The sequence below is a fragment of the Hymenobacter sp. IS2118 genome, assembly GCF_000715495.1.
In the GTDB taxonomy this organism is placed as follows: domain Bacteria; phylum Bacteroidota; class Bacteroidia; order Cytophagales; family Hymenobacteraceae; genus Hymenobacter.
In genome coordinates, this window is the sequence record NZ_JNLX01000131.1 from 1 (window position 1) to 57671 (window position 57671).

Genomic DNA, 57671 nt, shown 5'->3' on the forward strand with positions numbered 1-57671 from the left:
TTTTTTGCCATCTACTATATTTTGGTTACGGGGATGCAGTGGAAGGCCTTGCCGCGGTGCTTGGGGGCAACCTCCACGGTCCATGACCGGTTCCAGCAGTGGGCCCAGGCTGGCGTTTTTAAGCGGCTTTGGACCAGCGGCTTGGTGCAGTTACAGGCCGAAGGCCGCCTGGATTGGGACTGGCAGTGTCTGGATGCCTGCCAGACCAAGGCCCCGCTTGGCGGCGAGGCCGTCGGCCCCAACCCGACGGACCGGGGCAAGGGCGGCGTCAAACGCCACGTGCTGACCGAGGCTCAGGGCTTGCCCGTCGGCGTGGCCGTGACCGGAGCCAACGTCCACGAAGTGACGCAAGTACAGGCCGTACTCGATTCGATGCCCGTGCTGCCCCCACCGGCCGAAGGCGATTTCGCCCCCGGTTTCTGCGCCGACAAGGGCTACGACGCCGAGGCCATTCGGCGCCTACTGGCCCAGTGGGGCTACCGGGTGCACATCCTGAGCCGGGGAGAGGAAGCCGACAAATGCCGCACCCCCGGCTACCGCGCCCGTCGCTGGGTCGTCGAGCGCACCCACGCCTGGTTCCACCGTTTCCGCCGCCTGCTCATCCGCTGGGAAAAGAAAGTCGCCAACTACGAAGCCCTCCTCCACCTGGCTTGCGCAAACACCGTCTGGCGACACTCCCTCCTATTTTTCGGATAGGCTCTAAGTTCGGCATGGAAGAATACGAGGCCATGCTCCTTACCGACCGCAACAAGCGCTGGATTCCACTTATGGCGCAGCAGGCCGCCAGCAAGCCCACGTTTTTTGCCGTGGGCGCGGCCCATCTGGGCGGCCCGGCCGGCGTGCTGGCCCTACTGCGTCAGCAAGGTTACCAGGTAAAGCCGGTGCTGTAATGCCGTTCGCGTTCAGGCCGCTATTTCTCGCAGAGGTTCGCAGAGGTTAAAACGCTGAGGTTCGCAGAGTTGGTCATCTAACCTCTGCGAAACTCAGCGTTTTAACCTCTGCGAACCTCTGCGAGAAATAGGCATACAACAGCCACCAAAATGGCCCGGCCACTAAAAAAGCAACCGGGCCACAATCAATCCGTGCAATCCGCCGAATCCGGCTAAATCCGTGATTAGGCGAAATACTCTTTTACCTTCTCGAAGAAGCCCTTTTCGTTTTTGCCGGGGTGCGGCGTGAAGTTGTCCGACTCGCGGAGCTTCTCCAGTAGCTCACGCTCCTGGCTGCTCACGTTTTTGGGCGTCCACACATTCAGGTGGATGAGCTGGTCGCCGCGGCCGTAGCCGTTGAGGTCTTTAATGCCCTTGCCGCGCAGGCGCAGGATTTTGCCGGGCTGGGTACCGGGGTCCACCTTGATTTTCACCTTGCCCTCAATGGTGGGCACTTCCAGGCTCGCGCCCAGGGCCGCATCCACGAACGAGATGTACTGCTCGAACATGATGTTGTTGCCGTCGCGCTTCAGGAATTCGTGTGGCTCCTCCTCAATTTGGATGAGCAGGTCGCCGGGCACGCCGCCGCGCTCGGGGAAGTTGCCTTTGCCGTTCATGCTCAGCTGCATGTCGTTAGCCACGCCGGCGGGGATGTTGATGGGAATCACCTCCTCGTGCAGCTGGCGGCCTTCGCCTTTGCACACGTCGCAGGTGGCCACAATGGTTTTGCCCTCGCCGTTGCAGGTGGGGCAGGTGCTCGAGCTCACCATCTGGCCGAGCATGGTGTTCACCACGCGCTTGGTCTGGCCCTGGCCCTGGCAGGTGGCGCAGGTTTTGAGGTCGGTGCCGTTTTTGGCGCCGGTGCCGCTGCATGGCGAACAGGCCACGTAACGCTTCACCTTGATTTTCTTTTCCACGCCGTTGGCGATTTCCTCCAAATCAAGCTTGAGCTTGATGCGCAGGTTCGAGCCCTTCTTCTGGCGCCGGCCGCCGCCTTGACGGCCGCCGAAGAAGCCCTCGAAGCCCCCGCCCCCGCCGAAAATATCGCCGAACTGCGAGAAAATATCCTCCATGTTCTGCGGACCGCCGCCGCCACCGCCGCCCATGCCCTGGTGGCCGTAGCGGTCGTAGCGCGCGCGCTTATCGGCGTTGCTCAGGACTTCGTAAGCCTCGGCCGCTTCCTTGAATTTGTCCTCGGCCGTGGGGTCGTCGGGGTTTTTATCGGGGTGGTATTTGATGGCCATTTTGCGGTAGGCCGACTTGATTTCGTCGCCCGCCGCATTCTTGGCAATGCCTAATATTTCGTAATAATCGCACTTCGTAGCCATCTGTCCGGTGGTATCTGGCCGTTATGCTGAGCTTGCCGAAGCATCTCTACCGGTGAAGTAACTAATTACTATTGCGATAGAGATGCTTCGGCAAGCTCAGCATGACAGCTCTTATTTGTTAATCTAAAACCAAACCTCAAATTTACTGTCCCAACACCACTTTGGCGTGACGAATTACCTTGTCACCTAAATAGTAGCCCTGCTCCACCACGTCCACGATTTTCCCTTTCAGGTCGTCGCTCGGCGCGGGAATCTGGGTAATGGCCTCGTGCAGCTCCGCATCGAAGGGGCCGCCCTGGGCTTCCATCAGCGTCAAACCCTTCTGCTGGAGGGTTTTGTTCAGCTTGCTCTGAATAATCTCGATGGCATCGCGCACAGCGTTAGCATCATCGGTAGCAGCCGTGGCATTGCGGGCGCGCTCGAAGTCGTCGAGCACGGGCAGCAGGGCCACCATCAGCTCCTGGTTGGCGGTTTTGAACAGGTCGATGCGCTCCTTGCTGGTGCGGCGCTTGTAGTTCTCAAACTCGGCAGCGAGGCGCAGGTACTTGTCCTTTATTTCGGCCAGCTCGGCCTCGGTGCGGGAGGCTTCGGGCTGGGGGGCGCCGGTGGCGGTTTGGTCTGGGTCGGTAGTTTCGCCGTCGGCCATTTCGCCAGCTACGTGGGTGGAATCGGCGGTCAGGTTGTCGTCCTCGGGGAGGTTTTGCTCGTTAGCCATTGTCGGGAATATGCGTCGGAAGGGGTTTTTCACGGGGTTAGCCGGTTAGTCACGTTGCGGGCGCAAGGAGTGGGCCAAAGGGGTTGGGGCTGCCAGAGTGGCATTACAGGCTACTGGCGACTTTTATCAATCTTTGTGGGATGAAATACCATTGGGCGGGCTTACTACTATTACTGACAGGTATCCTATTTCTAGGACTGAGTACCAGTTCGTCCGACGCATTGGGTTTTCTTGCCTTTATACTAATTTTTGCTGCAATACCTTTTACCATCTATAAAACGTTTCCCAACAGTCGTTATACTTTAATCACAGCTATCTTATCTCCACTAATTTTTGGTTTAACGTGGGGCAATTGGACAACCTATCTGCAGAACCTTCAGCTTGACTCGAAAGGCGTGACCACGAAGGGGATTGTAATTGCAACTTGGAAAGCGCGAACAAAAAATGGTGGACAGCAGAAACTATTCAGAGCCAGATTTCAATCAGATTCACAAGCGCATGAGACTTCTTCTCATAGTAATCTAAACAACTTCCAAAAGGGCGATTCTATTCTGGTTCAGTATATCCCGGCTGCCCCAAACACCTACCGAATCATCGGTTTGAAGGAGTAATTTCTACTCATGCAACTCCTTCCAAATCATGCCCTTCATCGGCGTGATGTTCTTGTTCGTGAGGCTGGAAATGAAGGCGGACACCGCAGCCGGCAGCATCTGGCGGAGCAAAGAGCACTGGTTAGCCAGCATCTCATTGCCACTCTTGCTCCAGGAGTGCACTACTCTTGGAGCAAGAGTAGTGCACCCTAGTCGTGCAACGCCTTCCAAATCATGTCCTTCAGCGGCGTGATATTCTTATTGGTGAGGCTGGAAATGAAGATGGCGGGAACCTCGGCCGGGAGCGTGGCGCGGATTTCGGCCTCCAGCTCCTCGTCAATCATGTCGGATTTGGTAATGGCCAGCAGGCGCTTCTTGTCCAGCAGGTCGGGGTTGAACTGCTCCAGCTCGCCAATTAGCACCTTGTATTCAGCCTCAATATCGGGACTATCGCAGCTTATCATAAAGAGCAGCATGGAGTTGCGCTCGATGTGGCGCAGGAAGCGCGTGCCCAGGCCCTTGCCCTCGGCCGCGCCCTCGATGATACCGGGAATGTCGGCCATCACGAACGATTTGTAGTCGCGGTAGGCCACCACGCCCAGGTTGGGCACCAGCGTAGTGAAGGCGTAGTCGGCAATCTTCGGCTTGGCCGCCGACACCACGGAGAGTAGCGTGCTTTTGCCGGCGTTGGGGAAGCCCACGAGGCCCACATCGGCTAGTAGCTTGAGCTCCAGAATAACAATGGCTTCGATGGCGGGCTCGCCGGGCTGCGCGTATTCGGGGGCCTGGTTGATGGAGTTCTTGAAATGGTCGTTGCCCCAACCACCGCGCCCGCCGGGCACGAGGATGAGCCGCTGGCCGTGCTCCGTGATTTCCAGCAGCTGGGTGCCGTCGGGGTCGCGCGCTACAGTGCCGAGGGGCACTTGCAGCACGATGTCGGCCCCTTGCGCGCCGCTGCGCAGGTTTTCGCCCCCACCGTCGCCGTCTTTGGCGAATACGTGGCGCTGGTACTGCAGGTGCAGCAGCGTCCAGAGCTGCGAGTTGCCTTCGAGAATGATGTGACCGCCGCGGCCGCCGTCGCCGCCATCGGGGCCGCCGTTGGGCAGGCCCTTGGCCCGGAAAAAGTGGTGCGAGCCCGCGCCGCCTTTGCCCGAGCGGCAGATAAGTTTAACGTAGTCGATGAAGTTATTGGAAGCCACGGGGTTGAATTATAAGTTATGAGTTAAAAGTTATGAGTTGAGTTTGGAGATAACGAAATGAGTTATGAACTCCGGGCTATGCGCTCGAAACTCATAACTCATAACTTTCAACTCATGACTGGAGCAGCCTGCTACGCCTTTACTTCCTTGGTCGCTTCGGCCGGAGTTTCGGGCTTGGCGGTTTGGTGCTGGTCAATCAGGCCGCAAATCTGCGCGAAGATGCTGTCGATGGCTCCGATGCCGTTGAGGGCGTGGAATTTCTTTTGGGCGGCGTAGTAGCCGGCCACCTGCGCGGTTTCGGTGTTGTAAACCGTTACGCGGCGGCGGATTTTGGTTTCGTCCTGGTCGTCGGGGCGGTTGCTGGTTTTACCGCGCTCCAACAGACGGCTCACCAGCTCTTCCTCCTGCACTTCCAGCGCAATCATGCAGCCGATGTGCGTGTGGTGCTCGGCCATGAGCTGGTCGAGGCTTTCGGCCTGGGCTACAGTACGTGGGAAACCATCAAAAATAAAGCCTCCCGCCTGGGGGTTATCTTTCAAAGCACTGCCAATCATGCCGATAACTACGGCATCAGGCACCAGCAAGCCTTCGTCCATGAGCTTTTTGGCCGTCATGCCGAGTTCAGTGCCTTGGGCAATTTGGGCCCGGAGCAGGTCGCCGGTGCTGAGGTGAACGAGGTTGTATTGGGCAATGAGTTTTTGGCTCTGGGTTCCTTTACCGGCACCGGGCGGGCCGAACAGCACGATATTCAACATGAATAGAGAAGTTGCGCGAGGGGAAAGAGGAAAGTGGTTTGGGCAAGTTAAGCAATCGGGGCCAAAGGCGTGGCTATACCGCCACGTACACGTCGGGCAGATTGCGGCCCAGGCCATCATAGTCAAGGCCATAGCCCACTACGAAGTCGTTGGGGATTTCGAGGGCTACGTAGCGTAGGTTGATTTCGTGCCGCAGGCTTTCCGGCTTGAAGAACAGCGTGGCTATCTCGACCGAAGCCGGCCCGTTGGCCTGTAGCTTCGGCACGAGGTGGTGCATGGTGGTGCCAGTATCCACGATGTCTTCGACGATGATGAGGTGGCGGCCATGCACCTCCTCACGCAGCCCCATAATTTCCTGCACCACGCCGCTACTGTCCGTGCCTTCGTAGGAAGCCACGCGGATAAAGACGATTTCGCAGGGTCCGGTCACGCGCTTCAGCAGGTCGGAGGCAAACATAAAAGCGCCAGTAAGCACCACCACGAACAGCGGCTCGCGCCCCGCATAGTCGGCGCTGATGCGCGCGGCCAGCCCGGTTACAGCTTCATCCAGTTGGGCGACCGATAAATACGGCCGGAAAGCTTTGTTGTGAATGGTAATCTGGGACTGACCCATGCGGCGCGGGAAGAATGAGGTGCAAAGCTAATCACGGATTTAACCGGATTTTTTGGATTTCACGGATTTTGTCGGCGTCATGGTGAAGGCTCGCTGATGGTGGAACCAGCTATTTGGCGCTTTTGCCTGAGTCGAATTCGGCGGCAGGGCGCACAAAAAGGCCGCTCTGATGAAGCGGCCTTTTTGTTTACGATGCGTCCTATTGACGCCTGAAATTGGAATGATTTCGCGGCGCGGCTAACTACTTCACCTCGCGTAGCGTGGTGTAAATCACCCGCATGGCGGCGGGCGCCACGTTGTCGGCGAAGCGTACGTGTGGGCGGGTAGCGACTTCGGTGCGCTCGCTTTCCAGCTTCACCGGGGCCATGCCGCGCTCGCCGCCTTTTTCGGCAATGTGGGGCGCGATAACCAAGGACACGATGCTCATCAGCTTGATGAGGATGTTCATGCTCGGGCCGGAAGTGTCTTTGAAAGGGTCGCCCACGGTATCGCCGGTCACGGAAGCTTTATGCGCCTCCGAGCCTTTGTACTGCATCACACCGTTCACCAGCACGCCTTTTTCAAACGACTTCTTGGCGTTGTCCCAGGCGCCACCGGCGTTGCTCTGGAACATGGCCATGAGCACGCCGCTCACCGTGACACCGGCCAGCAGCCCGCCCAGCACCTCGGCCGAAGACGCATTCGAAAACAATCCGCGGCAGCCAAAACCCACGATAATAGGAGTCAGCAAAGCAATAGCGCCCGGCAGAATCATCTCCCGAATAGCGGCCTGCGTGCTGATGGCCACGCACTTTTCGTACTCCGGCTGGCCCGTGCCTTCCATAATCCCGGGAATCTCGCGAAACTGCCGGCGCACTTCCTGCACCATCGCCATGGCGGCGCGGCCCACGGCGGCAATAGCCAGCGAGGAGAAGATGAACGGAATCATGGCGCCAATGAATACGCCCGCCAGAATCGGCGCCTTGCTGATGTCGATGGACGTAATTCTGGCCGTGCCCATGAAGGCAGCGAACAGCGCCAGTGAGGTGAGCGCCGCCGAGGCAATGGCGAAGCCCTTGCCTGTGGCCGCAGTAGTGTTGCCCACGGCGTCCAGAATATCGGTCCGCTCGCGCACTTCCTTGGGTAGCTCGCACATTTCGGCGATGCCGCCCGCGTTATCGGCAATGGGACCGAAGGCGTCAATGGCCAATTGCATGGCGGTGGTGGCCATCATGCCGGCCGCCGCAATGGCCACGCCGTAGAGGCCGGCCGCCTCGTAACTCAGGATAATGCCGGCGGCCAGCACTATAATGGGCAGCACCGTGCTTTCCATACCCATAGCAAGACCACCGATAACCGTGGTGGCGTGGCCCGTGCTGCTTTGCTGCACAATGGTGTTCACCGGGCGCTTGCCCATTGCGGTGTAATACTCCGTGATGATGCTCATGAGCGTGCCAACTACCAGGCCCACAATCACCGCATAAAAGATGCCCATCGCATCAAAGGAGAAGCCCCGAATACTGAAATTGCCGGGCGGCATTATCCACATAATGAGGAAGTAGGAAGCCACGGCCGAAATCACCACGGAAATATAGTTACCCGTATTCAGCGCGGTTTGCACGTTGCCGCCCTCCTTTACCCGCACGCACAGAATGCCGATGAGCGAGGCGATGATGCCCATGCCCGCAATGGCCATTGGCAGGAAAATCGGCGAGAGGCCACCAAACTGGTCGTTGGTCACGGTTACTTCGCGGCCCAGTACCATAGTGGCCAGAATGGTGGCCACATAGGAGCCGAACAGGTCGGCACCCATGCCGGCCACGTCGCCCACATTGTCGCCCACGTTGTCGGCAATGGTTGCGGGGTTGCGGGGGTCGTCTTCCGGGATGCCGGCTTCCACTTTGCCCACGAGGTCGGCGCCCACGTCGGCCGCTTTGGTGTAGATGCCGCCGCCCACGCGGGCAAAGAGGGCAATGCTTTCGGCCCCGAGCGAAAAGCCGGTGAGCACTTCGAGCGCCTTCACCATCTCCTCGCCGTTGGCCAGGCCGCTCGGCACAAACATCTTATAGAAGATGATGAACAGCGAGCCCAGACCCAGCACGGCCAGACCGGCCACGCCCATGCCCATCACCGAGCCGCCCGAAAACGACACGTTCAGTGCGGTGCTGAGGCTGGTTTTGGCCGCCTGCGCCGTCCGCACGTTGGCTTTGGTGGCAATTTTCATCCCGATAAAGCCCGCTAATGCAGAGAACACGGCCCCAATCAGAAAGGCAATGACAATGACCGGGCTCGAATTCTCGCTGGCAGTACCCAGGTAGAACAGAAAGGCCCCGGCAATCAACCCGAACAGGGCCAGTACTTTGTATTCGGCTTTGAGAAAGGCAATGGCGCCATCGGCGATGTAGCCGGCGATGGTCGTCATGCGCTCGTCGCCGGCATCTTGTTTGGACACCCAACCGGCCCTAATCCAAGTGTATAACAGCGCGAACACGCCCAGCAAGGGCACTGCGTAAAGGTATGGCGTCATGAAAAGGCGAAAAGGGTGAAGGTGAAAGAGTATTTATTTGAAAGCGAGGGGGCCAAAGATATACGAAGGCATTACAATTCTCGCATCAAAACCTGATAGAGCGCTAGCATACTGGCAATGTCGCGCTTATCAACCAGCTCGTCGGGCGAGTGCACGTGGTCTTCGGGCGCCCCGATGAAGCACCAGTCCCAAGGCGCGGCGGCGTGCTGCAGCTCCTTGGCATCGGAGCCACCGCTGCCTTCCACTTCCAGCTGGTGCGGAATGCCCGAGGCCGCTGCAATAGCCCGGATGCGGTCCACGTAGGCCCGGCGCGGAATGAGCGAGTCGCGCAGGGAAATGGCCACACCCTGGCCCGCGTGCACGCCTTCCGTCACCCAGGTAATATCCGAAATCAGGGCCTGGCGCACGCCGTACGTTTCGTTGATAAACTTGGCCAGGTACGCAACGGAGCCCCCGCCGTGCTCTTCCCAGCAGGAAAAGGCCACCACGCCGTGCTCCAGCGTTTCGCACAGCCGCAGTGCATTCCAAACGCCCAAGCGGTTGTCGAGGTAGCAGCTTTGGACGGTAGTATCGGTTTCGCGGAAGTCGCAGTAGAACGTGAGTTCGGTGCCGCGGTCAATATCCCGGTGGAACGCGTAGCCCAATTCACCGGTTTCTTCGGCTATAGTTAGTGTACAATCTATCGGTCCTTGCGAATCTATACCTACCAAGCGGTATCCGGCCTCGGCTTGGGGCCCACCAATACGTACCAGTTGCCGGCCATAGCGCACGGTAAACCCGATGCTGTCGAGGTGGGCAAAAACGGCCGTGCGCGGCTGGCCGAAGACCAGCAGCACGCAGTCCTGAAACCGCTCATCGGCGATGATGGTGGGCTGATGCAGCCATGTAGATTGGTTTTGCCGCACATAATCGAGCACGAAGCGGTTAAGGGCCACTTCGTTGCCGGCGGGAGCCGCGGTGCGGCAAAGGGATTGCAACAGATGCATGGGAAAAGGGAATTTCGTCCAAAGCTAGACCAAAGTCCGTACTTTAGCAGGCCCGTTTGCCCCACCCAAAATTTGGGTGAAAACCGGTTAGGGTCCGCTTTCGACTTTCTACTTATGTTGCGTTCGCTGTTTTGTATCTGCTGGGGCCTGCTTTTCATGCCACTGCTCGGCACAGCCCAGACATCTGATACAATACGCATTCCGCCGCCCATCGAAACGGTGGCGCTTGATACGGTCGGGATAATGCCTTCGGCGATTGACACGAAAGGCTGGCTTTTGTTGGACAAGGATATCCAGACGGAGCTGGACGGGGCGGTTTACAACATTTACAACTTTAAGTACGATAAGGCCGAGAAGCAATTCCGCTCGTTGCGGCGGCGCTACCCCAACCATCCCATGCCCTATTTCCTGTTGGGGCTGAGTACGTGGTGGAAAATCGTGCCCACCAACATTCAGGCGAAGCAGTACGATAAGCCTTTCTTTGCCTACATGGACACGGCCATTACCAAGGCCCAGAAACTTTACGACAAGGACAATAACAATTACGAAGCGAGCTTTTTTCTGTCCGCCGCCTATGGGTTTAGCGCGCGTATGCACGGCGAGCGCCACGACTGGCGCAAGGCTACGGTTGATGCCCGACGGGCGCTAAACTTCCTCAAAAAAAGCCAGGAGGCCAATAGTTTGAGCCCCGAATTTCAATTTGGCCAAGCCCTTTTCAACTATTACGCCGTGTGGATTGGCGAAAACTACCCGTTGCTGAAGCCGGTGCTGCTGTTCTTTCCCAAGGGCGACAAAAGGGTAGGGATGCAACAACTGCGCAGCGTGGCCCAAAACGGCTTTTATACCGCCACCGAAGCCCGCGTTTACCTCATGCGCATCCTCAAAAACGAGGAAAACAACGCCGAAGAAGCCTTGCCCGTAGCCCGCGCGCTGGCCACTACATTTCCCGACAACGGCTACTTCCAACGCTTCTACGCGCACCTGGCTTATGACCAAGGGGAGTTCTCAGAATGTGAGCGGGTAAGCCGCGAAATCCTGGATAAGATAAATAAAGGCATGCCCGGCTACGAGGGCGTCAGCGGGCGCTATGCCAGCTACTTCATGGGGTATCTCATGCACAACCGCTACCGCGACTTTGCCAAAGCCAAAGATTATTACCTGCGCTGCATTGTGTTTTCGGAAAGCACCGGAGATACCTCCGGCGGCTTTTATCTGTTTGCCAACATGAACCTGGCCCGCTTAGCTGTCAAAGAAAAGGATATAGCCTCAGCCAAGCGCTACTACACGGTCGTGGCCGACAAGGCCGCCCATAAATCAGAGCAATACAAGGAAGCGAAAGCCTGGCTCAACAAATATGGCAGAGCGTAAAGTATCATGGAATTAAAAGACTTATACATTACACCCATATACCTGGCTATTATATATGCAATAGCTTTTCAACTACGTCCTTCACTTACCAATCAATACACCGTCAAGTATTTTATTCCGGCGTTAACGGTCAAAATTGTTGGTGCTATCGCGCTGGGCATTCTATACCACACGCTCTACGGTGGCGACACTAATAACTACTTCCACCACGCACGCGTTATCCACGACGCGTTTGGAGACTCATTTTCGGCGGGTTTTGAGCTAATTACTACGTCAGGCGACGTAACTCCTAACATCAAGCAGTATACCGACCGCATGTGGTGGTTTGGCCGCACCAGCAACGAATATTTTGTGATTCGGGTCGCGGGTTTCTTCTCGATTTTTTGTTTTAACACCTATACCGTTATTGCCGTTTTGTTCGCGGTAGTCACCTTTAGCGGCATGTGGGTGATGTACATGACCTTTGCCAAGATTCGGCCGCAAGCCTACAAGGAACTCGCAATTGCCGTCTTTTTCCTGCCTTCGGTATTTTTTTGGGGCTCGGGCCTGCTCAAGGACTCACTCTGTATGGGCGCCTTAGGATGGTTATTTTACACGTTCTATCGTGGGGCAATTGAACGCCGTAACATCATCCGTTGCGTGCTGCTGGGCACGGCAGCCGTAGCGGTAATTATGTCCATGAAGGTTTATATTATTCTGGCCTTCATGCCCCCAGCACTTTTGTGGGTATTTAATGAAAGCACCAGTAAAATTAAAAGCCCAATTGTCCGCTGGATTGCTAAACCTATCTTTTTGGGTGTTGGCCTCCTAGTAGCAGGCTACGCTTTCGTGCAGATTTCGGCGGCCGATGCGCGGTTTAACATTGACAAAATCGGGGCGCAGAGCAAACTTACCGCCGATTACCTACAGGGCGTTAGTAGCAGGGAGCAAGGTTCTGGCTACAACATCGGCGAACAGGACGGGACCTTAGGAGGCATGGCCAAACTGGCTCCACAGGCGCTGGTAGTGGCCTTGTTCCGGCCGTTTATCTGGGAAGCCCGTAACCCGACCATGGCGCTTTCGGCCCTGGAAGCCAGCTACTTCATGCTGCTCACCCTCCGAATACTGTGGCGAGTGGGCATTCTAAAAACCCTAACTGCTATCACCACAACGCCTGTTCTAACGCTTTGCTTCGTTTTCAGCCTTGTTTTCGCTATTTCGGTGGGCATTTCCAGTGGCAACTTTGGAACGCTTGTTCGTTATAAGATACCGCTGATGCCCTTTTATTTGAGCGGTCTGTATATTCTACAGAGCATGAATGTATCTGCGAAACGCTCCAGTAGCAAGCCGGCGCAGGTCACGGGCAAATCTCCACAAATGGCCCGTTCCGCATTTAGCTGAACAGTTTCAGAAAGGTTGGTGTGTTGGCAACCACCGAATATTTTTGCTCAATAGTGGCGCGGGCGTTTGTGCCCAATGCCTGCCTGCCAGCAGCATCGGTTAGCAATTTGCTTAAATGCGAGTACCAATCCGTGGGCTCCAGGCAAACGTACCCGTTCTGGCCATCCTGCACCACCTCGGTATTCATGCCCACCGGAGATACCAAAGCTGGGATGCCCAAGGCCATGTATTGCAACGCCTTGAAAGCGCATTTCCCTTTGGCCCAAGGGTCATCCTGCAAAGGCATGAGTCCCACGTGAAAGGCTAATAAATCTGCTATTTCGGTCTCCTTGCGCCAGGGCACGAAGCGCAAAGAGCGTAATTGCAGCGCCGGTGCTTGGTTAGATATAACCTGGAATTCAAAGTCTAAGCCATCTGCTTCCAGTTGCGCCAGCACAGGAACAATGGGTTCCAGGTATTTGAGCGTGGAATGAGTACCGGTCCAGCCAATAACGAGTGGGCCGGGTGCGAGTTGGTCCCGCACTTGGTTGTGGTGGTGCTCCGTGTCGATAGTAGTAGGCATAATGACCACCGAGGAATTGTACTGCCGGGCATAGGCGGCCAGATACTCGTTGCCGCAGCTATTACGATAAGCCCAGCGGCAAATACTGGCTACTTTGTGGTGGTATTTGAGGCCAGCAGCAACCCGGTTTGCTTCCGAAATATTCGGAATCCAGATGGCATCATCAAAATCGTAAATAATGCGTTTGCGCAATACCTTGGCTAAAATCCATTCGAATACTGGCGGGCCAAGGGGCGCAGCTTCCCGGTGAATAAAAACAAAATCGTAGCTGGGAGCAGCCAGCAGGTGCGCTACTCGCCGGCCAAATCCCCGCACAATACCCCAGAGTTTGGCTACTGCATGGCCCGGCTTATAAAGAATGGACCATGTTTCCTCGTCAATGAACGCCGCCAGGCGGTAGGTGTGACCATGGGCCTGTAGCAGGTCCAAGTACTGTTCAAACCGAAACCGCTGGGAAGGCGCCTTGCCATGAGGGTAAGGCACTAAAAATAAGATACGCACCGGCAAAATTTATAGGGTTTGATAAAATCCCCGCACTACTTAGATAATAAGCTGTTAGTCGGAGTGGCTGAGTTTGTAGAAAAGTGGCAAGCACACCATTTTTTCGCGTACTGGTCAGCATAAGGCACTACATAGCCATCGCGTCGGCTTGCAGAATAGAGAAAGGGACAAATAATAAAACACTACTAAACCCCTACGCTGTCTCAGGCACAAAATCAGCGCATTTTGCTCGGCCCAATTCTAAAAATCAAAGATTACGCAGTGCCTTCGCGAAAATTTTGAGGCGCTGCCGCACAGTGGCGTGCACCGAAAACTCACTGCTATTGTACGCCCGCAGGCCCTGAAATTTCGCCTGTGGATGATGGTAGCAAACCTCAAACCACCGTTGTGCCAATCCCCGCTTCAAAGCATCCTGGTCAAATAGCGGATTAGCTTCATTGTATTCAACCATTTTATGCAACCAGCGCTCAACTTCCGAGAGCGTAACATCAAGCAATGGCTGTAACATCGCAATTTTATTGTAAATCAGTATTTCACGTTTAGTAAATGGTATTCCCCAATGTCGTAATAGTTGTTCTCGGACCACATCCGAAACTGAAGCGCGCTCGTTCAGAATGGTCTTTTTTTGGGCGTTATCCGGCACTCGGTATTGCACCAAAGGTGTCTGGATAGTTGCAATCCGTAATTGGCGGATATACCGAGCGCAAAAATCGTAGTCCTCCGTCTGCCGCAGTGCACCGTCGTAATGCATGCCCTCTTCCAAAAACAAGCTGGAACGCATCATAGCCGACGGATTCCCGGTAGGCAGTGTAAACAACGTCAGAACCTGCGTGTCGTTGGGATGAGCAGGATAACGATTTAAATAGGTACTGGCCCCAAAGTTCTGCATAAAGCTCCCGACCACATTCACTTCGGGATGCTGGTCCAGATAATCGACTTGTAGTGCAAAACGCTCGGGGTGACAGATATCATCACCATCCATCTTGGCTATGTACTGGCCTCTGACATGTTGCAAGGCCGCATTGTCAGTACCCGCACGGCCTAAATTTTTAGGATTGACAATAATCTTTAGTCTATCATCCTTAAAAGCATGGAGTTGTTCAACCGTGTTGTCAGTTGAGCAATCATCTAAAACAATCAGCTCAAAATCCTGGAAGCTCTGCCGGAGTATACTCTCAATTGTATCCTTGATATAGGACGCAACATTGTAAACTGGCAGCACTACCGATACTTTGCACATATTCAGATTTAGCCTCAGGCCAGCGTTTGTTTGGTGACAAACAACCAGCAGCGTTGTCAATTACTCGACTTATATAATTGTATTTAGTCGCACTCAATCTTTATCGACCGTAGCAGCACCGTTCTATCAGTCTCAGCTTAACTTATTAAGCACAGAGTACGGATTAATTCTGCAACACCGAGCGGACTAACTCTTCATAACGATGCTCCGCAATAATTTGTCCATCCTTCAACTCGTAAATTCTATCGCAGTTCCGCAGGGTTGTTATCCTATGCGCAATAATCAGAATGGTAATTTCTGTTTCTGCTAACTTGTCAATAGCTTCATTCACCTCACGTTCTGTCTCGTTGTCGAGCGCGCTGGTAGCTTCATCGAGCACCAATATTTCGGTTTGCTTGTACAGCGCCCTGGCTATGCCAATGCGTTGGCGCTGACCACCGGATAGCTTGGAGCCCCGTTCCCCCACCATGGTATCGGCGCCCGCTGGTAAGCCAGACACAAATTGGTATAAAGAGGCCTGCCTAATGGCATAATCAAGCCGGGCTTCGTCCACTTCAGTATCGCCAAGGGTAATATTATCTCTGATAGACCGCTGCATCAGAAAAGTATCCTGTTTGACGTAACCAATAATTCGGTACCACCCCAGTAAATGCTGAGGCGTGAGGGGTTGGCCGTCGATGAGTATGTTTCCGCTCTGCTCAATGTAAAAACGCAGCAACACATTCATCAGCGTCGTTTTACCAGAACCGGAGCTTCCGATGAAACCAATTTTTTCACCTTTGTTGATTGTAAGCGTTACATTATCAATAGCCGGCCGCTCAGCGGTTGGGAAGCTAAAAGTAACGTTTTGAAAGCGCAGATTCTGCTTGAATATTACCGGAAGCTGCTCTGCTGGAGGGGTTTCATTGAATTTTTTCTCCCGGTAAGAACCCAAATTCTGAATAGCATATTGTGTTGTTTTCAACTGCATCATCGAGGTAATGATTCTATTTATCGAAGGCATCAGCCGGTAAGCCGCAGCCGCAAAAAGACCTACTAAAGGGATAAGGGAGGTTGAATTATCCTGGCTGAAAATGGCGTACAGAAATATGGTTAATATCCCCAGAATGGCAACCATTTCTATCATTTTCAACGGCAGCATCGAGTACAGATAGCTCAAGGCATCGAGTCGCTGCACTTTTTCCTGATTTTCAAGCAAATCCTCTCTAAACCGGTGCTGCTTATTTGCCAGTTTTATTTCAACAAACCCAGTGAACAAATCTCCGATTATACCCTGAGAAAGCGGCTTCAATTTATGGATTTGACTACCAATCATTTGCGATTTGTTGCGCAAAGACCGATATGTGAGCCAAGTAGTTGGACCTAGAATCAACGCCAGAATAGCGAATAGCGGGGGCTTGTAAGCGATAATACTAACTACAGTAACAAGTACTATTGCTACTTCCGCAAAGAATACAAATAGGGGTCGCATTATACCCGCCACAAAATTTCCGGGTATATTGATAGCACTATGCATCAAATTCGGCGAACCTAAATCATTCAAGTACCAAAATGGAAAGTTTATGTATTTATTGATTTGGGAGTTGATAACGGTTAGGGCTATATTGGCTACAAACCGGGTCTGCATATAGTTTACCCAAGTTGAAAATGCGTTTTTTACCAAAAAGAAGATAAAAATCAATATTATTAAGTAAAGCAAAAATCTTTTTTCCGAGCTAAATTCAAAGTAGCTGTAGACAGGTCCGAAAATTTTGCTTTTCTGTACTCCGCCTGGTTCGGCTGCTACCATCATCACGGGAACGAGCGATGCTAGACCTAGCACATCCAAAAAAGATGTTAGCAGCAGTAATGTCAGCATCCATAGGGATTTTCGCTTCTGGGAAGGGTTAAGATAGTATCGAATACTATTAATAGAATATGCTATAATTCCGCCTTTCATAAAATCAATTTTATTTTGGTGCCTGCTTCAGAAAGGCATTAGAATCCGCAAATGTACGGGTTTCGCAGCGGCAAAAGAGCATACTACCTCTCAAACCCGTGTATAAAGAACCGATTTTTCGACGCCAACTGCATCACTTTCAAGCACTCGTAATACCTTGCGCCCACTCCGAACCATCAACAGCTCATACCCCAAGCGTCCTTCGGCCACTGGTAGCCGATTGCCTTGCAACCAAGTACCGCAGGCACGATTTTGAGCATGGAGGGCGCTTGGGCACCAGGAATGTTGTGGGGAGTATATGGCGCAGTTACTTAATCCAGCACTTCGCGCACTACGTACAGGGGCCGTTTGCGGGCCGCATCCAGTCCCCGCCAGACATACTCGCCGATTACTCCCAGGGCAATCATCTGAAACGCCGATACCACCAGCAGCACCACCATGAGGGTTGTCCAACCGGCAGGCTCATTTGGGCTGACAATTTTTAGGACGACAACGTACAGGCCGTAGATAAGCGCCACTACGCCCAAGCCCAAGCCCAGTACCGAGATGGCGCGGATGGGGACGAAGGAAAACGCCATCAGCGAATCGATGAGCAGTTTTATTTTTTTGGAAAGCGTCCAGCGGGATTTGCCGATGCTGCGCTTGCGGCGGGTGTACGGGATGTTCACGTACGCGAATCCCAGCCACACCATGAGGTAAAACACGTTAGAGTTGCGCTCGTGCAGTTTCAGGACCTCCGTGGCAACCTGCCGGTCGAAAAAGACAAAATCAAACCCGCCGTCGGGGATGTTGCGGAGCGCCAGCTTCTTCATCAGCCAATGAAACACCTTGGCTAGTGTTTGCGAAAAGCCGGTTTCTTCGCGGTTCTGCCGGTTGCCAATAACCAATTTGAAGCCCTGCTGCCAATGACCATACATTTCCGCCATCAGTTCGGGCGGGTCCTGCAGGTCGGCAGTGATAACGGCTAGGCAGTCGCCGGTAGCGTAGGCCATGCCGGCTACGATGGCATTGTAGGAGCCGACGTTGCCGGCCAGGTCCACGATGCGGATACGACCGGGAAACTCGGTTTGTGCCTGCTGCAGGGCTCCGAACGTATCATCGCCCGAGCCATCGTTCACGAATACGTACTCAAAGGTGACTTCAGGGGGAAATTTTGCCTCATTCGCTACCAACTCACGAATCGTAACGGGAATGTTACCCTCGTTGAAATAGCAGGGAACGATAACGGAGAGCTTGGGCATGGCGAACAGGGACAAACGATACTTTTGCGAAGCACCGCTCTTGGATTAACTCAACTTAACGATTTTAGTGGTAGCTGCGAATAGCCGTTGCTACGGCCGCCACGTGGCTCTCGCTCATGCCCGGCCACATGGGCAGGCTCAGGCAAGTTGCCGCCAAGTCCTCAGCAATGGGGAAATCTCCTTCCGAGAAGGACAAAGACTGGTACGCTTGCTGCAAATGCGGAGGAATTGGGTAATGAATCAAGGTGCCAATTCCCTGCCGGCCCAAGTGCTGCTGCAAGCCGGCGCGGTCGGGCGTGTGCACCACGTACAGGTGGTAGACGTGCGTGGCGCCAGCGGCTACCTGGGGCAGGCGCAGGCCGGCGATGCCCGCCAGATGCTGTTCGTACCAGGTAGCAACTTGCTGGCGCTGGCGCGTCCATTCCGGCAGCACGGGCAGCTTTACCTGGAGCAGAGCGGCTTGTAGCTCGTCGAGGCGGGAGTTGTAACCGATTGTTTCGTTGTAATATTTTTGCTGAGAACCGTAATTCCGCAGCACTCGCACTTTTTGGGCCAGGGCCTCATCATCGGTCGTGACGGCCCCGGCATCGCCAAGGGCGCCCAGGTTTTTGCCGGGATAAAAACTGGTGCCGTTGATGTGGCCGTAGCTGCCCGTGCGGCGGCCGTCGAAAGCCGCGCCCTGGGCCTGGGCATTGTCCTCCACCACAAATAATTGATGCTGAGCAGCCAGGGCCATAATTTCCGGCATCCGGCAGGCTTGGCCATACAGATGCACCGGCATAATGGCGCGAGTACGGGGCGAAATCGCGGCGGCGATACGGGCCGGGTCGAGGTTGCTGGTGGCAGGGTCGGGCTCCACGGGCACGATGGTGGCCCCGACCTGCGTGACGGCCAGCCAGGTGGCGATGTAGGTATTGGACGGCACAATTACTTCGTCGCCCGGCCCGATGCCGAGGGCGCGCAGGGCCAGCACCAAGGCGTCGAGGCCATTGGCTACGCCCACAGTATGGGCCACTTCGTTGAAGGCCGAATATGCGCGCTCAAACTGCTTTACCTCCTCTCCCAACACGTACCACTGGGAATTGAGCACGCGTGTGAAGGCTTGCGTCAGCGCAGCGCTCAGCGGCGCGTGTTGCGCCTCAAAGGACAGAAACGGGACATTCATGCAGTAAATTTAATGGCCGTGGCACGCCAGCACGTGGGCCGTGGCTCCAAATCGAAAGCCCAGCTTTTCACAGGTACGAAAAACGGCGTGGTTGGTGGCCTGCGTGGTCATCAGCACGGCTTCGTGCCCAAGCGCTTGCGCCCGGTGTAGGGTTTCGCTCACGAGCCGGGCATGCCAGCCCCGGTTGGCGGGCCCCACAGCCGTGAGCAGCACCCGCGAAAGCGCGGTATTCAAGGCGCTTGAATCTTCCAGAAGGTCGCTGATAGCCAAAAAAGAATCAACCACCAGGCCGGGCATGTCGGGAACCAGAACTGTGGCGGCTAGCTGGCCGGCCACGGTATTTTCCGCGTACCGGGCCAGGTAGGCATCGGCCCGGGCGTCCCCAAACCATGCGTCGGCATGGTACCGGTCGTAGGGATTGCGAGCTGCGGCGGCCAGTTGGCCAATGTACGGGGCTTCATCGGCGCGGGCCGCCCGTACCGGGTAACGCGGAAAATCGACGCCCGGCAACTGGTCCCGATAGAAAGTAGTGCGCGTTTCAACCAGCCGCCAGCCGGCCTCCGTTAGCCCCTGCAACAAGCGAATGTCCTCGGCAGGCACCACGCTAAAGGCGTAAAAAGCGCCGTTGCGTGTGGCCAGGTGCTGGCGCAAGGCACGAGCCGATTCTGCTAGTCCCGACTGAGCGGTTTGCGCATCGAAAAGCCCGGTAAATAAGCGAAACATGGGTGTTCCGAAGTATTCAGAGTCCCAGGGTAATTGCCGCAGCAGCCATTGTATTACTGCTGAATCCGCGCTCGTGTCAACTATTTCTGCCCCGGCTTGCTCGTTCCAGCGCGCGACGGCTCCGGTGCCAAACAACTGCTGCTGCCGCTCGCCCGACAGCTGACGCAGGAAAGAGTAGGGCGAGTAATGCGCCAGTGCGGCCGCACGGGCCCCCAGCAGGTGGCTTAGCGGTGGGGTGCCCATCGCTGCCGGAATTCCTGAAAATCCCGAATGTAATCGGCTTCTTCGTAAGGCTGCGAGGCCAGGGCCAGCTGCACCGCCGTGTGCGAGTACTGCATGGTGTGCCAAACGCAAGGCGGCACGTAAAGCCCCACGAAAGGGTCTTCGAGCCGGAAAATCCGGATGTCGCCGTTGGCCTGCTCCGTGGTCACGATGATGCGCCCGGCCACCGCAAGCAGCACTTGCTCGGTGCGGTGATGGGCGTGGCGGCCCCGCAGGATACTTTCGGGGGTGTGGTAGGTCCAAAAAACCCGCTGCACGGCAAAGGGCAGCGGGTCTTTGGCATTCTCGCCTACAGAAATGTAACCGATGTCCGCGGCCCCTAATTTAGGAAACTCAATGAGGTAGGGAGCAGGATATTCGGCCATGAAAGTCTACTTGACGTGCTCCTTAAAATATTGCAGCGTGCGGCGCAGGCCTTCGGCACGGTCTATTTTGGGCTCCCAATCCAGGATTTCTTTCGCTTTGGTAATATCCGGACGGCGCTTCAGGGGGTCGTTTTCGGGCAATTCCTGGTAGGTTGCTCGAAACTCAACTCCCGTGAGACGGGCAATTTCCTCGCCGAACTCCTTGATGGTAATTTCGTCGGGATTGCCAATGTTTATGGGCAGGTGGTAGTCGCTGAGCAACAAGCGGTAAATACCTTCCACCTGGTCATCAACATAGCAAAACGAACGGGTCTGCAACCCGTCGCCGAACACGGTCAGGTCCTCGCCCCGCAGGGCCTGCGAGAGAAAGGCAGGCAACACCCGGCCGTCGTCGAGGCGCATGCGGGGGCCGTAGGTATTGAAAATACGGACGATGCGCGTATCCAAGCCGTGGTGGTTGTGGTAAGCCATCGTGATGGCTTCCTGAAAGCGCTTGGCCTCGTCGTAGCAGCCCCGCGGGCCCACGGGATTGACGTTGCCAAAATAGGTTTCTACCTGCGGGTGGATTTCGGGGTCGCCGTACACCTCCGAAGTGCTGGCAATCAGCATGCGGGCCCCTTTGGCCAGGGCCAGGCCGAGCAGGTTGTGCGTGCCCAACGAACCCACCTTCAGGGTTTGAATCGGGATTCTCAGGTAGTCAATCGGCGAGGCAGGCGAAGCAAAGTGCAGAATGTAATCGAGCTTACCCGGCACGAACACGAACTTGCTTACGTCGGCGTGATGAAACTCAAAATTCTGGTTACCGAACAGGTGCTCAATATTTTGGAGTGACCCCGTAATCAGGTTATCCATTGCGATGACGTGGTAGCCTTCGGCAATAAACCGGTCACAAAGGTGCGAGCCCAAAAACCCGGCGCCGCCGGTAACCAGAATTCTTTTCGTCTCTTCCATTTTCACTAGGCCTGGCTTTATCTTATCGTCTACAATCAAGAATCAGAGAATTCAGCCGCTTGCTTTCTGAAAGGGAGCGGCCTCAGGCAGCCAGGGCAACCGCGCCCGGCAGCCTAAGCCAGGGGCTCGCGGTGGTCGGTCCTGACGCCGATGCAGTGGTAGGAGAAGCCAAGTTTTTTTAACTCTCCAGCTTCGTAAATATTACGGCCGTCAAAAATCACTTTCTGCTTCATCAGCCGGGCCGCTACCTCAAAATTGGGGGAGCGGAAATCGGGCCATTCCGTTACCACCAAAAGGGCGTCGGCATCAACCAGCGTCTCGTATTCGTCCTTAGCGTAGGTGATGGAATCGCCCAGCGTGTGGCGCGCTTCGGCCATGGCCACGGGGTCGTAGGCCGTAACGATGCAACCGGCGGCCAGTAATTTCTCGATGATGACCAAGGACGGCGCCTCGCGCATGTCGTCGGTCTTGGGCTTGAAGGACAGGCCCCAAACGGCCATTTTCAGGCTCCGCAGCTCGCCTCCGAAGTGCCGGCTTACCTTATCGAAAAGCACTACTTTTTGATTGTCATTCACTTCTTCCACGGCCCGCAGCACTTGCATGTCGTACCCGTGTTCCTTGGCGGTTTTGATAAGCGCCTTTACGTCTTTGGGAAAGCAGGAACCGCCGTATCCGATGCCGGGATAAATGAATTTGGTGCCAATTCGGGGGTCGGAGCCGATGCCGCGGCGCACCATGTTGACGTCGGCGCCCATGATTTCGCACAGGTTAGCCACGTCGTTCATGAAGCTGATTTTGGTGGCCAGCATGGAGTTGGCCGCGTATTTCGTCATTTCGGCCGACGGGATATCCATGAAGATGATGGGGTGGCCATTGAGCAAAAAGGGCTTGTACAGCTTGCTCATTACCTCCTCGGCCCGCTGCGAGGCTACACCCACCACAATGCGGTCGGGCTTCAGGAAGTCTTCGATAGCAGCCCCTTCCTTGAGGAATTCCGGATTGGAAGCGACATCAAATTCGATGGCGGCACCGCGCTTTTCCAGCGCTTTCTCGATTTCGGCCCGCACCTTGGCCGACGTTCCCACCGGCACGGTGCTTTTGGTCACAATTACGCCGTAGCTGTTCATGCTTTCGCCAATGCCACGGGCCACCGCCAGCACATACTTCAAGTCGGCCGAGCCGTCTTCGCCGGGAGGCGTACCCACTGCGATGAAGGCCACGTCACAGTCCTGGATGGCCTCGGCCAGGCTGGTAGAAAACTTAAGCCGTCCTTTCTCCACGTTGCGGCTCACCATTTCTTCGAGGCCGGGCTCGTAGATGGGCATAATGCCCTGGTGCAGGCTGTCTATCTTTTTCTGGTCGATATCGACGCAAACCACCTCTATGCCAACCTCGGCGAAGCACGTACCTGATACCAAACCAACATAGCCGGTTCCAACAATTGCAATTTTCATAAGCTGCCTAAAGCCGAAAAGTTAATAATTTATCGGGCAAATTTAGTCTTTCACGGCTCAATTGAGCCCGAGCAGTACCGCAAGTAAGACGGTCGGCTTAGCCAGCCCCAGACGCAACACCTTACTCTTCAGGCGATACCTACTTTGAATCAACAGCAAATATCTGAAAAACATAGGGTTGATTTTGCAGCATCAACCGTTCCTTTGCATCGTGCCCCTCAAATTGGTAGGGCGTGTATTTCATGAAATACGGCACGGAGGCTACCAGCCGACCAGCGCGCAACCGGGGCGCCCGGTAGCAGCGCAGGGGGTAGAGGTAGGCAAAATTCACTAACTGGTAGCGTGGCTGCCCGGCGGTGGGCTGGTTGCGTAATCGGGGACCAAATACCCGGTAGTTGATAAGGCCACGCCCGCAGCCAGTCGTTTCAATGCTTTCAATTTGCCGGGCATCGTTAATTCCCTGGGCATAGGCAACATCGCCGGGGTAGCGCACGGCCCGATAGGCTAAGCTGAAAGCCCCAAAGTGGCCGATTGCTACTATCACACTGCCCCACATTATTATAACCCTGACCGGTTGCCACAGTTCCACCGCGTAGCGGAGGGCCACCACGGCACTCAGCACAATAAAGGGCACGAAGAAATGCACGATGCGGCCGTAAAACACCAGCTTCTGCCCAAACTGCACCGCCACCGCATAGCCCAGCCACGCACCAAATACGAGGAGCAGCAGCCCCGCAGCCAACGGCCGGCCGGAAAGCCCCGCGCCGCGCCGCGCAAACAGGCCGCGCACTTGCCCCACGCTCAGGCCGAGGCCCAGGCCGGCAAGCACCAGCAACCCCACTCCTACCCCGCCCTCAACCCGCCAGAAATACGCGCCGGTGAAGCTGAAACCTTCCGCGAAGCTGCCTTGCGTGATAGTGGTGGCAATGTAGCGGCTGCTGGCCAGGTAGGAAGTTCCGGAAAGTCGCGCGAGGCCCTCAAACAGCACCAGCACCGTGGCAAGCCCTGTAAAATGTGCCGCAACCGGCTTTAAACGAGCTAATTGGGTAGTTTGAGCAGTTTGCTGCTTTGAATAGGTCGCAAGCAGCCAGCCAAGCGCCAACAACACCAACGGGCCCATGAAATAGCCCGGATACAACGCGTAGCTAAAGCCGGCAAGCCCCCCAACCAGCCATTGCCGACGGCTTGCGAAGCGTTTGGTTTGCGAAAGCAGCAGCCACAGCGCCAGCAAAAAGAAAAACAGCGCGTGGTCGTACGGCAGGATGTGCCGCAGGTACACGTTGGTGTTCACCAAGCTGGAGTACAGCGCCACGCCCAGCAGCGCGAAGCCCAGTGGCAAAAACAGCCGGTATACCTTGTAGAGCAGCAGCGCATTCAGCCCCAGAATAAAAACGTTGAAGGCCTGCGGCACCTCCAACGACGGCGGCGCGTTGGGGTTGAGCTTGAAGAATATCAGCAAAAAGGCCTGCCCCAGGCCGGGCAGCACCCGCCAGAGGCCATCGCCGGGGCGAGCGCCGAGGGAGTTGATGGCTTGCAGGAAATCGCGGCCGTGGCCCTCGCCCAATGCGCGCAGGCCCAGCATGGCGGTGATGTAGCGACGCTCATCCACGAAGGCCATGGTGCCTGTGCCAATGAAACTCAGCCGAAGCAGCGTGAGGGCCACGCCCGCCAGCACGGCCAGCTGCCGGAGCCGACCCAGCTGCTGCCACCACCTCACGAGCCGCCCTACCACGACTTTACAGCGGTTTCCGCCGCCATGAGCAGAATTAAAAATGAAGAATTAAAAATTAAAAATCTGACGGTCAATTTTTTAATTTTTAATTCTTCATTTTTAATTCCCTTAAAAACGGTAGACCCACTTGGGGAGTGCCCTAAGCCATGTACTGCTTCCACCACGTCTGAAACACGATGAGGCCCCAGATGCGGGCATGCACATCGCCCGGATTGCGCGAGAAAAGCTGCGTTTTGAGGGCACGAATGGCATCAACGTCGAAAATCCCTTGACTTTCGATGAATTCGTCGCGCAGCAGGTCGTCCTCAATCAGGGAACGCAGCTCGCCGCGCATCCACTTTAGCAAGGGTACTTCGAAGCCGTGCTTGGGCCGGTCGTAGAGTTCCACGGGCAGCTCGGAGCGGAAGGCGTCCTGCACGATGCGCTTCTTCATGGTCGCGTCCACTTTGCTGCTCACGGGCAGCGAGAAGGCAAAATCGACCACCTTGTAATCCAGAAACGGCGTGCGCACTTCCAGCGAGTTGGCCATGCTCATCAGGTCCACTTTCGTGAGCATGTCGTAGGGCAGCACCAACTTCATGTCGGTGAGCAGCACCTCGTTGAGGTCGCCGTCGGCATGCAAGTCCTCCAGAATATCTTTCCGGCGCTTGACCAAGGCTTTTGCGCCCACTTTGCGGCGGCTGGCCGCGCTGAGCAGATTATTAGCATCCTCGGCCGAGGCGAAGCTGGCCCAGTCCCAGTACCGATCCTTCACGCCGGCGAGCATGCCCCGCGAGAAGCGCTGAAACTGCCGCACCCGGTTGCCAATGAAGCTGTTGCGCGACTTGGGCAGCACGTCCCAGAGGAAGCCCAAGCCCGTCACGGCCTCCGCCTTGAAGCCGCCCTGCCGAACCTTGAACTCGCCCATGTGCTTGTTGTAGCCGCCAAACATTTCGTCGGCGCCATCGCCGCTCAGGGCCACGGTTACTTTCTGGCGGGTGCGTTGGCTGAGGATGTACACGGCCAGAGCCGAGGAGTCCGCAAACGGCTCATCCAGATAAGCCAGCATGTCGTGAATATGCTCGTACAGGTCGTTGTTGGTGAGCGAGAACACCGTATGGTTGGTATTGTGCCGGGCCGCTACCAGGTTGGCGTACTTGGTTTCGTCGAAGAAGGGCTCGTCTTTGAAACCTATGCTGAAGGTATTGAGGTGGGGCGTGTGCCGGGAGGCCAGCGCGGCAATCACGCTGGAGTCGATGCCGCCGCTCAGGAAGCAGCCTAGGGGCACATCGGCCACGAGGCGGCGCTGCACGGCGCCGTCCATCAGCTCCACCAGCGTTTTCTGCTGCTGCTCGTAGCTGGACTTGTTTTTGGCAACTTTCTTGGCGTCGTAAGGAATCTTGTACCACGCCTTGCGCACCACTTTGCCGTCTTTAATGAAGAGGTAGTGGCCGGGCAGCAGCTTTTTTACGCCCTTGAAAATGCTGGCGGGGCCGGGAATGTAGTTCAGCTGCAAATACTGGTTCAGGGCCACGAAATCGAGCTTGCGGGGCACGCCCAGGGCCATCATCGACTTCATTTCCGAAGCAAAAAACAGCTGGTCCTCGTCGCGGTAAATCAGCAGTGGCTTCACCCCAAACCGGTCGCGAGCAATGAAAAGGGAATTCTCTTCCTTATCGAAAATGGCCAGGCCGAAAAAGCCGTTCAGCTTCTTGATAAAGCTACGGCCTTCGGTGATGTAGAGCTGAAGAATAACTTCGGTATCGGTCTGGGAATGAAACTGACAGCCGCGCTTAATCAGCTTCTCACGCAGCTCGCGGAAGTTGAAGATTTCGCCATTGAAGACAATGGTGTAGCGGCCCGCCGCGTCGGTCATGGGCTGGTTACCATCGGCCGAAAGGTCGAGAATGGCCAGGCGGCGAAAGCCCAGGCCGCATTGGTCGTACACAAAATGCCCCTCCGAATCGGGACCGCGGCGAATGATGGCATCGGTTGATGCTTGCAGGCGGTTCAGCGACTGACGACCTGTTTCGGTAAAGGCAAATACTCCGGTAATTCCACACATAGTAGCCAGCAAAAGTACGACCCCGCAACCTAAAGGCCAGCCGCAAGGTATTATCAGCAGAATAAAATAAAAGGTGATTTCTGCCGACTTCGCCGCTTGTACGCATTTTCACGCGCCGCGGCGGCCCGCATCGCTCTCTTTCATTTAGCCAGCATCGTCCCAGTTGCCTGGCCTTGCATCCTTTCATTTTCCTAACCACCAGCTTTCCACCTCATGGACCTCAACCAGCAATTTCAGGCCGCGGCCGACCAAGTAAACAACCTGCCCGGCGATGCCGCCGCCGCGCACATGACCGAACTTTACGGCCTCTACAAACAGGCTACCGAAGGCGACGTGAACATGGAATCCGGCGAGGTAGACGCCGACGCGGCCGATAAGGCCAACGGCCCTGGCGGCCTCTCGCAAGCCCAGTGGGACTCCTGGAACCAGTTTAAGGGTGTGCCCGAAGAGGAAGCCAAACGGCGCTACGTGGCCAAAGCCGGCGAAATTGCAGGCACCCAAACCACCGATACGCCCGCCAACGCGGTGGCCACCGACGCGACCACCGGGGCTCCGGCCGACCAGAACACCACGGGCGGCCTGCGCGGCGACATCACGGCCGGCGCTCCCTACGGCGGCGAAGACCGGCTCAAGGACCAGCAGGCGAAATAACGTTTGCAAGGAATTCAGACCGATTTCAAGAGCACAGCCAGCCCCCACCGGGCTGGCTGTTTTGCTGGGTGCCTGTTCAAAATACGATTATTCCTTTGCCTGGACGGAAAAGCCTGTCCGGTTCCGCAGTATTATTGCCGGACCGAACACGTGTTGCGGACTCACCGGATTTTAGCGCCTCTTTACCAATGAATCGTCGTCTTTTTCTGAATCGGGGGGCGCTGGCCGCCGCTACTGCCACGCTGCTACCCATGGTAGCGTGCCAACCAACCGCCGAAAAAGCCCCCGGTGCGGCGGCCGCCGGCACTCCCGATGCCAGCGGCGCGGCTTTTGCCCTCCACGAAGCTACCGTGGACGACTTGCAAGCCCGCATGGCCAAGGGCACCGAAACCGCCCGCAGCCTGTGCGAAAAATATTTGGCCCGCATCAAGGAGGTTAACGAGCAGGGCCCCATGCTGCGCGCCGTCATCGAAACCAACCCCGAGGCGCTGACCATTGCCGACGCCCTGGATAAGGAGCGCAAAGGCGGCAAGGTGCGCGGGCCGCTGCACGGCATTCCGGTGCTGATTAAGGATAACATCGATAGTGGCGACCAGATGATGACCACGGCCGGCGCAATGGCCTTGTCCGGCCACAAGGCAAAGCAGGATGCTTTTATCGTGCAGAAGCTGCGGGCCGCCGGCGCCGTGCTCCTGGGCAAAACCAACCTGAGCGAGTGGGCTAATTTCCGCTCTACGCACTCGGTGAGCGGCTGGAGCAGTCGGGGCCGCCAAAGCCGCAACCCCTACGCCCTGGACCGCAGCACCAGCGGCTCCAGCTCCGGCTCGGGCGCGGCGGTGGCCGCCAACTTGTGCGCCATGGCCATCGGCACCGAAACCGACGGCTCGGTGGTTTCGCCGGCCTCCTGCAACGGGCTGGTGGGGCTCAAGCCCACGGTGGGCTTGCTGAGCCGCAGCGGCATTATTCCTATTTCCAGCACCCAGGATACGGCCGGTCCCATGGCCCGCACCGTGCGCGACGCAGCCATACTACTCGGCGCCCTCCAGGGGCCCGACCCGGCCGACCCAGCCAAGCTTCCCATCCCGGCCCCGGCGCCCGCCGATTACACCACGTTTCTGAAAACTGATGCCCTTAAAGGCCAGCGCTTGGGCGTGGAGAAGGCCCATCTCAACGGCCCGCCCGCCGTGGCGGCCCTACTTAAAGCGGCCATTGCCGTGCTGAAAGCCCAGGGCGCCACCATTGTAGAAGTTGACTTGCTCAAACAGACCAACCCGCTGGGCGAGGCCGAATTCGACGTACTGCTCTACGAATTCAAGGACGGCGTGAATAAGTACCTGGAAGCTGCGGGCACGGCGGTGAAAAACCTAGCCGAGGTCATTGCCTTCAACACCAAAAATGAGACGGAAGCCATGCCTTTCTTCAAGCAGGAAATCCTGGTGATGGCCGAAAAAACCGATGGGCTGACCAGCGCCAAGTACCGAGCAGCCGTGCAGAAAACCGTCTCGGAATCGCGCAAGGCGCTGGATGGGACGCTGCGCGGTAACCAACTCGCGGCCATTGTGGGCATCACCACCGGCCCGGCCTGGTGCATCGATTGGGTGAACGGCGACTACTCCACGGGCGTAGATTTCTCCTCGCCGGCAGCAATGGCTGGCTACCCGCACCTCACCGTGCCCATGGGGCAGGTGCTGGGGCTGCCGGTCGGGTTGTCGTTTGTGGGGCCGGCGTATGAGGAGGGCCGTTTGCTGGCGCTAGGCTTCGCGTACGAGCAGGCCAGCCGCAAGCGCGAAGCCCCGAAGTTTTTACCTACGGTGCAAGCGTAAACTTGTGGCATAAGCTTTAGCTTGTGCGGCGCCTGACGAATTTCGGGCAACGCCGCACAAGCTAAAGCTTATGCCACAAGGCAATCAAGCACTAGAAAATCTTGCCTGGATTTAGGATTCCGTGGGGGTCGAACACGCTTTTGATGCCGCGCATCAGGTTCAGGTTGGTTTCGGCCAAGGCGATGCCGATGTAGCCTTTCTGAACCAGGCCAATGCCGTGCTCGCCGGAAATGGTGCCGCCCAGCTTCACGCACAGCTCAAATATCTCGCTGATGGGCTGGCGCAGGCCCACGTTCCACATCTCATCGTCGAGGTCGCCGCGAATGATGTTGACGTGCATGTTGCCGTCGCCGGCGTGGCCGTAGCACACGGTTTTGAAGCCGTAGCGGGCGCCAATTTCCTTCACGCCTTTGAGTAGAATCGGCAATTCGGCGCGGGGCACCACGGTGTCCTCTTCCTTATATACCGAATTGTAGCGCACCGAATTGCCAATGTTGCGGCGGATTTTCCAGAGCTCGTCTTTCTGGGTGGCATTGTCGGCCAGCAGGATTTCGCCCACATCGTAGCCCTCCAGCACGCCGTACACCTGCTCGGCCTCCTTATAAAGCTGGTCCAGGTCCTGGCCATCGAGCTCGATGAGCAGGTGGGCGGTAATGTCTTCAGGCAGCGCGAGGGGAATTTTCAGATAATCGGACGACCAGGCAATGGCCTCGCGCTCCATGAACTCCATGCCCGACGGGATAATGCCCGCCCGAAACACCGCCGAAACCGCCTCCGCCGCCTGTGCCTCCTGCCGGAAGGGCACCAGCATCAGAATATTGTGCTGCGGGTAGGGCAACAGCCGAAACACCACCCGCGTGATGATGCCCAGCGTGCCCTCCGAGCCCACCATAAGCTGCGTGAGGTTGTAGCCGGTGGAGTTTTTGAGCGTATTGGCGGCGGTCCAGATGATTTCGCCGGTGGGCAGCACCACCTGTAAGTTCAGCACGTAATCGCGCGTAGTACCGTATTTCACGGCTTTGGGGCCGCCGCTGCTGTGGGCCAGGTTGCCACCCAAAAAGCAGCTGCCTTTGCTGGCCGGGTCGGGCGGGTAAAACAGCCCGACTTCTTTCACCGCGTTCTGGAACGCCTCGTTCACCACGCCGGGCTCCACGGTGGCCTGCAGGTTGCGCTCGTCAATCTGAATGATTTTATTGAGCCGCTCGGTGCTCAGCACCACGCCGTGGTGCAGGGGCAGCGCGCCGCCGCTCAGGCCCGTGCCGGCGCCGCGGGGCGTAACCGGAACGCGGTGCTCGTGGCACAAGCGCATGATTTGGCTGATTTCATCGGCGTCGGCGGGGCGCAGCACCACGTCGGGGGCGTAGTGCAGGTCCTCGGTGTGGTCGCGGCCGTAGTCGGCGTAAGCGTCGGCAGTGGCGGCAGCCTCGGCCCGCTGGGCGGTGAGCACGTGCGCGGGCCCAACAATGGCCTCAAACGCAACAATTAATTCGGCAGTCAAGGCGTTAAAATTCATCGGTTGGCTAATCTGGTCCGGCTGCACAAACTATCTTTGCAGCCAATGGGGAGGGTGATAACGAAGATACTACCAGTACTGCTGGCGTTAGGTTTGCTAGCCGGCTGCCAACAGAAGCTCAACTACCGCAACGGTCAGTACCGCTCGGCCCGCGAAATGGTGCGCCTCAAAAAAGAAGGCCGCTACGCCGCCACCCGGCCCACGGGCAAGGCCAAAACCATCGGCAAGGCCCCCAGCGGCACCAAAACCAAGATAGTTACCAAACGTGCCCCGCGCGCGGGCAACGCCACCGGCACCCTGGCTTCGGTGATTGATGCGGCCCGCTCCTATCAGGGCACGCCCTACCTCTACGGCGGCACCACGCGCCTGGGCCTCGACTGCTCGGGGCTGCTGCAGTTGTCCTTTGGCGAGGCAGGCGTTCGCATTCCCCGCTCGTCCAACGAGCAGGCGGTGTGGGGAACCCCGGTACGTAACACGGAGCTGCGGCCGGGGGATTTGGTTTTTTTTGGCGGCTCGCCGGGCAGTCGCACCATCACGCACGTGGGCATGGTGACGGTGGTAGACGATGAGGGCGTGGACTTTATCCACGCTTCAACCTCCCTAGGAGTAGTGGAAAACAGCCTGGAATCGGACTATTACCTCAGCCGTTTTATTCGGGCCGTCCGGCCCCAACTGTGAAACCATACTGCTACCTTTGCGGCCTAATCGGCCAACTGTGTCCAAAAAGGCAAATAGTAAAATTAGGGTAATGTCAGCCTTTCGCGCCGGTCGTACCTTTGTCCCGCTTTTCACCAAGCCAACTAATTCCACCAACCTTTTTTTGTATGAATAATTTACGTTTACGCCACTTGTTGCTGTTGGCGTTGATGCTCTTCACGGCCCGCCTGGGCTGGTCTCAGGGTGCCACCACGGCGGCTATGAGTGGAGTAATCACCGACAATAAGGGGGAAGGGCTCCCCGGTGCCACGGTTATCGCCGTGCACACCCCCACCAATACCCAGTACGTTGCGCCCACTAACTCAGACGGTCGTTTCAACATCCAGGGCATGCGGGTAGGTGGTCCTTACACAGTCCGCATCACTTTTGTGGGTTACAAGGATATTAACCGGAGCGACATTAACCTGTCGCTGGGCCAGAACCTGCGTTTTGACCAGCAGCTGAACGACACTAGCACGGAACTGGCCGAAGTAGTAGTAACGCAGCGCCGCGACAACGTTATCAACTCCGGCCGGACCGGGGCGGAAACTAACGTGAGCCGCGAGCAAATCAACAAGTTGCCCACGCTGAACCGTTCGCTCAACGACTTTACGCGCCTCACGCCACAGGCTAGCGGCGGCGGCAGCTCGTCGTTTGGCGGCTCCAACAACCGCTACAACAACATCACCATCGACGGCGCGGTTAATAACGACGTGTTTGGCCTTGCCGGTTCGGGCACGCCCGGTGGCCAGGCAGGCACCAACCCCATCGCCCTGGACGCCATCGACCAGATTCAGGTAGTATTGGCTCCTTACGATGTGACCCTGGGTAACTTCACCGGCGGTGGCGTAAACGCTACCACCCGTTCGGGCACTAACGACCTGTCGGCTTCCATCTACGGTTTTGGCCGGAACCAGAACAGCATCGGCAAGAGCGTAACAGAGCCCCGCACCAAAGCGGCCGACTTCTACAAGTACCAGACTGGTTTCCGGGTGGGTGGTGCCGTGGTAAAGGACAAGTTGTTCTTTTTCCTGAACGCTGAAATTGCCCGTGAAGCCACGCCGCTGGCTTTCACGCCCGGCAGTCCTGAGTCGCGTATATCGATTGCTGACGTGCAACGCATTGCTACCGCTGCCAACACGCCTCTCTACGGCAACTACGACGTGGGCAGCTTCGGCGAAATCACAGCCAAGACTGAGAGCGACAAGATTTTCGCCCGTTTCGACCTCAACCTCTCGGAAAACAACACCCTGACGCTGCGCCACAACTACGTTAGTGCCTTCGACGACAACATCGGTCGTACGGCCAACAACTTCCGCTTTGGCAACAACGCCTACAAATTCAGCAACACGACCAACAGCACTGTTGCTGAACTGAACTCACGCTTCGCGGGCGGCTTCTCCAACAAGCTGATTCTGACCTACACCGCCATCCGCGACTTCCGCGACGTTGCCGGCGCACGTGGCCCAGCCTTCCAGATTCAAGACAACGGCATCACCTACAACCTGGGTCAGGACCGCAGTTCGGTGGCCAACCAGCTTGACCAGGACATTGTGGAAATCACCAACAACCTGACCAAAGCATTCGGTAAGCACACTGTTACCATTGGCACGCACAACGAAGGCTTCAAATTCCGCAACCTGTTCCTCAACAACGGCGCGGGTTTCTACGGCTTCACGTCCATCGACAACTTTATCAATGGCCGGGCCACGAGCGTGCTGGCTAGTTACCCAACGGCCAACGGCGGCGAAGCTCGTTTCAAAGCCGCTCAGCTTGGTTTCTACGCCCAGGACGAGTACACACCCATCCAAAGCCTGCGCCTGACCTACGGCGTACGGGTTGACGTACCCGTGTTCCTCGACAAGCCCGGCGACAACACCGCCCTCAACACCTCGGCTGGTCCCGGCCGCCCTGGTTTCGGCCCCGAGTTTAAAACCAGCAACACGCCCAATGGCCAGCTGTTGTTTTCGCCCCGAATGGGCTTCAACTGGGATGTTGACAACGATGCCAAAGTACAATTGCGCGGTGGTACGGGCATTTTCACCGGCCGAGTACCTTTCGTGTGGATTTCGAACAGCTACACCAACAGCGGCCTCATCCAGGGCGGTCTGAACCAAGTGGCTCCAAACACCACCCCGGCCTCTTACCTGCCGTCTATTCCGCTGACGTCGGAAGAAATTCAGCGGGTTTACACATCGGCACCCTACGCGCCAATCGCGACTTCGCAGATTAACCTGACGCGCGACGACTTCAAGCTGCCACAGGTGTGGCGCTCGAACTTGGCCGTGGACTTCCGTCTGCCCGGCGATATCGTGGCTACCCTCGAAGGTATTTACTCGAAGACGCTCAACGACATTTACTACAAGGACATCAACCTCACGGCTCCCGTGGGCCGCTTGGCCGGTCCCGACCAGCGGCCAATTTACGCTTCGTCCACTGCAGCCCGCCGCGTCGACTCGCGCTACACCAACGTGTACTTGCTCGACAACACCAGCAAGGGCTACCGCTACAATGGTACCGTGCAGCTGCAGAAGAATTTCAACAGTGGCCTGAACACTACTGTTGCCTACACCTACGGCGTTTCGAAAGAAATCAACAGCGGTTCCAGCAGCACGGCCGGCTCCAACTTCGGCTTCAACCAGGTAATGGCCGACCCCAACAACCCCGAGCTGGGTTTCTCGCGCAATGACCAGCGTCACCGCGTTATCGCCAGCGCCGGCTACACCTTCCGCTACGCCAACGATGCATTGGCTACCACCTTCACCATGTTCTACGAAGGTCGTTCGGGCCAGCCCCTGGCCTACGTTTACGGTCAAGGCCGCGACGTAAACAGCGACGGTAACAACGGCAACGACTTGCTTTACATCCCGACCAACGTTCGCGACCGCAACCAGATTATCCTCGTGCCCAGCGGCCCGACCGATACCCGTACGGTTGAGGAAATCCAGAACCAGCTGGAGGCCTTCATCCAGAACGACCCGTACCTGCGCGACAACCGTGGCAAGGTAGCTGAGCGGTTTGCCGCCCGCTTGCCCTGGACGCACCAAATCGACTTGCGCGTGGCTCAGGACTTCAGCTTCCTAGCTGGTGGCAAAAAGAATACGCTTCAGCTGACGTTTGACATCCAGAATGTAGGCAACCTGCTCAACAACGATTGGGGCCGTCAGTACACGGTGTCGAACAACGCCATCGAATTGCTGCGCGCAGAATCGACGAGTGCCGGCGCTCAGCCTACCTTCTCCTTCCCTGCCTCGTTTGCTACCACCAACCGCTCGTATGACTTCTCGCCCTTCTTCTCGCGGTGGCAGGGTCAGTTGGGCGTTCGCTACAGCTTCAACTAAGCATTTTCGCTTAGCGTAGCTCCTGAGAGGGCCGGAATTATTTCCGGCCCTCTTTTTTTGTGCCTGATTTCTTGACGCTTGCGGATAATACCCAAAAAAGATGCACCGGGCCCTTGCCAAACCGCGAACTGGCCGTACTTTTGTCGAACCAAAGCGCAATAGGCACGGCGGTTAAAATGCAAAACCGGGGGATTAGCTCAGTTGGCTAGAGCGCTTGCATGGCATGCAAGAGGTCATCGGTTCGACTCCGATATTCTCCACGGAAAATAGAGTAAAGCAAAAAAGGCAGCTACGGTAAATACCGTAACTGCCTTTTTTGCTTTACCCCGGACTGTCGGCATGAACATGGGACCGACCAGCAGTTTTGGGGTCAGTGTAAGCGGGAGGGCCGTGCGTTTGAGTGCTTGGCCTTTATCACACTTATTCGGCTGGATTGTCGGCATCGCCCATTTTGCCACCGTCATTAGCCGAGCTGGGCGCCGAGCGGGCATTGCTGTATTCAGAGTTGTAAGCAGTGGTGTTTGGGGTTTGATTGGCTTTTTCAGCATCGGAACCGCCGCCGTCGTTTTTCTGGTCAGCGCTGGGCTGGCCGCCGCGGTTGCTGCTGCCCTTGGCACTTTGGGCGGTTTCGTGCGTGCCGCCGCGGTTGCCTCCGTTGTCACCGTCGCTATCGGGCGAAGAGGTGAGCTCGCCGCCGCCCTGCTGCTGTACGCTCACGCCGCCCACATTTTCGGGGCGGGCTGCATTATTGCCCGAGTTGGCTACCTGCTGCTGCGTGCGGTGGTGCTCGTTCTCGCTGGTGGTTAGTTTATCGCTGTAATCAGTGTTGTCAGTTGCCATGATTTTCAAGATTAAAAAGTGAATAGATAAAAAAACAGTATCAACAGGTGCCGGGGCAGTTGCGCATAGTTGGTAGCGCGTGGCCTTCTTCGGCGAAGATTTCGCCAGGCCGCAGCCACAGGGGAAGCAAGTCCTGGGTTGAATGGCTGGGAAGCTACAAGGCACCAGAACAAGCCCACGGCATGTGTGGCCCATGTATAAAGTATACGGGGCGCCCGGTACGTGGTTTTGTACCGGGCACCCCGCATTTGTTTCCATTGGCTTTGCTTACAACCAGCGTATTGCTATTCGAGAAGGTGTCAGCAAACCGGCGGCGGGCCTAAAACCCAGTATCTCTGCCTTACACGAACAGGCCGTCGACGGACAGGTAACGCTCGCCGGTGTCGTAGCAGAACGTCAGGACCCGGGCGCCCTGGGGCATGTCAGGCAGCTTTTTGGCCACAGCTGCCAGGGAAGCCCCGGAAGAAACCCCAATGAAGAGCCCTTCCTCGCGGGCAGCGCGGCGGGTCATCTCGTAGGCTTCCTGCTGTGACACCTGAATGGCTCCATCGAGGACGTTGGTGTGCAGGTTTTCAGGGATAAAGCCGGCGCCAATGCCCTGAATGGGGTGCGGGCCCGGCGCACCGCCGCTGATAACGGGCGAGGCCTCCGGCTCCACGGCGAAAGTTTGCATGGTGGGAAACAAGGGCTTGAGCACTTCCGTCACGGCGGTGATGTGGCCGCCGGTGCCCACGCCGGTAATGTGGTAGTCGAAGCCTTCGGGGGCGTCGCGCAGAATTTCCTGAGCGGTGGTATCGGCGTGGATTTGCAAGTTGGCAGGGTTCGAGAACTGCATGGGCATCCAGGCGCCGGGCGTGGTGGCCACGATTTCCTGGGCCCGCTCGATGGCTCCTTTCATGCCCTTCTCGCGCGGCGTCAGCTCCAGGTTGGCCCCGTAGGCGGCCATGAGGCGGCGGCGCTCAATGCTCATGCTCTCCGGCATTACCAGGGTTAGCCGGTAGCCTTTCACGGCGGCTACCAGGGCCAGGCCCACACCGGTGTTGCCGGAGGTGGGCTCCACAATCAGGCTGTCCGGGGTGAGGAGGCCGTCTTTTTCAGCCTGTGCAATCATCGACAGGGCAATCCGGTCTTTGATGGAGCCGCCGGGGTTGGCGCGCTCCATTTTTACCCATACTTCTACGTCGGGCCGGATAGTGGCGAAAAGGCGATTGAGACGCACCAGCGGCGTATTGCCGATGGTATCGAGAATGGAATTAGCTTTCATGTTTTGGGGGTCTTGGGGACTTGTTTATTTTAGATATAAGGGCATTGGGACCGGGTATTAAAAATCAAGACGAGAAAACCAGGTCCCGAAAACACCAAGGCCCAAACTCCTAAATCAAATGGAAAATACCAGCTCGGCGGCGGGGTCGACGTTGCGCGAAATTTGAATGTGGGCCCGGTGGTAAACGCGCGAATGTGAGGGTACGCTCTCGGTCAGCCACACGTTGCCGCCGATGATGCTGCGGGTGCCCACTACCGTGCTGCCGCCCAATATAGTAGCCCCGGCATAGATGACCACATGGTCTTCGATGGTGGGGTGCCGCTTGGTGCCTTGCAAGCCCTTGGTCACGCTGAGCGCCCCCAAAGTCACGCCCTGGTAAATCTGCACGTTGGCCCCGATAACGGCGGTTTCGCCGATAACCAAGCCGGTGCCGTGGTCGATGCAGAACGCGGCCCCGATTTGGGCGCCGGGGTGAATATCGATGCCAGTACGCTGGTGGGCGTACTCACTAAGCAGGCGCGGCAGACGCGGCAGCCCGCGCTGGTGCAGGGCGTGGGCCAGGCGGTGCAGGGCCGTGGCGTAGAAACCGGGGTAGGAGCTGACGATTTCGCCCAAGCCCTGCGCCGCCGGGTCGCTGGCCAGAATGGCGGTGGCATCGCGCAGCAGGGCGTTGCGCAAGGCCGGCAGCTGGGCTGTGAATTCGTCGGCCAGGGTCGGGGCCGACGCGGGCAGCGCGGGCACCTGCGCCAGCAGCACCGCCAGCTCGGCCCGGAAATGGTAGAGCTCGGCCGCGACGGCATCGGCCGTAGACAAAGGCCGTTCGGAGCGTTGCGGGAACAGCAGGGCTAGTAACCCATCGGCCAGCGCGCAAAAAGCGGTGCCGGGCAGGGCGTCGGGCACGGTGGCGTGGGCCTTGGCCAATTCGGCAGCAAAAGAAGGAGAAGGGAGCACAGCGACAGAAAAAACGGTAACAAGAACCGAAGGAGTTAAACCCGGCCGTGGGATGAAGGTTTCGGAGCATCCAGGCAACGGTGAGGACGAGTTGGCCGTTTAGCCAGCAGCCCCACCCGAAGGCTACTCCGCTCAACGGCCGGGCCAAAAGATACTCCTTTCCTTCCTTTTTAAGAGCAGCCCCATGTCTGATACCACCATCACCAAAGTCGATTCGCGCCATTCGCCCAAGGGCAAAGACGGCGAAAAATACCTGGCCTCCGGCAAGCACGTTGCCATGCGCATGTGGGAAAACGAGCAGCCCGGCGAACCCAAAGAACCTTCCGCCAGCGCCTACGAAACGGTCGGATTCGTACTGAGCGGCCGCGCCGAGCTGCATTTGGCCGGTCAGGTTGTCATTCTGGAAACCGGAAATTCGTGGGTGGTGCCGCAAGGAGCCGAACATACCTACAAGATACTGGAGCCCTTCACTGCCGTGGAAGCCACTTCGCCACCGGCGCAGGTGCACGGACGCGACGAAGAATAGCGCCGGAACTCAACAACAGGCTATTGCAGCTGCCCTGCCAGGCGCAGGCCCGGCATTGCTAACGCAGACTTTCTCCTTCAAGGAGATGGGTTTCGTTAACAATGCCGGGCTTTCGCTTGGCAGTTTTTTTGGCTATTGCCAGTCATTATCCCTTCAAAATCACCTTTTCAATCCTTCCTTCAGATGAAAACCCGTGAACTGGGCCGCACCGGCCAGCAGGTATCAGCGCTGGGCCTGGGCTGCATGTCGATGGCCTCTGACTACGCCTATGGCCCCAGCGACTCGCACGAGGCCGTGGCAACGCTGCACCGCGCCCTGGACCTGGGCGTGACCCTGTGGGATACGGCCGACGTCTACGGATTCGGGGCCAATGAGGAGCTACTGCGGCAAGTGCTGGTGCCAAACCGGGCCGCGGTTTTTCTGGCCACCAAATTTGGTTTTGTAGCCGATGGCCAGGGCGGAGCCGCGGTTGATGTGCGGCCCGAGCGCATCGCGGCCGCCTGCGAGGCCAGCCTGAAACGCCTGGGCATCGACACCATCGACCTGTATTACGCCCACCGCATCGACCCGGCCGTGCCAGTGGAGGAAATGGTGGGGGCCATGGCCGCACTGGTGCAGGCCGGGAAGGTTCGGTTTCTGGGGCTTTCTGAAGCGTCGGCGGCCTCGCTGCGCCGGGCTCAGGCCACGCATCCCATCGCGGCGCTGCAATCGGAATACTCCTTGTTCACCCGCGACGTGGAGGCGGATATTTTGCCGGCCTGTCGCGAGTTGGGCGTTAGTCTGGTGCCCTTTTCGCCGTTGGGCCGCGGGCTGCTCACCAACCCCGGGCCGCAGCTGGCCGCGCGGGATTTACGTCGGAGCATGCCCCGTTTTGGCGAGGAGGTGGGTGATGCCAACGCGCCCCTGGTGGCCGGCCTGCACCAAATGGCCAGCGAAAAAGGCATCAGCACGGCGCAGCTGGCCCTTGCCTGGCTGCTGGCGCAGGATGCCGGCATCGTGCCAATTCCCGGCACCAAGCGCCGCAAGTACCTCGAAGAAAACGCAGCGGCGGCCGAAATCACCCTATCCGAGACCGACAAACAGCGACTGACGCAGCTGCTGGCCGCGCACCCCATAGCCGGCGCCCGCTACGGCGAAGGGGCCCTGAAGCTGGTGAACCGCTAGGCGCAACGGCTTATTCGACCAGAAACCAGCGGGTGCTAAAACCTGAATCAACAATCCGGCGCCGTGCTGAGCGGACCCGCCACCCAATCGTGCACCATTTTGACCAGCGCGGCTTCCTGAAACGGCTTGGTGAGGTAGTCATTCATGCCAGCGGCCAGGCATTTGCTCCGCTCGCCTTTGATGGCATTGGCCGTGAGGGCGATGATGGGTACCGTGGGCCCGAACTGCTCGCGGAACAGCGCCGTGGCAACGTAGCCGTTCATCACGGGCATTTGCACGTCCATCAGCACCAGGTCGAAGGGCTGGTGGGCGGCCAGGGCCAGGGCCACTTCCCCGTTGGCGGCCTCGGTCACTTCCATGCCGGCGTTGGCGAGGAAGATGGTGGCCAGCATGCGGTTGAATACGTTGTCTTCGACGAGCAAAATGCGCTTGCCGCGCAACGCAGGCCGCAAGTGGCTGACGTCGGAGTACTCCTTCTGCGGCAAGTCGTGCTCCTCCCCGATGGGCAGCTGCAGGGTGAAGCGGTTGGTGGTGCCCTGGTTTTTCTGGCTTTCGATGCGCAGGGTGCCGCCCAGCAATTCCACCAGCTTCTGGCTGATGCCCAGGCCCAGGCCCGTACCGCCAAAATTGCGCGTCACCGACGAGTCTTCCTGGCTGAAGTCATCAAATACCTGCGCCAGGTAGTCGGCGTCGATGCCGATGCCGGTATCCTGCACCACAAACTCGACGGTGACCGTGTCCGCCGCAGCGGGCTCCAGCAGGTTGCAGGCGATGGTTAACATTCCTTGCTCGTTGAATTTCAAGGAGTTGCCGACCAGGTTCAGCAAAATCTGGGTGATGCGGTAAGGGTCGCCGAGCAAGACTTTCGGCAGCCGCGGGTCAATGCGGGTCACTATGCGCAGGCCTTTTTCCTCGGCTTTGTAGCGCAGCGTTTTTTCGACCTGCGTGCACAACCGGGCGGCGCTAAACCCGATAGTTTCGACGACCACGCGCCCGGCTTCGATTTTGGACAGGTCCAGAATGTCGTTAATAACGACCAGCAGGTTCTCAGCCGAAGCCGCGATGGCGTTCAGGTAGTTCGCCTGGGGGCCGTCGAGGTCGGTTTTGGCCAGCAGCTGGCTCATGCCCAGAATGGCGTTCATGGGCGTGCGGATTTCGTGGCTCATGTTGGCCAGAAACTCCTGTTTGGCCCGTGTGCTGAACTCGGCCTGGCCCTTGGCTTCGCGCAGGCTGGCTTCCAATACTTTCTGCGGCGTCACGTCGAGGTAGATACCAATGGAGCCAATCAGCCGCTGATTATCGTCGTAGAGCGGGGCGCCGCTCACCAGCAGCCACTTCACTTCGCCGGATTTGGTGGTTACCGCAATTTCATAGGAATCGGCGATGCCCTGCTGCCGGACGGCCCGCTTGCTCTCAACCAGCACCAAATCTTCGCCCTTCAGCAGCAGCGGCGACAGGCGGCTGCCCATCAATTCGTCGGTGCAGAAGCCCGTCATGCCGCAAAAGCTCTGGTTGGCGTAGAGCAGGTGGTCGTCCAAATCAGCCTCTACCAGACCCAGCGACATGTTTTCGATGATGCCGCGGTACTTTTCTTCCCGCCGTTTCAGGTCCGCGTCGGCCTTGGTGCGGGCGGTAATGTCCTCGTACTTCCACAGGTGACCGATGTAGCGGCTTTGGTCAAAAATCGGCGCGAAGTCCCGCTTGATGGTGCGCCCGTCGACCAGGCTCAGCACGTCGCCGGCCACAGGCTGTTGCGCGCGGAGCAGGCTCTGAATCCGGGCCACGTACTGGGCGGGATTTTTCACGTAGGATTTCGAGCCTTCCGTGAGCCAGCCACCGTCTTTGCCCACGAGCCGGGCCGGCGTGCCGGGCACGGTCAGCAGCTTGCAAAATGCCTCGTTGGAAAGCACGATGCGGCGGTTTTCGTCTTCCAGCACCAACCCTTCGTGGAAGTTGGCGATGACCGTAGACAGGCGCCGGGCCGAGGCATCGAGCGCTTCCTGGGCCTCTTTCAGCTTCGAAATTTCGGTGTGCGTTCCCGAAATAATGAGCGGTTCGCCGTTGGCAGCCCGCTCGGTGGCCAAGCCGCGGCTGAGTATCCACTTGTAGCGGCCGTCCTTGCAGCGCATGCGAAACTCAACCGTTAGCAGCGCCGAATCACCCGCCAGATAGGTATCTACGGCTTGCTGGACCGGTGCCACGTCTTCGGGGTGAATGTGCGCTGCGAAGGACTCGTACCCGTCCGGAAACTCGTCGGACCGGTACCCGAGCATGGCCTTGTATTCGGCAGAATACGTAACGTTTCGCGGGCCACGCAGGTCATACTCCCAGATGCCGTCGCCAAAGCCTTCCACGGCCAGGTGCCAACGCAGGTCGGTTTCGCGCTGGGCTTGTTTCAGGGACGTGATATCCTGGAGAATGCCGCTGTAGTTCACCCCTGTCGCGTCGCGTCCCGTGAGCACGGAGTTGCCCCGAACCCAGCGCAAGGGCTGCCCCGGCACCATCAGCCGGCCCTCATAAAACCACGGCGTCTGGTTGCGGGTAGCGTCCTCAATGGACTGCCAGAGGCCGGGCAGGTCGTCGGCGTGCGAAAACCGGAACACATCGCCGAAGCCCATGCGCGGAATGCCAAACAGCTCCAGCATTTTCGGACTCATGTAGTTAAAGCCGAATGTGCCATCGAAGTTGTGACGCCATTCGTAGAGCACGACCGGCACATTCTCGGCCAGGGCCCGAAACCGGTGTTCGCTCTCGACCAGGGTGAGCTGGCTTTTTTTCCATTCTGAGATGTCCTCCAGCAAGCATGCCAGCACCGTTTCGCCCGTTTGGTTGCGAATGGGCTGCACCTTCACCCGAATCCAGCAGGACTGGCTGCCGCCCCGCGGGTTGCGCACTTCGTACTGAAACGGCACTTTGTCGCGCAGCCGGGTCGCAACGTATTCCAGGGTTTGGGGGTCGTCGAGGTCGGGGCGCAGGAAGGTGTCCGGTAGTCGCCCGAGCACTTCGGGCAGCTCAAATCCGCACAGAGTCGAGAAGCCTTCGTTCACCCACATCACCCGTCCGTCGGCGTCGGTCAGCAGCACGGCGGGGTACAGCTGCTGCATCAGCAGCACCAGCTGCTCGTGGGCGGGCGGCGGCGCGTCGGCGGCGGCCTGAAGGCGAACGGCACCCGTGGCCTGAGCCAGTGCCGCCCGCAAAGCCGCGTTATCGGCTTGCTGCTACTCCAAGGAGTGTTGTAGCTCGGCAGTAGTCATATGCGGTTTTCCCTCAGCTTCACAAGGTAACACATTGTTTTATTTGCGGTTGGCTCAACTGCAAGTTTAATATTCCTGGTTGATTTTTCAGTTCACGAATTGGCATAAGGTGTAATCACATGTGCTCACACTGTTGGGCCATTTTCTTTGCCGGCTGATGCAGAGCGGCCGATGCGCGGCAGCCTGTTATTTCACCAGCTCCACGCCCAGAATCTGGTCGCCGATTTCGAGCTTGTGGGCCACGTCCATGCCGCCCACTACCTGCGCGAAAATGGGGTAGCGGCCGTCGAGGTGCGGGGTAGCGGTATGGTTGATGAAGAACTGACAACTCTCGGTGTCTTTGCCCGCCGAGGCCAGCCCCACGCTGCCTTCTTCGTACTGCACATCGCCAAACTCAGACCGCAGGTTGTACGGCGCGCTGCCGTTGCCATCGCCGCGCGGGTCGCCGCCCTGGGCCACGAAATTGGGCACCACGCGGTGGAAATACAGGTTATCATAAAATTTATGCCCCACAAGCGTGACGAAGCTGGCCACGGCACCGGGCGCTTCGTTGGGCTTCAGCTCCAAGATAATAATGCCCTTGGAAGTACGCAGGCGCACCTGCTGGCCGAGCGGCACACCTTGCACCACCGCCCAGTCGATGGGATGCTGCCGGGCCGTGGCGATGGGCGAAGGCGTCGGTTTCGGGGCCTTTTCCAGCTTGTCGAGGGCTTGCTGCAGGCCTTGCCAGGCCTCAATCTCACGCGGCAGCTGCAGCCGGGCCTGGGCCGCACGCAACGCGGCCAGGTCGGCGGGCTGCGGTGCGGGGTACAGTTTGGCATCGCCCAGGGCTTCGGCCGCCGTGCCTATCTGGGCCACGTCGCCGGAGGCCAGAGCCTGACGCATGGCTGCGGCAAAATCGGGGTGGCGAGCGGCGGGGAAAGCGGCATCGCGGCGCATCGCCAGCAGGGCGCCCAGCGCGTAGCCCGCCACTACCGGCGACGGCCCGACTGCGGCGGCCTCGGCCCGCACGAAGTCGAAGGAAGTTACGTCTTCGGCCAATGCTTGCAGCAAAAAGCCTTTCTCGTATACCGTTGGGGCGGCCGCGTACCGCTTGCGAATGGTTTCGGTGAGGCTGGGCCGCGAAGCCGGGCTGGCGTGGCGCACGGCGGCTTGCAGCAGCGCGGCCCGCACTCTGGCCGAGGCTTGCTTATTACCATCGGCCAGGGCGGCCAGCAACGGGCCGGACTCGCCTTTGGCATGCGCCAGCAGCCACTCGGCGCCCGTGAGGGCCACGGGGGCCCGGTCGTGACTGAGGGCATAGAACACGGCTTTGCGGCTGTCAGCGTAGGTTTCCGGGCCAAAGGGCAGGGCCCGGATGGCGCTCAGCCGCACCCGGTAGTCGCGGTCCTTCACGGCGAGGCGCGCCAGCGTTGCCGCCGGGCTCCCCGCCGCCCGGGCCGCTGCCGAAACCGGCAAGGCCGCGATTTTACCCAACGTGGCCGCCACTGCGGCCCGCACGGCATACGACCGGTCTTTCACCGCCAGCCGCAGCAGGGTTTCCTGCGTTAATTGAGCCAGGTCGGCGTCGTAGCCACGGGTGCGCGAGAGGCCCACCGCCGCCAGTAACCGGGCGCGCACCGGCAATTTGGGCGTGTTCAGCACCAGCACCGCCTGGCGAATGCCTTCGGGCGAGCTGACGCCGCGCAGGGCGGCGCGGCTCAGGCCCCAGGCCAGGGCCGCTACGCGCGCGGTATCGTTCAAGGCGCCCACGGCCCACAGCGCGGGCAGGCTGCGGCGGGTGACGGTGCGGCCCAGGGCCTCGTACACGTAGCGGCGCACCACCGGGTCGGGCTCCAGCCGGGCGCGGGCGCGCAGGCTGTCCACGGCGGTGCTGTCGCCGGTTTGGCCCAGGGCGTAGGCGGCAGCCCGACGCACGCCGGGGTCGGCATCGCGCAGCAGCGGCAGCAGGCCGGGCACGGCGGCCGGTGCCTGCACCGAGGCAAAGGCCAGGGCCGCCTCGCGCCGGTAGGCGGGGTTGGCGTTGGTCAGAAACGGGAGTAGGGCGGCGGTGTCGCGCTCATCCTGGGCCGTACCAATCTGCCGGTTGATGGGGTCGTGGTACTTATTGGCCAGGGCGGCGCTGGGGCGGGGCGTGCGCGCGCAGGCCGTGAGCAGCAACAGCAGCGGCCAGAGGCGAAGGGAACGAATAGGCATAGTCGGGGGAAGAATGAAGCCGCAGCGGGTAGAATTGCACTGGCCGAAGCGGGCCGTCAAGTACGGAATCAAATTCCTATCGCGCTGCTCCGGCACGGGCGGTTTCGGCGGCGAGGGCCAGCAAGGCCTGGTCGAGCTTCGCAAAAAGCGTTTCGTTACCATTTTGCTCATAGCTAGCCAGCACCGCCTCAAACCCGGCCAGGCCGTAGAGAAACGCCCGCAGGTTGTCGGCGGCGAGGGCCGCGAAATGGCGCCCGTAGCCCAGCTGCTCTACCTGGGCGGCATTCAGCCACTGCTCAAACTGGGCTGGAATGGGCACGGCACAAATAGGCTTGCGCAGAAAAACGGCCTCCGAAATCAGGGAAAAGCCGCCGTTGGTGACCACCGCCCGGCAGCTGGCCAAATCGGCAATAAACCCGGCTTCGGAAAAGGCGCGCAGCTGCACGTTGCCGTAGCTTTCTTCCTTGTTGAAGCCGTAGACGCGGAATTCCTGGTCGGGCAGCTGCTGCAGCAGCGGCACCAGGTTTTGCTGCGTGGTGGCCGACTGATACACCAGTACGTGGCGGCCGGTGGTGGGCCGGGCGGCCAAGATTTCGGGCCGGATGATGGGCGGCACCAGCGTGGTATTGGGCTTGCTGAGCGGCAGCTCGAAAAAAGTGGTAACGAAGTAGTGCCGGCTGCGCGGCAGCTTGGCCCGCACAATGGTTTTGGCCAGGTCGAAATTGCCGCGCTCCGATTTTGGCACCGGCACATTCAACTTCGCGCGGCTGATAATCTGCATGTTGTCAATGCTGATAATGGGCAGGCGCCGCACTTTAGCAAACAAGTAGCTGAACGACTCAAAATCGGAAATAATCAGCTCCGGCTCAAAATCACAGAGTAGCTCACGGTACTTGGCGAAATTCACACGCAGGTCGGCGGGCGCGGTGCGCAGCGTGAGCACGGCGGTGCGGGCCCTGCTCACGGCCAGCCCCCGGTAGGCCAGGTGGAAACCCCGGATTTCGTGCACCCGGCCCGGAAACGCGGCGGCCAGCATCTGGTAGGCCCGGCTGCTGCTCACCACGCACACCTGGTGCCCACGGGCCAATAGATGCGCGATGACCACCTTGCTGCGGGTGGCGTGGCCCAGGCCTTCGCCCGGCACTCCGTATAGAATATTCATGCGCGCAAAGATGCGCGCCGCCGCCGATTGACTGGTGCCGGGACCGGAGAAGTCGCCCGTAGTTCGGTAACCGACCGCAGGAATTTGTTTGGGTAGTTTCGGACCGATTTTCGTTTTTTAGGCCCGCAATCCCTGACCTTTGTGCTATGAAAACCACTTTGCTACTGTTTTTTCGCCAGCGGCCGGTTGCCTTGCTGGCAGCGGCCTCCCTCCTGCTAGCCACGTCGTGCACGGCTCCCCGCGCCATTGTCACCACCGGTAAAGTCACGCCCCAGGGCGAGTTTCGGGTAGGATACAACCAGGGCTTCAACGTGGCCACCTCTTCCCTGAGCAAAGTGGGCAGCGCCGTGAAAGAAGCCGCCAGCCAGGCCGCCAGCCAGGAAAAAGTAGATTACACCGACGCTACCACCAAGCTACAGGCCGCGGCCCTGGCCTACGTACTGGACCCCGTGCAGCCCACCGCCGACTTGAGCATTCGCTACGGCATCATCCCACGCCTCGACGCGGGGTATAAATACGCCTTCGGCTCCCACGTCTTCGACACCCAGCTCCAGCTGCTGGGGCCCACCGGCTCGCCCGAGAACCCCGGTACCGGCGCCGCCAGCGGCACCACCTACGCCAGCATCGGCCTGCAGTTTGCCACCCAGCGGGCCAAATTGCCCAGCCTGCCGTTCCTGGACGACATCAATTCGGTGCTCAACTTCCGGGCCACCCGCAACGACCTGCTCGTGCCACTCACCTTCAGCCAGTCGTTTGGCCCGGAGGAGGAAATCGGGGCCATCAGCTACGGCCTGGTGTACGGGCACAGCTGGGTGAGCTACGGCTTTGCCCCCGAGAAAATTTTTAACGGCGCGGTGAAAGTACCGGAGCTGACGTTGCAGAAGCGGAATTTCTCTTCTTTCGGCGGCTTTGTCAATCTCAAGCTGGGCTACCGGTACGTGTATGTCATTCCGGCCATCTCGGTGTTTTACCAGAACTACGGCGACTATGCCTTGCTCAACGGCGCCAGCACTTCGCTGAGCGGCGTCACGTTTGTGCCCTCGCTGGGCTTTCAGCTGCGCGTGCCCAACCTGTTCAAGTAAGCGAGTGTGAGGTAAGCTTCAGCTTGCCGTAAGGGCCGCGAATGAGGTATTCCATCGCTTTCTTTGTTGTCCATTTTTTGGATAGATTTATAATTTAATGGAAGCGGGTTTACGTCTTAATTTTCTTTGGACGGCAAGCTAAAGCTTACCTCACAGCTGTTTTATGGAAGCTCCCAACCCTGAATTCATGCGCGAAGCCATTCGCCTGTCTATTGAAAAAATGCAGGCCGGACACGGCGGCCCCTTCGGCGCGGTGGTGGTGAAGGACGGGCAAATCATTGCCCGCGGCTTCAACCAGGTTACCAGCACCCACGACCCCACCTGCCACGCCGAAGTCGACGCCATTCGCAAGGCCTGCAAGGAGCTGGGCACGTTCCAGCTCGACGGCTGCGACCTCTACACCAGCTGCGAGCCCTGCCCCATGTGTCTGGGCGCCATTTACTGGGCCCGGCCGGCCCGCGTGTTCTACGGCAATACCAAGGCCGACGCGGCAGCCATTGGCTTCGACGACCAGTTTATTTACGAAGAGCTGGACCGCCCCATGGACGCCCGCCGCCTGCCCATGACGCAGCTGCTGCGCGACGAAGCCCTGACTGGTTTTCAGGCCTGGGAACAGAAAGAAGGCAAAACGGAGTATTGAGTTACGAGGCGCCTCGTTGCGCAAAAAAGGCCGTCATGCTGAGCGCAGCCGAAGCATCTCTACCGCAGCGGTAATCCATTAAATTGAGTTAGTTGCGCGGTAGAGATGCTTCGGCTGCGCTCAGCATGGCATTCTTATTGATTCCCCCCGTATGATTTCCTTTTACCTCAACGACCAGCCCATTCGCACCGGCGAGGCGCCGGCTAGCACGCTCCTCGACTTTGTACGCTACCACGAGCACCTGAAAGGCACCAAAATAGGCTGCCGCGAGGGCGACTGCGGCGCCTGCACCGTGCTGGTAGGCGAGCTAGCACCCGATGGCCTGACGGTGAACTACCAGAGCATGACCAGCTGCCTCACGCCGCTGGGCAACGCGCACGGCAAGCATGTGGCAACTGTGGAGGGCATTAACGCCGCGGCCGGCCAGCTCACGCCGGTGCAGCAGGCCATTGTGGACGAAGGCGGCTCGCAGTGCGGCTTCTGCACGGTGGGGTTTGTGATGTCGCTCACGGGCCACAGCCTGAGCGAAAAGCCGGCTACGGAGAAAAACACCATTGCGGCCATCGACGGCAACATTTGCCGCTGCACGGGCTACAAATCTCTGGAGCGCGCTGCCGCCCGCCTCACCGCCGAGCTGGCCGACCGGCCTAATGCAAACGCCCTGGCCTGGCTTAGTGAGAAGCAGTTTGTGCCCGCCTACTTCGCCGGAATCCCCGCCCAACTGGCCAAGCTGCGCCCCGAAACCAACGCAGCAGCAGCTTCTTCCGCCGCTTCAGCCGCCTCCACCACCACGGCCCACGCCAACGGCGGCAGCACCGTTTCCACTTCGCCCAACGGCCATTGCCAAAGCCAAAACGGCCACGATTCCCCGGCCGCCCACCCATTTGCCCACCCGCTTCTGGGCGGCGGCACCGACCTGCTGGTGCAGCGCCTGGAGGAGCTGCGCGAGCAGCCCGTGCGCTTGGTGTTTGACCAGAGCGGCCGGCGCGGCATCCGGCAGGAGGCGGGCGGCCGCGTGGTGCTGGGCGCGGCCACCACAGCCAGCCACCTCCTCGAATCGGAGCTGATGCGCGGCCTGATTCCGCAGCTGCCGCAGTACCTGAAGCTGGTGAGCAGCACGCCCATTCGCAACATGGGCACGGTGGCGGGCAACTTCATCAACGGCTCGCCCATCGGCGACCTCACCATCATGTTTCTGGCGCTGGGCGCGTCCATTACCCTGGCCAACCCGGCCGGCGGCACCCGCGAGCTGGCCCTGCCAGACCTGTACCTGGACTACAAGAAACTGGCAAAAACACCCGAGGAGCAGGTCACGGAAATCAGCTTTCCCACTCCCCTACCCGGCGACTTCTTCCACTTTGAAAAGGTCTCGAAACGCACGCACCTCGACATTGCGAGCGTAAATTCCGCCGCCTGGCTGCGCGTTGAGAACGGCCTCATTCAGCAGGCCCGCATTTCGGCCGGCGGCGTAGGACCGGTGCCGCTGTACCTAGCCCGTACCAGCGCGTTTGTGGTGGGCCGCGAGTTAACGGCCGACACCGTACTTGCCGCCAATGCCGTGATGCAGGCGGAAATCAGCCCAATTTCAGATGTACGCGGCACGGCGGATTACAAGCGACTGCTGTTGCGCCAGCTGCTGTGGGCGCATTTTCTGCAGTTTGCGCCGGAGCTTGAAGAAGCAATGTAAATTTAACGTCGCCCTCTGCGTTCACCTCACCCCCCGGCCCCCTCTCCCGCGGAGAGGGGGAGCCTTACGACTTCAGTCTGGTGCATAGCCGGTGCCCCCTCTCCACGGGAGAGGGGGTCAGGGGGTGAGGTTAGCCTTCAGAACGAAACCCAACCTATGAACCACCTCGACCCCAACCGCCACGTGCGCGGCGAATCGCAGTACCTCGACGACGTGCTTGTGCAGCAAGGCACGCTGTACGCGGCCGTGTTTGAGAGCCCGCTGGCGCATGGCGTGCTTCGAAGCCTCGATTTCAGCGCGGCGCTGCTGGCACCGGGCGTGGCGCGCATTCTCACGGCCGATGACATTCCGGGCATCAACCAGATTGGCGGCATTGTGCCCGATGAGCCGCTGCTGGCTACGGGGCACGTGCATTTTCGGGGGCAGCCGGTGGCGCTGGTACTGGCCCGCACCGAGGCGCAGGCTCACGCCGCGCTCAAGCTCATCGAGGTCGAAATCGACCCGCTGCCCATCATCACCGACCCGCGGGTGGCAGCAGCGCAGGGCGAGCTGATTGTGCCGCCGCGCACGTTCAAAATCGGCGATTCTCAGGCAGCCTGGGCGGCGTGCGCGCATGTGTTTGAGGGAGTGGCAGAATCGGGCGGGCAGGAGCATTTGTACATCGAAACGCAGGGCGCGTACGCTTTTCCCACGGAAATGGGCGGTGTGCGGATGATTTCGTCTACGCAGGGACCCACGGCGGTGCAGCGGCACACGGCGCACGTGCTGGGCCTGGGCATGCACCAAATAGAAGTGGACGTGACGCGCCTGGGGGGAGGTTTTGGGGGCAAGGAAGACCAGGCCACGCCCTGGGGCGCCCTGGCCGCGCTGGGCGCGTTCATCACCAAAAAGCCGGTGAAGCTGGTGCTCGACCGCATGGCCGACATGCGCATGACCGGCAAGCGCCACCCCTACTCGTCCGACTTCAAAATCGGGCTGGATGCGGACCTGAAAATAGTGGCCTATGAGGTCACGTTTTTCCAAAATGCTGGGGCGGCGGCCGACCTTTCGCCGGCCGTGATGGAGCGCACGCTGTTCCACGCCACCAATTCGTATTTCGTGCCCAACGTGACGGCCACGGCCTACAGCTGCCGCACCAATTTGCCGCCCAACACAGCCTTTCGGGGTTTTGGCGGGCCGCAGGGCATGTTCGTGATTGAGTCGGCCATTGCCAAAGCGGCGGAGGAGCTGGGCGTGCCGGCCAGCACGATTCAACGGAAGAACCTGCTGCGCGAGGGCGACCTTTTCTCGTACCGGCAGCCGGCCGAAATGTGCCACGCCGAACAGGCCTGGGACACCGCGGGCCGGCACTACGACCTGGCCAGCCTATGGGCCGAAGTAGAGCAGTTCAACCAAACCAATAAGCTGAAAAAGAAAGGCTTCGCGGTGATGCCGATTTGCTTCGGCATCTCGTTCACCAAAACGCCCATGAACCAGGCCCGCGCGCTGGTGCACATCTACTCCGACGGCTCGGTGGGCGTGAGCACCGGCGCCGTGGAAATGGGCCAGGGCGTGAACACCAAAATAGCCCATGTGGCGGCCCGCACCCTGGGCATCTCGGTGAACCGGGTGAAGGTGGAAAGCACCAACACCACCCGCGTGGCCAACACCTCCCCCAGCGCCGCCAGCGCCACCGCCGACCTCAACGGCAAGGCCACCGAAATGGCCTGCGCGGCCCTGCGCGAGCGGCTGCTGCGCCACGCCGAAACGGAGTACACGCTGAACTACGAGGGCCTCGAAATCCACGACGAGCAGGTGCTGGCGGCCGGAGTGCCCGCCGAAACCAATTGGGAGAAGCTGGTGTCGTCGGCGTTCTGGAAGCGGGTGGCGCTGACCGAAAACGCCCACTATGCCACGCCCGACCTGCATTTTGATGCCACCACCAACACGGGCCACCCCTTCGCCTACCACGTCTACGGCACGGCCTTCACTACCGTCACCGTCGACTGCCTGCGCGGCACCTACACGGTGGATGCCCTGCGCATTGCCCACGACTTCGGCCATAGCTTCAACGAGGTCATTGACCGGGGCCAGATTGAGGGCGGCGCGGTGCAAGGCATTGGCTGGATGACGATGGAGGAAATTGCCTACAACGCCGAAGGTCGCCTGCTCAGCAACTCGCTTAACAGCTACAAAATCCCGGACATCTACGCCGCCCCCGCCGTGCTCGACGTGCATTTTCTCGACACGCCGGGCCACCCCAAGGCCATCCTGCGCTCCAAAGCCGTGGGCGAGCCGCCGCTCATGTACGGCATCGGCACCTACTTCGCCCTGCGCGACGCGGTGCGGGCCTTCCAGGGCCACACGGCCCTGCCGTTTTCGGCACCGCTCACGCCGGAAAAGGTGCTGGGGGGGTTGTACCCGGATTTTGCTAACGGACAAACCTCACCCCCGGCCCCTCTCCAAAAGAGAGGGGAGCCTGTTCCGCAACAGTAATCTCTTTTGCGGTTGAAGTGTCATGAGAAGAAAAGACATCTTTCCTGCCCCGCGCTTGGACACGGTACTCACGGCAACCTTGCTCAGGGAAGCGCACCGACGCCTTGAGGACAACCGCAACGAAGGCAATTGGCTACGCACTGATGAGCGTGTTTTCGCAGAATATCTCGTTCTAGACAGACTTTATTATCTGATTCTGGAACACCCATCTCATGTTTTTCTGAATCGCAGCTACGAAACCAATGGGCTTGATTTACAGAAATTCATTGATAATCAAATTGAATTAGATGGCGAAGTTGGGCTGGACATTTGGGTTCTGCCCTTTCTCGAAGAATGGTTAATTGGATGTAATCACGACAACGATATTTTCGCCAGCAGGAAATAAAGAGGCCGAATTTTAACGCCGCACATTAGGCGGTTAATTTAAGGAAATTCAGTGGATGGACATGCGTGTTAAAGACCCAGTTGTTGATTATATCAACGCAAATCAACTTGCATCAGCCATGAATAAAACGAAGTGGCGAAAGCTCGCCGCTGCGATGACTTCAAATCCAGATTTCGAGCCACAAGTGCGAGAAAAACACTTGCTTGACAAAGTAGAGCCGGCTGGCTTCACTTTTTTGGATTGGGAATGGGTAAAGTATGGTGAGACAAAATATATTGATTGGATGGAATTGAGTCCTATCCGCAAAGACTATGTTGGCCAGTTAATTGACGACAAACAGACTGACTTCACAGAATGGCTTAGAGCAGCATTAATAGGCCAATCCATACCGTTTGAAGAAATCGACGGCATCTTTAAAGTCAGAGGTTACATCTGGCCAAATGCATAAAAAAGAGGCTGAAGCTCCCGTAGCTTCAGCCTCTTGCAGTTTCTGTCGTAGCGCGGGGCTGGACGGGAGCGTTTGGGCAGACGCGGGTTAGTTATCGGGCTGGGAATTCCTTAATTTTGCACCCCGATTTTACGAACACCCCAGCTACTTGCAGCTCACCCGCCCAACTCAACTCTGTAACCACATCCGGGGATTCCTGATTTATGGCGCCGGCGACACGGCCGCTGCGCTTATTCTAGGCCAGTTCAGCTGGCTACGGCTGCTGGGCATGGCCCTGGTGGGCGGCTTGCTCTACTCCACTGAGGTACCGGCCTATTTCCGGTGGCTGGATGCGCGGGTACCTTCCCGCCCCGACGGCAGCCAGCTGCGCAAAACCGGCCGCGCGGCCCTCACCCTGCTCTACTTCAACCCGCTCTGGATTGCCCGGCACTACGTGTTTCTGGCCTTGTTCGGGGGCGCGGCCAAGACGCTTTCCCTGGCAATTTTGCCTCTAGCGGGCCGCTCATTTCTGCTGAGCGCCCCGGTTTCGCTGGCCGCCAACTACTACATTCAAAACTGCGTGGCTACCAGCCGCCGTTTCGTGGCCAGCGCCGTTTTTTCGGGTGTTATGGCCGTAATCTACGCCCTGAGCGTGGCCTGGCTGTAAGGTGGTTTCGCGGGGCAGCAAGTCCCCGGATACAAGTAGGCGTTAAGCAGACGTGCAGAAGTGTACGATTCAATCAAGGCCGTCATGCTGAGCGCAGTCGAAGCATCTTTACCGCACCAGTAATCTATGCGAATGGGTTGGTTACGGCGTATGAATGCTTCGACAAGCTCAACAGCACGACCTTTTCATTCTCTATTAGACCACGCATGTATGCCCGCCTTTCCCCGCGATTTACCAGTTTGGGCCCTGGCCGTGGCCAGCCTGCGGGCGGGCACGCCCGTGGCGCTGCTGTGCGTGGTGCACAGCAGCGGCAGCAGCCCCGGCCGCCAAGGGTTCAAAATGGCCGTGACGGCTGCGGCGCTGGCGGGCTCCATTGGCGGGGGCATTATGGAGCACAAGTTTGTGGAGCTGGCCCGGCAGCGCCTGCTGGCCGGCGACTCCCGCCCCGTGCTGCGCCCGCAGATTCATCGGCGCGAAGCCCCGTCCGACCGCTCCGGTATGATGTGCTCGGGCGAGCAGGAAGTCCTGCTCTGGCCCCTAACCGCCGCTGACTTGTCCGTAACGGAAGCCATTGTGGCAGCAATGACGCTGGGAAATAACAGCCAGCTCCACCTCAGCGCCGACGGCGGCCTGCAGCTGCAAAACCACACAGAACCCGCCGCTGCGTTCTACCACTACCAGCCGGGGGCGGCGTGGTGCTATCGCGAGCAGCTGGGCTTTCGCGACCACGTCACCATCGTAGGCGCCGGGCACGTGAGCCTGGCGTTATCCAAAACCCTGGCCCTGCTCGATTTTGAGCTCACCGTGCTCGACGACCGCCCCGGCCTGCCCACGCTGGCCGCCAACCAGGCCGCTCACCACCGGCGCGTGGTGAGCTACGAGCAGGCGGCGCTGGAAATTCTGCCCGGCCCGCACCAGTACGTGGTGGTGATGACCGTGGGCTACCGCACCGATGCCGAAGTACTGCGCCACCTGCTGGGCCGCCCCTACCGCTACCTCGGCGTGATGGGCAGCGCCGCCAAAGTAGCCGAGCTGCGCCGCGGGCTGCTGGTTCAGGGCTTTTCGGCCGCCGCCGTGGCGCAGCTGCGCGGCCCCATTGGCCTGCCCATCGGCAGCCAAACCCCCGAGGAAATCGCCATCAGCATTGCCGCGGAGTTGATTCAGGAACGCCATCGACTGGAGCATTAGCTCGGGAATGGCTACCGGCCCGGGTCTTCGGATTCGGTGCGGGGCAGTTGGCCGTTGGCGAGCTCCTGGGTGAATACCCGGTAGCGGTCCAGAATAGAGCGCACGGAGCGGCGCAGCACCACTTCCCCCATGGGGCCTTCGGGCACGCTCACCCCGGAGGCGTAGCCGTTCCATACGGCGCGGTTAGTTTTCACGTCGATGAGGGTGAGCAGCAGGGTGCCTTCGGCCAGCAGCAGGCGCACCGGCTGGTAGCCTTGCCGACTATCTTTAGGCGTGTCTTCGTCCTCCTCAATATTGCGTTTTATCCACTCGCTGATGTCTTCCTGAATGAAGCCGTGAAACCGCATATCGCCCTCGTACACCCGGAAATTTACCAGCATATCGGGGCGGCGCTTGGCCAGGCGGTAGCCCTGCACGTGCAGGCGCTGCTGAATGGCTTCGCGCACGGAATTGCCCAGGCGACTGGTATCAGATGAAAGGCCGGTGCCGCTCACGAAGCTAAAGGTGCGGTAGGATTTGAAGTTGCCCCGATAGCTATAATCGGAATCAACCCGTGCCTCGCGGGTACTCACGCAGGCAGCCAGGCTTACCCCAATGCCCACAATGAATAAAAATCTGATGATGCGGCCCATACTCGTATAAATTTTACAAATGAGGAAAGAAAAATGAGGAAGGAAATGAGTTACGAAATAGGGGCGGCGACGGACTGATTATCAGCCAACAAGTATGAAAAAATCGAACAAAGCAATTGCCATGCACTACGGCCGCCAGCGGCCATCATAGTGCGGGACAACTTTGGGCATCGGAAAATCTGGCGCAGCACAAAGCCCCACCCGAAAACGGCCGGTATCGCAGAAAACCCCGTAAATAGCCAGCAAGCCAGCGCTGCGGAAGCGGCCCCGCTGACCGCCGTTACCAGAGCGCAAGTTGGTGCTGGGGCCGCAGCGGGCCAGCTCGCTCCCCAAATCCGTGCAAACACGTCGGCTTAATAATACGCGTCGCAACAAGGCCATGGAACACCGGGTGGGAATGAGTACTCCAAGTTACACAAAGCCCCCTGATAATCAAACTCTCGCGGCCGCCCGCACTGGCAGCCCGGCGCAACGCCTGCACTTCGCCAATTAGTTTTCACAAAGGCCGATTGCCCCGAATTAGCCGTTTCCAACCAGCAGGGTGCGCACGGTGCTGAAACGGAGATTGATGAGGACGGCAGTGTTTTCTTCGGGGATTTTTTGCAGACCGGATGCCTCCAGTCAGCAGACTCCTCAGTCGGGGCAGCTGCCTGAAGTGCGGATGTGCTCACGACTCTAGCGGAGCACTGGGCGCTTGGCTTTGGCCGCCACTGCCACCCTAGCCGAAGTTCTGGATGCCCTGCGCCGGCTTCTCGCCGGGCCGGATGAGGACGATGCGCGGGCGCGGGTGAGCATTGGGGGCGGTGGTTTGGAAGAAAAGCTCATTTCCGCCAACAAGCCGGCCGTAGCATCCGGCCAGCAGCAGCCGGCGCAGCGCGCGCGGGCTGCCTGCCACCAGGACGGTAGAAAAGGGCAGCAGGAGTAAGTACCGGTTGCGTATTTGAAGCAGGAGCGGCAGTCTGAGCCACCGGCCTCACATGCCGTTGGGTTTGTGCTTTAGCGGCCGTACTGTCAGACCCGGATTCGTGGGAGCTGCACCTATTTCAGCCGAACAGCTTTCTTACGTCGTTCAAATCAAGCGTTTTCGTTTGGCTGAGCAGTTTGTTCTCAAAATCGATGCTGTTCCCTCGTCGCTTGAAATCTCCATAATAGATTGGAAAGACGTAATAATTTGAGGTTTTCAGGTCTATTAGCAGAGTTTTCCGTTGGTATAGATTCTTCATCCAGGAACAAATCAAGTACGCTTGTCCAAAAGGAAACAAGAATTCGCAGCCCCAGACAAACCCTTCAAATTCAACATTATCAATGTAAAGCTGATGGTATGAATCGCCGAAAGGTGGTTCTGAAACATACATTATTCTGACCGTTTTATTAATCAGCGTTAGCTTGATTTCATAATTACCCATTCCAAACCAATGGGTTTGCGAATCATCGGTAAGGGCGATTTTTTTCATACTTGCTTTCTGCAACTGCAATACAAAGTAGAACCCACGTGCCCGCCGCTAACCACCCATGCTACTTGCGGGCACCGCACCACCATCGGCCCGGTACCTACAAGTTAACCAACCACTCTCCTACCGATACCCGGCGGCCTGCAACGCGAACAGCTCCGCGTAGCGCCCGCCATTCGCCAGCAATTCCTCGTGCGAGCCGATTTCCACGAACTGCCCGTTTTCGATGACCAAAATTCGGTCGGCCATGCGGACGGTGCTGAAGCGGTGGCTGATGAGGACGGCGGTTTTGCCCTGGGTGAGTTCCTTGAAGCGCTCGAAGACCTCGAACTCGGCGCGGGCGTCGAGGGCGGCCGTGGGCTCATCGAGGATGAGGAGCTGAGCGTCGCGCATGTAGGCGCGGCCGAGGGCAATTTTCTGCCACTCACCGCCGCTCAGGTCCACGCCACCGTTGAAGCGGCGGCCAATCATCTGGTCGTAGCCGCCGGGCAGCTTGGCGATGACGGTATCGGCGAGGCTTTGCTGGGCGGCGGTGACGATGCGGGGCTGGTTCTGGCGCTCCTCGATGCGGCCCACGGCCAGGTTCTGGCCAGCGGGGAGCTGGAAGCGCACGAAATCCTGGAAAATGACGCCGATTTCCTGGCGCAGCTCGGCGGGGTCGTACTCGCGCAGGTCGTGGCCGTCGAGCAGGATGCGGCCCTCGCTGGGGTCGTAGAGGCGGGCCAGGAGCTTGACGAGGGTGGTTTTGCCCGCGCCGTTTTCGCCCACCAGGGCCAGCTTTTCACCGGCTTGCAGCTTAAAGCTGAGGTTGCGAATGGCCCATTTTGCGCCATTCTTGTACTGGAAACCCACGTTCTCAAACTCGAAACCCAGCCGGATGGGCCGGGGGAAAGGCCGGGCCGTATCGCCGGTAGTGGCCTGGCGCACGATGCGGGGCCGCAGGGCGAAGAAATCGAAGAAGTCCTGCAAGTACAAGGCGCCATCGGCCACGGAGCTGAAGCGGCTGAGGATGCCTTCGAGCAGGCCGCGCAGCCGGGCGAAGGAGCCGGCCAGAAACGTGAGCTGCCCCAGCGAAATGCTGCCCGACA

The 57671-nt window shown here is 58.6% G+C and carries 47 protein-coding genes and 1 tRNA gene (1 of these 48 running past the window's edge); 20 read left to right on the forward strand and 28 right to left on the reverse strand.

Annotated features, from left to right (window positions below; all coding sequences use genetic code 11):
* On the forward strand, positions 1-696 hold a 696-nt coding region (locus tag GM79_RS11845; RefSeq protein WP_035561153.1), incomplete at its 5' end, for an IS5 family transposase.
* Between the two features lie 14 nt (positions 697-710).
* Positions 711-890 carry a TraB/GumN family protein gene (locus tag GM79_RS11850; RefSeq protein WP_035564129.1) on the forward strand — a complete coding sequence of 60 codons (180 nt, stop codon included), beginning with the start codon at positions 711-713 and terminating at the stop codon, positions 888-890.
* Between the two features lie 224 nt (positions 891-1114).
* Here the strand turns inward: GM79_RS11850 and dnaJ are convergent, their stop codons facing one another.
* From dnaJ to GM79_RS11885, 7 genes are all read right to left on the reverse strand, one after another.
* Positions 1115-2257, reverse strand: a complete 1143-nt coding sequence (gene dnaJ, locus GM79_RS11855; protein ID WP_035564131.1) for a molecular chaperone DnaJ — start codon at positions 2255-2257, stop codon at positions 1115-1117.
* 142 nt (positions 2258-2399) lie between these two features.
* Positions 2400-3005: a nucleotide exchange factor GrpE gene (locus GM79_RS11860; protein ID WP_235184051.1), complete on the reverse strand. Its 606-nt coding sequence runs from the start codon at positions 3003-3005 to the stop codon at positions 2400-2402.
* 766 nt (positions 3006-3771) lie between these two features.
* Positions 3772-4761, reverse strand: a complete 990-nt coding sequence (gene obgE / locus GM79_RS11865; RefSeq protein WP_035564136.1) for a GTPase ObgE — start codon at positions 4759-4761, stop codon at positions 3772-3774.
* 131 nt (positions 4762-4892) lie between these two features.
* The gene (locus GM79_RS11870; RefSeq protein WP_035564138.1) at positions 4893-5516 is read right to left on the reverse strand and encodes an adenylate kinase; all 624 of its coding nucleotides are present in this window, start codon (positions 5514-5516) and stop codon (positions 4893-4895) included.
* 73 nt (positions 5517-5589) lie between these two features.
* Positions 5590-6129, reverse strand: a complete 540-nt coding sequence (gene hpt, locus GM79_RS11875) for a hypoxanthine phosphoribosyltransferase (RefSeq protein WP_035564140.1) — start codon at positions 6127-6129, stop codon at positions 5590-5592.
* 241 nt (positions 6130-6370) lie between these two features.
* Positions 6371-8635 carry a sodium-translocating pyrophosphatase gene (locus GM79_RS11880; protein WP_081867720.1) on the reverse strand — a complete coding sequence of 755 codons (2265 nt, stop codon included), beginning with the start codon at positions 8633-8635 and terminating at the stop codon, positions 6371-6373.
* Between the two features lie 71 nt (positions 8636-8706).
* The gene (locus tag GM79_RS11885; protein ID WP_035564142.1) at positions 8707-9621 is read right to left on the reverse strand and encodes a M20/M25/M40 family metallo-hydrolase; all 915 of its coding nucleotides are present in this window, start codon (positions 9619-9621) and stop codon (positions 8707-8709) included.
* 114 nt (positions 9622-9735) lie between these two features.
* Here GM79_RS11885 and GM79_RS11890 point away from each other — a divergent pair, with 114 nt between their 5' ends.
* Positions 9736-10989: a hypothetical protein gene (locus tag GM79_RS11890; protein ID WP_035564144.1), complete on the forward strand. Its 1254-nt coding sequence runs from the start codon at positions 9736-9738 to the stop codon at positions 10987-10989.
* Positions 10990-10995: 6 nt separating this feature from the next.
* Complete coding sequence (locus GM79_RS11895; protein ID WP_035564145.1) at positions 10996-12369, forward strand: hypothetical protein; 1374 nt, start codon at positions 10996-10998, stop codon at positions 12367-12369.
* Here GM79_RS11895 and GM79_RS11900 read toward each other — a convergent pair.
* The 11 genes from GM79_RS11900 to asnB all read right to left on the reverse strand — a co-directional run bounded on the left by GM79_RS11900 (position 12362) and on the right by asnB (position 26568).
* Positions 12362-13432 carry a glycosyltransferase family 4 protein gene (locus tag GM79_RS11900; RefSeq protein WP_035564282.1) on the reverse strand — a complete coding sequence of 357 codons (1071 nt, stop codon included), beginning with the start codon at positions 13430-13432 and terminating at the stop codon, positions 12362-12364. The two genes, GM79_RS11895 and GM79_RS11900, sit on opposite strands and share 8 nt — an antisense overlap.
* Before the next feature lie 247 nt (positions 13433-13679).
* Complete coding sequence (locus tag GM79_RS23040) at positions 13680-14672, reverse strand: glycosyltransferase family 2 protein (RefSeq protein WP_152559969.1); 993 nt, start codon at positions 14670-14672, stop codon at positions 13680-13682.
* Positions 14673-14835: 163 nt separating this feature from the next.
* A complete protein-coding gene (locus GM79_RS23045; RefSeq protein WP_051718821.1) occupies positions 14836-16530 on the reverse strand; it encodes an ABC transporter ATP-binding protein in 1695 nt (564 codons plus the stop codon).
* 392 nt (positions 16531-16922) lie between these two features.
* On the reverse strand, positions 16923-17852 hold the full coding sequence (locus GM79_RS11915) for a glycosyltransferase family 2 protein (RefSeq protein WP_035564146.1): 930 nt from the start codon (positions 17850-17852) through the stop codon (positions 16923-16925).
* 64 nt (positions 17853-17916) lie between these two features.
* Positions 17917-19017 carry a DegT/DnrJ/EryC1/StrS family aminotransferase gene (locus tag GM79_RS11920; RefSeq protein WP_035564147.1) on the reverse strand — a complete coding sequence of 367 codons (1101 nt, stop codon included), beginning with the start codon at positions 19015-19017 and terminating at the stop codon, positions 17917-17919.
* A 9-nt stretch (positions 19018-19026) separates the two neighbouring features.
* Complete coding sequence (locus tag GM79_RS11925) at positions 19027-19983, reverse strand: hypothetical protein (RefSeq protein ID WP_035564148.1); 957 nt, start codon at positions 19981-19983, stop codon at positions 19027-19029.
* Positions 19965-20387: a sugar 3,4-ketoisomerase gene (locus GM79_RS11930; protein ID WP_035564149.1), complete on the reverse strand. Its 423-nt coding sequence runs from the start codon at positions 20385-20387 to the stop codon at positions 19965-19967. Before GM79_RS11930 ends, GM79_RS11925 begins: the two co-directional genes overlap by 19 nt.
* A gap of 6 nt (positions 20388-20393) precedes the next feature.
* Entirely contained in the window at positions 20394-21338 is a 945-nt protein-coding gene (locus tag GM79_RS11935) for a UDP-glucuronic acid decarboxylase family protein (protein ID WP_035564151.1), read from the reverse strand.
* Between the two features lie 113 nt (positions 21339-21451).
* On the reverse strand, positions 21452-22792 hold the full coding sequence (locus tag GM79_RS11940; RefSeq protein ID WP_035564153.1) for a UDP-glucose dehydrogenase family protein: 1341 nt from the start codon (positions 22790-22792) through the stop codon (positions 21452-21454).
* A gap of 139 nt (positions 22793-22931) precedes the next feature.
* Positions 22932-24509 carry a hypothetical protein gene (locus GM79_RS11945; RefSeq protein WP_152559971.1) on the reverse strand — a complete coding sequence of 526 codons (1578 nt, stop codon included), beginning with the start codon at positions 24507-24509 and terminating at the stop codon, positions 22932-22934.
* A gap of 154 nt (positions 24510-24663) precedes the next feature.
* Positions 24664-26568: an asparagine synthase (glutamine-hydrolyzing) gene (asnB, locus tag GM79_RS11950; protein WP_035564156.1), complete on the reverse strand. Its 1905-nt coding sequence runs from the start codon at positions 26566-26568 to the stop codon at positions 24664-24666.
* A gap of 213 nt (positions 26569-26781) precedes the next feature.
* Between asnB and GM79_RS11955 the strand changes: the two genes are divergently transcribed.
* Positions 26782-27219, forward strand: coding sequence for an acyl-CoA-binding protein (locus tag GM79_RS11955; RefSeq protein WP_035564158.1), 438 nt, complete (start codon positions 26782-26784; stop codon positions 27217-27219).
* Positions 27220-27407: 188 nt separating this feature from the next.
* On the forward strand, positions 27408-29042 hold the full coding sequence (locus GM79_RS11960; RefSeq protein WP_035564160.1) for an amidase: 1635 nt from the start codon (positions 27408-27410) through the stop codon (positions 29040-29042).
* A 91-nt stretch (positions 29043-29133) separates the two neighbouring features.
* Here GM79_RS11960 and GM79_RS11965 read toward each other — a convergent pair whose 3' ends face one another.
* Positions 29134-30540: an FAD-binding oxidoreductase gene (locus GM79_RS11965; protein WP_235184052.1), complete on the reverse strand. Its 1407-nt coding sequence runs from the start codon at positions 30538-30540 to the stop codon at positions 29134-29136.
* 69 nt (positions 30541-30609) lie between these two features.
* Here GM79_RS11965 and GM79_RS23050 point away from each other — a divergent pair, with 69 nt between their 5' ends.
* The 3 genes from GM79_RS23050 (at position 30610) to GM79_RS11980 (ending at position 34852) form a co-directional block, all read left to right on the forward strand.
* Positions 30610-31233: a C40 family peptidase gene (locus GM79_RS23050; protein WP_235184053.1), complete on the forward strand. Its 624-nt coding sequence runs from the start codon at positions 30610-30612 to the stop codon at positions 31231-31233.
* 146 nt (positions 31234-31379) lie between these two features.
* A complete protein-coding gene (locus tag GM79_RS11975; protein ID WP_035564164.1) occupies positions 31380-34592 on the forward strand; it encodes a carboxypeptidase regulatory-like domain-containing protein in 3213 nt (1070 codons plus the stop codon).
* Positions 34593-34778: 186 nt separating this feature from the next.
* Positions 34779-34852: transfer RNA gene (locus GM79_RS11980), tRNA-Ala, on the forward strand.
* A 160-nt stretch (positions 34853-35012) separates the two neighbouring features.
* On the opposite strand, the gene GM79_RS11985 is transcribed toward GM79_RS11980, so the two are convergent.
* The 3 genes from GM79_RS11985 to GM79_RS11995 form a co-directional block, all read right to left on the reverse strand.
* Positions 35013-35432, reverse strand: a complete 420-nt coding sequence (locus tag GM79_RS11985; protein WP_152559972.1) for a hypothetical protein — start codon at positions 35430-35432, stop codon at positions 35013-35015.
* Positions 35433-35772: 340 nt separating this feature from the next.
* On the reverse strand, positions 35773-36696 hold the full coding sequence (gene cysK / locus GM79_RS11990) for a cysteine synthase A (protein WP_035564168.1): 924 nt from the start codon (positions 36694-36696) through the stop codon (positions 35773-35775).
* A 114-nt stretch (positions 36697-36810) separates the two neighbouring features.
* Positions 36811-37647: a serine O-acetyltransferase gene (locus tag GM79_RS11995; protein ID WP_081867723.1), complete on the reverse strand. Its 837-nt coding sequence runs from the start codon at positions 37645-37647 to the stop codon at positions 36811-36813.
* Positions 37648-37831: 184 nt separating this feature from the next.
* On the opposite strand from GM79_RS11995, the gene GM79_RS12000 reads away from it, so the two are divergent.
* Positions 37832-38173 (forward strand): cupin domain-containing protein, encoded by a 342-nt coding sequence (locus GM79_RS12000; protein WP_035564172.1) that lies wholly within the window; start codon positions 37832-37834, stop codon positions 38171-38173.
* Between the two features lie 183 nt (positions 38174-38356).
* Positions 38357-39337, forward strand: a complete 981-nt coding sequence (locus GM79_RS12005; protein WP_035564174.1) for an aldo/keto reductase — start codon at positions 38357-38359, stop codon at positions 39335-39337.
* Between the two features lie 47 nt (positions 39338-39384).
* On the opposite strand, the gene GM79_RS12010 is transcribed toward GM79_RS12005, so the two are convergent.
* From GM79_RS12010 to GM79_RS12020, 3 genes are all read right to left on the reverse strand, one after another.
* Positions 39385-42534, reverse strand: a complete 3150-nt coding sequence (locus GM79_RS12010) for a PAS domain S-box protein (protein WP_051718823.1) — start codon at positions 42532-42534, stop codon at positions 39385-39387.
* Positions 42535-42777: 243 nt separating this feature from the next.
* The gene (locus GM79_RS24285; RefSeq protein WP_161787166.1) at positions 42778-44787 is read right to left on the reverse strand and encodes a peptidylprolyl isomerase; all 2010 of its coding nucleotides are present in this window, start codon (positions 44785-44787) and stop codon (positions 42778-42780) included.
* Positions 44788-44863: 76 nt separating this feature from the next.
* A complete protein-coding gene (locus GM79_RS12020; RefSeq protein ID WP_035564176.1) occupies positions 44864-45949 on the reverse strand; it encodes an MJ1255/VC2487 family glycosyltransferase in 1086 nt (361 codons plus the stop codon).
* A gap of 146 nt (positions 45950-46095) precedes the next feature.
* Here GM79_RS12020 and GM79_RS12025 point away from each other — a divergent pair, with 146 nt between their 5' ends.
* From GM79_RS12025 to GM79_RS12060, 8 genes are all read left to right on the forward strand, one after another.
* Entirely contained in the window at positions 46096-47031 is a 936-nt protein-coding gene (locus GM79_RS12025; RefSeq protein WP_035564178.1) for a hypothetical protein, read from the forward strand.
* Positions 47032-47194: 163 nt separating this feature from the next.
* Positions 47195-47671, forward strand: coding sequence for a nucleoside deaminase (locus GM79_RS12030; protein WP_035564179.1), 477 nt, complete (start codon positions 47195-47197; stop codon positions 47669-47671).
* Positions 47672-47822: 151 nt separating this feature from the next.
* Complete coding sequence (locus tag GM79_RS12035; RefSeq protein ID WP_035564180.1) at positions 47823-49358, forward strand: FAD binding domain-containing protein; 1536 nt, start codon at positions 47823-47825, stop codon at positions 49356-49358.
* Between the two features lie 156 nt (positions 49359-49514).
* A complete protein-coding gene (locus tag GM79_RS12040; RefSeq protein ID WP_072008606.1) occupies positions 49515-51833 on the forward strand; it encodes a xanthine dehydrogenase molybdopterin binding subunit in 2319 nt (772 codons plus the stop codon).
* Between the two features lie 55 nt (positions 51834-51888).
* A complete protein-coding gene (locus tag GM79_RS12045) occupies positions 51889-52218 on the forward strand; it encodes a hypothetical protein (protein WP_161787167.1) in 330 nt (109 codons plus the stop codon).
* Positions 52219-52273: 55 nt separating this feature from the next.
* Positions 52274-52666 carry a DUF6678 family protein gene (locus GM79_RS12050; RefSeq protein WP_051718825.1) on the forward strand — a complete coding sequence of 131 codons (393 nt, stop codon included), beginning with the start codon at positions 52274-52276 and terminating at the stop codon, positions 52664-52666.
* A 148-nt stretch (positions 52667-52814) separates the two neighbouring features.
* The gene (locus GM79_RS12055) at positions 52815-53312 is read left to right on the forward strand and encodes a hypothetical protein (RefSeq protein ID WP_035564183.1); all 498 of its coding nucleotides are present in this window, start codon (positions 52815-52817) and stop codon (positions 53310-53312) included.
* A 210-nt stretch (positions 53313-53522) separates the two neighbouring features.
* A complete protein-coding gene (locus tag GM79_RS12060) occupies positions 53523-54500 on the forward strand; it encodes an XdhC family protein (protein WP_051718826.1) in 978 nt (325 codons plus the stop codon).
* 11 nt (positions 54501-54511) lie between these two features.
* On the opposite strand, the gene GM79_RS12065 is transcribed toward GM79_RS12060, so the two are convergent.
* Positions 54512-55132 carry a DUF4136 domain-containing protein gene (locus tag GM79_RS12065; protein WP_035564185.1) on the reverse strand — a complete coding sequence of 207 codons (621 nt, stop codon included), beginning with the start codon at positions 55130-55132 and terminating at the stop codon, positions 54512-54514.
* A gap of 700 nt (positions 55133-55832) precedes the next feature.
* Here GM79_RS12065 and GM79_RS12070 point away from each other — a divergent pair.
* Positions 55833-56057, forward strand: a complete 225-nt coding sequence (locus tag GM79_RS12070) for a hypothetical protein (protein ID WP_152559973.1) — start codon at positions 55833-55835, stop codon at positions 56055-56057.
* 118 nt (positions 56058-56175) lie between these two features.
* Here the strand turns inward: GM79_RS12070 and GM79_RS12075 are convergent, their stop codons facing one another.
* A complete protein-coding gene (locus GM79_RS12075) occupies positions 56176-56586 on the reverse strand; it encodes a hypothetical protein (RefSeq protein WP_152559974.1) in 411 nt (136 codons plus the stop codon).
* Between the two features lie 120 nt (positions 56587-56706).
* Positions 56707-57671 carry the 3' portion of an ABC transporter ATP-binding protein gene (locus tag GM79_RS12080; RefSeq protein ID WP_035564191.1) on the reverse strand. 919 nt of this gene lie beyond the right edge of the window, so only the last 965 of its 1884 coding nucleotides appear in the window; its start codon lies off the right edge, out of view; the stop codon is at positions 56707-56709.

What these genes read in the sequence shown, in the direction of transcription:
- GM79_RS11940 (WP_035564153.1), bottom strand. Translation starts at nt 22,792, where the DNA reads ATGAAAATTGCAATTGTTGGAACCGGCTATGTTGGTTTGGTATCAGGT.
- GM79_RS11850 (WP_035564129.1), top strand. Translation starts at nt 711, where the DNA reads ATGGAAGAATACGAGGCCATGCTCCTTACCGACCGCAACAAGCGCTGG.
- GM79_RS11985 (WP_152559972.1), bottom strand. Translation starts at nt 35,432, where the DNA reads ATGGCAACTGACAACACTGATTACAGCGATAAACTAACCACCAGCGAG.
- GM79_RS12030 (WP_035564179.1), top strand. Translation starts at nt 47,195, where the DNA reads ATGGAAGCTCCCAACCCTGAATTCATGCGCGAAGCCATTCGCCTGTCT.
- GM79_RS23045 (WP_051718821.1), bottom strand. Translation starts at nt 16,530, where the DNA reads ATGCTGACATTACTGCTGCTAACATCTTTTTTGGATGTGCTAGGTCTA.
- GM79_RS11960 (WP_035564160.1), top strand. Translation starts at nt 27,408, where the DNA reads ATGAATCGTCGTCTTTTTCTGAATCGGGGGGCGCTGGCCGCCGCTACT.
- asnB (WP_035564156.1), bottom strand. Translation starts at nt 26,568, where the DNA reads ATGTGTGGAATTACCGGAGTATTTGCCTTTACCGAAACAGGTCGTCAG.
- GM79_RS11870 (WP_035564138.1), bottom strand. Translation starts at nt 5,516, where the DNA reads ATGTTGAATATCGTGCTGTTCGGCCCGCCCGGTGCCGGTAAAGGAACC.
- hpt (WP_035564140.1), bottom strand. Translation starts at nt 6,129, where the DNA reads ATGGGTCAGTCCCAGATTACCATTCACAACAAAGCTTTCCGGCCGTAT.
- dnaJ (WP_035564131.1), bottom strand. Translation starts at nt 2,257, where the DNA reads ATGGCTACGAAGTGCGATTATTACGAAATATTAGGCATTGCCAAGAAT.
- GM79_RS12000 (WP_035564172.1), top strand. Translation starts at nt 37,832, where the DNA reads ATGTCTGATACCACCATCACCAAAGTCGATTCGCGCCATTCGCCCAAG.
- GM79_RS23040 (WP_152559969.1), bottom strand. Translation starts at nt 14,672, where the DNA reads ATGTGCAAAGTATCGGTAGTGCTGCCAGTTTACAATGTTGCGTCCTAT.
- GM79_RS12035 (WP_035564180.1), top strand. Translation starts at nt 47,823, where the DNA reads ATGATTTCCTTTTACCTCAACGACCAGCCCATTCGCACCGGCGAGGCG.
- GM79_RS11915 (WP_035564146.1), bottom strand. Translation starts at nt 17,852, where the DNA reads ATGCCCAAGCTCTCCGTTATCGTTCCCTGCTATTTCAACGAGGGTAAC.
- GM79_RS12025 (WP_035564178.1), top strand. Translation starts at nt 46,096, where the DNA reads ATGAAAACCACTTTGCTACTGTTTTTTCGCCAGCGGCCGGTTGCCTTG.
- GM79_RS24285 (WP_161787166.1), bottom strand. Translation starts at nt 44,787, where the DNA reads ATGCCTATTCGTTCCCTTCGCCTCTGGCCGCTGCTGTTGCTGCTCACG.
- GM79_RS11955 (WP_035564158.1), top strand. Translation starts at nt 26,782, where the DNA reads ATGGACCTCAACCAGCAATTTCAGGCCGCGGCCGACCAAGTAAACAAC.
- GM79_RS12060 (WP_051718826.1), top strand. Translation starts at nt 53,523, where the DNA reads ATGCCCGCCTTTCCCCGCGATTTACCAGTTTGGGCCCTGGCCGTGGCC.
- GM79_RS11895 (WP_035564145.1), top strand. Translation starts at nt 10,996, where the DNA reads ATGGAATTAAAAGACTTATACATTACACCCATATACCTGGCTATTATA.
- GM79_RS12040 (WP_072008606.1), top strand. Translation starts at nt 49,515, where the DNA reads ATGAACCACCTCGACCCCAACCGCCACGTGCGCGGCGAATCGCAGTAC.
- cysK (WP_035564168.1), bottom strand. Translation starts at nt 36,696, where the DNA reads ATGAAAGCTAATTCCATTCTCGATACCATCGGCAATACGCCGCTGGTG.
- GM79_RS11935 (WP_035564151.1), bottom strand. Translation starts at nt 21,338, where the DNA reads ATGGAAGAGACGAAAAGAATTCTGGTTACCGGCGGCGCCGGGTTTTTG.
- GM79_RS11975 (WP_035564164.1), top strand. Translation starts at nt 31,380, where the DNA reads ATGAATAATTTACGTTTACGCCACTTGTTGCTGTTGGCGTTGATGCTC.
- GM79_RS12050 (WP_051718825.1), top strand. Translation starts at nt 52,274, where the DNA reads ATGGACATGCGTGTTAAAGACCCAGTTGTTGATTATATCAACGCAAAT.
- GM79_RS11890 (WP_035564144.1), top strand. Translation starts at nt 9,736, where the DNA reads ATGTTGCGTTCGCTGTTTTGTATCTGCTGGGGCCTGCTTTTCATGCCA.
- GM79_RS12005 (WP_035564174.1), top strand. Translation starts at nt 38,357, where the DNA reads ATGAAAACCCGTGAACTGGGCCGCACCGGCCAGCAGGTATCAGCGCTG.
- GM79_RS11925 (WP_035564148.1), bottom strand. Translation starts at nt 19,983, where the DNA reads ATGGGCACCCCACCGCTAAGCCACCTGCTGGGGGCCCGTGCGGCCGCA.
- GM79_RS12075 (WP_152559974.1), bottom strand. Translation starts at nt 56,586, where the DNA reads ATGAAAAAAATCGCCCTTACCGATGATTCGCAAACCCATTGGTTTGGA.
- GM79_RS12020 (WP_035564176.1), bottom strand. Translation starts at nt 45,949, where the DNA reads ATGAATATTCTATACGGAGTGCCGGGCGAAGGCCTGGGCCACGCCACC.
- GM79_RS11880 (WP_081867720.1), bottom strand. Translation starts at nt 8,635, where the DNA reads ATGACGCCATACCTTTACGCAGTGCCCTTGCTGGGCGTGTTCGCGCTG.
- GM79_RS11930 (WP_035564149.1), bottom strand. Translation starts at nt 20,387, where the DNA reads ATGGCCGAATATCCTGCTCCCTACCTCATTGAGTTTCCTAAATTAGGG.
- GM79_RS11885 (WP_035564142.1), bottom strand. Translation starts at nt 9,621, where the DNA reads ATGCATCTGTTGCAATCCCTTTGCCGCACCGCGGCTCCCGCCGGCAAC.
- GM79_RS12065 (WP_035564185.1), bottom strand. Translation starts at nt 55,132, where the DNA reads ATGGGCCGCATCATCAGATTTTTATTCATTGTGGGCATTGGGGTAAGC.
- GM79_RS11920 (WP_035564147.1), bottom strand. Translation starts at nt 19,017, where the DNA reads ATGAATGTCCCGTTTCTGTCCTTTGAGGCGCAACACGCGCCGCTGAGC.